Annotated in this window: 55 protein-coding genes and 5 pseudogenes (1 of these 60 running past the window's edge); 42 read left to right on the top strand and 18 right to left on the bottom strand. The window is 42.9% G+C overall.

What is annotated here, in order from left to right:
* A protein-coding gene (locus BUB11_RS09155; protein WP_143187590.1) for a YARHG domain-containing protein crosses the window boundary here: on the top strand, nucleotides 1-249 show its final stretch. The gene continues 966 nt to the left of window position 1, outside the view; the window shows 249 of its 1,215 coding nt (coding positions 967-1,215); the start codon falls outside the window, past its left edge; its stop codon occupies nucleotides 247-249.
* Between the two features lie 584 nt (nucleotides 250-833).
* On the opposite strand, the gene BUB11_RS27515 is transcribed toward BUB11_RS09155, so the two are convergent.
* Entirely contained in the window at nucleotides 834-1,007 is a 174-nt protein-coding gene (locus BUB11_RS27515; RefSeq protein ID WP_159436918.1) for a hypothetical protein, read from the bottom strand.
* A 254-nt stretch (nucleotides 1,008-1,261) separates the two neighbouring features.
* Here BUB11_RS27515 and BUB11_RS09145 point away from each other — a divergent pair, with 254 nt between their 5' ends.
* Entirely contained in the window at nucleotides 1,262-1,492 is a 231-nt protein-coding gene (locus tag BUB11_RS09145) for a hypothetical protein (RefSeq protein WP_073029464.1), read from the top strand.
* 27 nt (nucleotides 1,493-1,519) lie between these two features.
* Here BUB11_RS09145 and BUB11_RS09140 read toward each other — a convergent pair whose 3' ends face one another.
* The 3 genes and pseudogenes from BUB11_RS09140 to BUB11_RS09130 all read right to left on the bottom strand — a co-directional run bounded on the left by BUB11_RS09140 (nucleotide 1,520) and on the right by BUB11_RS09130 (nucleotide 4,017).
* Complete coding sequence (locus BUB11_RS09140) at nucleotides 1,520-2,884, bottom strand: MATE family efflux transporter (protein WP_073029463.1); 1,365 nt, start codon at nucleotides 2,882-2,884, stop codon at nucleotides 1,520-1,522.
* 454 nt (nucleotides 2,885-3,338) lie between these two features.
* A pseudogene (locus BUB11_RS28220) lies at nucleotides 3,339-3,425 on the bottom strand (XRE family transcriptional regulator); the annotation flags it as partial.
* A gap of 256 nt (nucleotides 3,426-3,681) precedes the next feature.
* The gene (locus tag BUB11_RS09130; RefSeq protein ID WP_073029461.1) at nucleotides 3,682-4,017 is read right to left on the bottom strand and encodes a cupin domain-containing protein; all 336 of its coding nucleotides are present in this window, start codon (nucleotides 4,015-4,017) and stop codon (nucleotides 3,682-3,684) included.
* A gap of 65 nt (nucleotides 4,018-4,082) precedes the next feature.
* Between BUB11_RS09130 and BUB11_RS09125 the strand changes: the two genes are divergently transcribed.
* From BUB11_RS09125 to BUB11_RS09090, 8 genes and pseudogenes are all read left to right on the top strand, one after another.
* A complete protein-coding gene (locus tag BUB11_RS09125; RefSeq protein ID WP_073029460.1) occupies nucleotides 4,083-4,313 on the top strand; it encodes a class I SAM-dependent methyltransferase in 231 nt (76 codons plus the stop codon).
* A 555-nt stretch (nucleotides 4,314-4,868) separates the two neighbouring features.
* Nucleotides 4,869-7,481 (top strand): phosphoenolpyruvate synthase, encoded by a 2,613-nt coding sequence (gene ppsA / locus BUB11_RS09120; RefSeq protein WP_073029459.1) that lies wholly within the window; start codon nucleotides 4,869-4,871, stop codon nucleotides 7,479-7,481.
* Between the two features lie 490 nt (nucleotides 7,482-7,971).
* Nucleotides 7,972-8,295: a PadR family transcriptional regulator gene (locus BUB11_RS09115; RefSeq protein WP_073029458.1), complete on the top strand. Its 324-nt coding sequence runs from the start codon at nucleotides 7,972-7,974 to the stop codon at nucleotides 8,293-8,295.
* Nucleotides 8,295-8,642 (top strand): DUF1048 domain-containing protein, encoded by a 348-nt coding sequence (locus BUB11_RS09110; protein ID WP_073029457.1) that lies wholly within the window; start codon nucleotides 8,295-8,297, stop codon nucleotides 8,640-8,642. Before BUB11_RS09115 ends, BUB11_RS09110 begins: the two co-directional genes overlap by 1 nt.
* A 9-nt stretch (nucleotides 8,643-8,651) precedes the next feature.
* The gene (locus BUB11_RS09105) at nucleotides 8,652-9,002 is read left to right on the top strand and encodes a DUF1048 domain-containing protein (RefSeq protein ID WP_073029456.1); all 351 of its coding nucleotides are present in this window, start codon (nucleotides 8,652-8,654) and stop codon (nucleotides 9,000-9,002) included.
* A gap of 67 nt (nucleotides 9,003-9,069) precedes the next feature.
* Nucleotides 9,070-9,285, top strand: coding sequence for a hypothetical protein (locus tag BUB11_RS09100; protein WP_073029455.1), 216 nt, complete (start codon nucleotides 9,070-9,072; stop codon nucleotides 9,283-9,285).
* 207 nt (nucleotides 9,286-9,492) lie between these two features.
* Nucleotides 9,493-10,525 (top strand): annotated as a pseudogene (locus tag BUB11_RS09095) (acyl-CoA mutase large subunit family protein).
* A 19-nt stretch (nucleotides 10,526-10,544) separates the two neighbouring features.
* On the top strand, nucleotides 10,545-10,949 hold the full coding sequence (locus BUB11_RS09090) for a cobalamin B12-binding domain-containing protein (RefSeq protein ID WP_242947501.1): 405 nt from the start codon (nucleotides 10,545-10,547) through the stop codon (nucleotides 10,947-10,949).
* Nucleotides 10,950-11,105: 156 nt separating this feature from the next.
* Here the strand turns inward: BUB11_RS09090 and BUB11_RS09085 are convergent, their stop codons facing one another.
* Together BUB11_RS09085 and BUB11_RS26575 are read right to left on the bottom strand one after the other, a co-directional pair.
* A complete protein-coding gene (locus tag BUB11_RS09085; protein WP_073029453.1) occupies nucleotides 11,106-11,663 on the bottom strand; it encodes a GNAT family N-acetyltransferase in 558 nt (185 codons plus the stop codon).
* 524 nt (nucleotides 11,664-12,187) lie between these two features.
* A complete protein-coding gene (locus BUB11_RS26575; protein WP_084110224.1) occupies nucleotides 12,188-13,363 on the bottom strand; it encodes an SEC-C metal-binding domain-containing protein in 1,176 nt (391 codons plus the stop codon).
* A gap of 169 nt (nucleotides 13,364-13,532) precedes the next feature.
* On the opposite strand from BUB11_RS26575, the gene BUB11_RS09070 reads away from it, so the two are divergent.
* The 7 genes from BUB11_RS09070 to BUB11_RS09040 all read left to right on the top strand — a co-directional run bounded on the left by BUB11_RS09070 (nucleotide 13,533) and on the right by BUB11_RS09040 (nucleotide 21,283).
* On the top strand, nucleotides 13,533-14,141 hold the full coding sequence (locus tag BUB11_RS09070) for a hypothetical protein (protein ID WP_073029452.1): 609 nt from the start codon (nucleotides 13,533-13,535) through the stop codon (nucleotides 14,139-14,141).
* A 177-nt stretch (nucleotides 14,142-14,318) separates the two neighbouring features.
* A complete protein-coding gene (locus BUB11_RS09065) occupies nucleotides 14,319-14,678 on the top strand; it encodes a hypothetical protein (RefSeq protein WP_073029451.1) in 360 nt (119 codons plus the stop codon).
* Nucleotides 14,679-14,681: 3 nt separating this feature from the next.
* Nucleotides 14,682-14,873 carry a helix-turn-helix transcriptional regulator gene (locus BUB11_RS09060; RefSeq protein WP_073029450.1) on the top strand — a complete coding sequence of 64 codons (192 nt, stop codon included), beginning with the start codon at nucleotides 14,682-14,684 and terminating at the stop codon, nucleotides 14,871-14,873.
* An 84-nt stretch (nucleotides 14,874-14,957) separates the two neighbouring features.
* Complete coding sequence (locus BUB11_RS09055) at nucleotides 14,958-16,154, top strand: TIGR04053 family radical SAM/SPASM domain-containing protein (protein ID WP_200797893.1); 1,197 nt, start codon at nucleotides 14,958-14,960, stop codon at nucleotides 16,152-16,154.
* Nucleotides 16,155-16,335: 181 nt separating this feature from the next.
* Nucleotides 16,336-16,695: a BlaI/MecI/CopY family transcriptional regulator gene (locus BUB11_RS09050; RefSeq protein ID WP_073029448.1), complete on the top strand. Its 360-nt coding sequence runs from the start codon at nucleotides 16,336-16,338 to the stop codon at nucleotides 16,693-16,695.
* Complete coding sequence (locus tag BUB11_RS09045) at nucleotides 16,692-18,497, top strand: M56 family metallopeptidase (RefSeq protein ID WP_073029447.1); 1,806 nt, start codon at nucleotides 16,692-16,694, stop codon at nucleotides 18,495-18,497. The genes BUB11_RS09050 and BUB11_RS09045 overlap by 4 nt, the downstream gene beginning before the upstream one ends.
* A gap of 200 nt (nucleotides 18,498-18,697) precedes the next feature.
* Entirely contained in the window at nucleotides 18,698-21,283 is a 2,586-nt protein-coding gene (locus BUB11_RS09040; protein WP_073029446.1) for a winged helix-turn-helix domain-containing protein, read from the top strand.
* 125 nt (nucleotides 21,284-21,408) lie between these two features.
* On the opposite strand, the pseudogene BUB11_RS09035 reads toward BUB11_RS09040, so the two are convergent.
* A pseudogene (locus tag BUB11_RS09035) lies at nucleotides 21,409-21,741 on the bottom strand (hypothetical protein); the annotation flags it as partial.
* Nucleotides 21,742-22,021: 280 nt separating this feature from the next.
* On the opposite strand from BUB11_RS09035, the gene BUB11_RS09030 reads away from it, so the two are divergent.
* Nucleotides 22,022-26,236 carry a leucine-rich repeat protein gene (locus tag BUB11_RS09030; protein ID WP_073029445.1) on the top strand — a complete coding sequence of 1,405 codons (4,215 nt, stop codon included), beginning with the start codon at nucleotides 22,022-22,024 and terminating at the stop codon, nucleotides 26,234-26,236.
* 179 nt (nucleotides 26,237-26,415) lie between these two features.
* Here BUB11_RS09030 and BUB11_RS26570 read toward each other — a convergent pair.
* The 3 genes and pseudogenes from BUB11_RS26570 to BUB11_RS09020 all read right to left on the bottom strand — a co-directional run.
* Nucleotides 26,416-26,691, bottom strand: a pseudogene (locus BUB11_RS26570) (HEPN domain-containing protein); the annotation flags it as partial.
* A gap of 12 nt (nucleotides 26,692-26,703) precedes the next feature.
* Entirely contained in the window at nucleotides 26,704-26,826 is a 123-nt protein-coding gene (locus BUB11_RS28750; protein WP_282433993.1) for a hypothetical protein, read from the bottom strand.
* Nucleotides 26,814-27,155, bottom strand: coding sequence for a nucleotidyltransferase domain-containing protein (locus BUB11_RS09020; protein WP_073029444.1), 342 nt, complete (start codon nucleotides 27,153-27,155; stop codon nucleotides 26,814-26,816). The genes BUB11_RS28750 and BUB11_RS09020 overlap by 13 nt, the downstream gene beginning before the upstream one ends.
* Before the next feature lie 272 nt (nucleotides 27,156-27,427).
* Between BUB11_RS09020 and BUB11_RS09015 the strand changes: the two genes are divergently transcribed.
* The 14 genes from BUB11_RS09015 to BUB11_RS08950 all read left to right on the top strand — a co-directional run bounded on the left by BUB11_RS09015 (nucleotide 27,428) and on the right by BUB11_RS08950 (nucleotide 44,384).
* On the top strand, nucleotides 27,428-28,900 hold the full coding sequence (locus BUB11_RS09015; RefSeq protein WP_084110222.1) for a DUF3375 domain-containing protein: 1,473 nt from the start codon (nucleotides 27,428-27,430) through the stop codon (nucleotides 28,898-28,900).
* A gap of 52 nt (nucleotides 28,901-28,952) precedes the next feature.
* Complete coding sequence (locus tag BUB11_RS09010; RefSeq protein WP_073029443.1) at nucleotides 28,953-29,561, top strand: DUF4194 domain-containing protein; 609 nt, start codon at nucleotides 28,953-28,955, stop codon at nucleotides 29,559-29,561.
* A complete protein-coding gene (locus tag BUB11_RS09005; RefSeq protein WP_073029442.1) occupies nucleotides 29,558-32,959 on the top strand; it encodes an ATP-binding protein in 3,402 nt (1,133 codons plus the stop codon). The genes BUB11_RS09010 and BUB11_RS09005 overlap by 4 nt, the downstream gene beginning before the upstream one ends.
* Nucleotides 32,940-34,121: a Wadjet anti-phage system protein JetD domain-containing protein gene (locus BUB11_RS09000; RefSeq protein ID WP_073029441.1), complete on the top strand. Its 1,182-nt coding sequence runs from the start codon at nucleotides 32,940-32,942 to the stop codon at nucleotides 34,119-34,121. The genes BUB11_RS09005 and BUB11_RS09000 overlap by 20 nt, the downstream gene beginning before the upstream one ends.
* 34 nt (nucleotides 34,122-34,155) lie before the next feature.
* On the top strand, nucleotides 34,156-34,386 hold the full coding sequence (locus tag BUB11_RS26565) for a hypothetical protein (RefSeq protein WP_207650034.1): 231 nt from the start codon (nucleotides 34,156-34,158) through the stop codon (nucleotides 34,384-34,386).
* A gap of 597 nt (nucleotides 34,387-34,983) precedes the next feature.
* Nucleotides 34,984-36,420: a dGTP triphosphohydrolase gene (dgt, locus tag BUB11_RS08990; protein ID WP_073029440.1), complete on the top strand. Its 1,437-nt coding sequence runs from the start codon at nucleotides 34,984-34,986 to the stop codon at nucleotides 36,418-36,420.
* A 13-nt stretch (nucleotides 36,421-36,433) separates the two neighbouring features.
* Nucleotides 36,434-37,828, top strand: a complete 1,395-nt coding sequence (locus BUB11_RS08985) for a hypothetical protein (protein WP_073029439.1) — start codon at nucleotides 36,434-36,436, stop codon at nucleotides 37,826-37,828.
* A gap of 563 nt (nucleotides 37,829-38,391) precedes the next feature.
* On the top strand, nucleotides 38,392-38,562 hold the full coding sequence (locus BUB11_RS27775) for a hypothetical protein (RefSeq protein ID WP_200797902.1): 171 nt from the start codon (nucleotides 38,392-38,394) through the stop codon (nucleotides 38,560-38,562).
* A 111-nt stretch (nucleotides 38,563-38,673) separates the two neighbouring features.
* Nucleotides 38,674-38,841: a hypothetical protein gene (locus BUB11_RS27770; RefSeq protein WP_200797891.1), complete on the top strand. Its 168-nt coding sequence runs from the start codon at nucleotides 38,674-38,676 to the stop codon at nucleotides 38,839-38,841.
* Nucleotides 38,842-39,219: 378 nt separating this feature from the next.
* Nucleotides 39,220-40,185, top strand: a complete 966-nt coding sequence (locus tag BUB11_RS08970) for an AAA family ATPase (protein WP_073029437.1) — start codon at nucleotides 39,220-39,222, stop codon at nucleotides 40,183-40,185.
* 3 nt (nucleotides 40,186-40,188) lie between these two features.
* Nucleotides 40,189-42,654: a S8 family peptidase gene (locus BUB11_RS08965; protein ID WP_073029436.1), complete on the top strand. Its 2,466-nt coding sequence runs from the start codon at nucleotides 40,189-40,191 to the stop codon at nucleotides 42,652-42,654.
* Between the two features lie 406 nt (nucleotides 42,655-43,060).
* Complete coding sequence (locus tag BUB11_RS08960; RefSeq protein WP_073029435.1) at nucleotides 43,061-43,549, top strand: RNA polymerase sigma factor; 489 nt, start codon at nucleotides 43,061-43,063, stop codon at nucleotides 43,547-43,549.
* Nucleotides 43,546-43,998 carry a zf-HC2 domain-containing protein gene (locus BUB11_RS08955; protein ID WP_073029434.1) on the top strand — a complete coding sequence of 151 codons (453 nt, stop codon included), beginning with the start codon at nucleotides 43,546-43,548 and terminating at the stop codon, nucleotides 43,996-43,998. The genes BUB11_RS08960 and BUB11_RS08955 overlap by 4 nt, the downstream gene beginning before the upstream one ends.
* A 182-nt stretch (nucleotides 43,999-44,180) precedes the next feature.
* A complete protein-coding gene (locus tag BUB11_RS08950; protein WP_073029433.1) occupies nucleotides 44,181-44,384 on the top strand; it encodes a hypothetical protein in 204 nt (67 codons plus the stop codon).
* A gap of 180 nt (nucleotides 44,385-44,564) precedes the next feature.
* On the opposite strand, the gene BUB11_RS08945 is transcribed toward BUB11_RS08950, so the two are convergent.
* Nucleotides 44,565-45,320 (bottom strand): SDR family NAD(P)-dependent oxidoreductase, encoded by a 756-nt coding sequence (locus BUB11_RS08945; RefSeq protein WP_073029432.1) that lies wholly within the window; start codon nucleotides 45,318-45,320, stop codon nucleotides 44,565-44,567.
* 210 nt (nucleotides 45,321-45,530) lie between these two features.
* On the opposite strand from BUB11_RS08945, the gene BUB11_RS08940 reads away from it, so the two are divergent.
* The 3 genes from BUB11_RS08940 (at nucleotide 45,531) to BUB11_RS08930 (ending at nucleotide 47,721) form a co-directional block, all read left to right on the top strand.
* Nucleotides 45,531-46,424, top strand: a complete 894-nt coding sequence (locus BUB11_RS08940) for an AraC family transcriptional regulator (RefSeq protein WP_242947500.1) — start codon at nucleotides 45,531-45,533, stop codon at nucleotides 46,422-46,424.
* A gap of 73 nt (nucleotides 46,425-46,497) precedes the next feature.
* Entirely contained in the window at nucleotides 46,498-46,905 is a 408-nt protein-coding gene (locus BUB11_RS08935; protein WP_073029431.1) for an OsmC family protein, read from the top strand.
* Between the two features lie 381 nt (nucleotides 46,906-47,286).
* On the top strand, nucleotides 47,287-47,721 hold the full coding sequence (locus BUB11_RS08930; RefSeq protein WP_073029430.1) for a GNAT family N-acetyltransferase: 435 nt from the start codon (nucleotides 47,287-47,289) through the stop codon (nucleotides 47,719-47,721).
* Nucleotides 47,722-47,794: 73 nt separating this feature from the next.
* Here BUB11_RS08930 and BUB11_RS08925 read toward each other — a convergent pair whose 3' ends face one another.
* Together BUB11_RS08925 and BUB11_RS08920 are read right to left on the bottom strand one after the other, a co-directional pair.
* Nucleotides 47,795-48,034, bottom strand: coding sequence for a DUF2922 domain-containing protein (locus BUB11_RS08925; protein ID WP_073029429.1), 240 nt, complete (start codon nucleotides 48,032-48,034; stop codon nucleotides 47,795-47,797).
* 33 nt (nucleotides 48,035-48,067) lie between these two features.
* The gene (locus BUB11_RS08920; protein ID WP_073029428.1) at nucleotides 48,068-48,292 is read right to left on the bottom strand and encodes a DUF1659 domain-containing protein; all 225 of its coding nucleotides are present in this window, start codon (nucleotides 48,290-48,292) and stop codon (nucleotides 48,068-48,070) included.
* A gap of 85 nt (nucleotides 48,293-48,377) precedes the next feature.
* Here BUB11_RS08920 and BUB11_RS27505 point away from each other — a divergent pair, with 85 nt between their 5' ends.
* The 3 genes from BUB11_RS27505 to BUB11_RS08910 all read left to right on the top strand — a co-directional run bounded on the left by BUB11_RS27505 (nucleotide 48,378) and on the right by BUB11_RS08910 (nucleotide 49,878).
* Nucleotides 48,378-48,545, top strand: a complete 168-nt coding sequence (locus tag BUB11_RS27505) for a hypothetical protein (RefSeq protein ID WP_159436916.1) — start codon at nucleotides 48,378-48,380, stop codon at nucleotides 48,543-48,545.
* On the top strand, nucleotides 48,535-49,446 hold the full coding sequence (locus tag BUB11_RS08915) for a DUF3102 domain-containing protein (protein ID WP_073029427.1): 912 nt from the start codon (nucleotides 48,535-48,537) through the stop codon (nucleotides 49,444-49,446). Before BUB11_RS27505 ends, BUB11_RS08915 begins: the two co-directional genes overlap by 11 nt.
* A gap of 63 nt (nucleotides 49,447-49,509) precedes the next feature.
* Complete coding sequence (locus BUB11_RS08910) at nucleotides 49,510-49,878, top strand: hypothetical protein (protein WP_073029734.1); 369 nt, start codon at nucleotides 49,510-49,512, stop codon at nucleotides 49,876-49,878.
* 455 nt (nucleotides 49,879-50,333) lie between these two features.
* On the opposite strand, the gene BUB11_RS08905 is transcribed toward BUB11_RS08910, so the two are convergent.
* A complete protein-coding gene (locus BUB11_RS08905; RefSeq protein ID WP_073029426.1) occupies nucleotides 50,334-50,789 on the bottom strand; it encodes an AraC family transcriptional regulator in 456 nt (151 codons plus the stop codon).
* A 447-nt stretch (nucleotides 50,790-51,236) separates the two neighbouring features.
* On the opposite strand from BUB11_RS08905, the pseudogene BUB11_RS28210 reads away from it, so the two are divergent.
* The 3 genes and pseudogenes from BUB11_RS28210 to BUB11_RS08890 all read left to right on the top strand — a co-directional run.
* Nucleotides 51,237-51,323: pseudogene (locus BUB11_RS28210) on the top strand (Fic family protein); the annotation flags it as partial.
* 113 nt (nucleotides 51,324-51,436) lie between these two features.
* Nucleotides 51,437-51,916, top strand: coding sequence for a MarR family transcriptional regulator (locus BUB11_RS08895; protein ID WP_073029425.1), 480 nt, complete (start codon nucleotides 51,437-51,439; stop codon nucleotides 51,914-51,916).
* Nucleotides 51,917-52,062: 146 nt separating this feature from the next.
* Nucleotides 52,063-53,289: an MFS transporter gene (locus tag BUB11_RS08890; RefSeq protein WP_073029424.1), complete on the top strand. Its 1,227-nt coding sequence runs from the start codon at nucleotides 52,063-52,065 to the stop codon at nucleotides 53,287-53,289.
* Nucleotides 53,290-53,377: 88 nt separating this feature from the next.
* On the opposite strand, the gene BUB11_RS08885 is transcribed toward BUB11_RS08890, so the two are convergent.
* From BUB11_RS08885 to BUB11_RS08870, 4 genes are all read right to left on the bottom strand, one after another.
* The gene (locus BUB11_RS08885) at nucleotides 53,378-54,766 is read right to left on the bottom strand and encodes an MATE family efflux transporter (protein WP_073029423.1); all 1,389 of its coding nucleotides are present in this window, start codon (nucleotides 54,764-54,766) and stop codon (nucleotides 53,378-53,380) included.
* A gap of 3 nt (nucleotides 54,767-54,769) precedes the next feature.
* On the bottom strand, nucleotides 54,770-55,372 hold the full coding sequence (locus BUB11_RS08880; protein ID WP_073029422.1) for a class I SAM-dependent methyltransferase: 603 nt from the start codon (nucleotides 55,370-55,372) through the stop codon (nucleotides 54,770-54,772).
* 96 nt (nucleotides 55,373-55,468) lie between these two features.
* Complete coding sequence (locus BUB11_RS08875; RefSeq protein WP_034600637.1) at nucleotides 55,469-55,849, bottom strand: RrF2 family transcriptional regulator; 381 nt, start codon at nucleotides 55,847-55,849, stop codon at nucleotides 55,469-55,471.
* A 443-nt stretch (nucleotides 55,850-56,292) separates the two neighbouring features.
* The gene (locus tag BUB11_RS08870; RefSeq protein ID WP_073029421.1) at nucleotides 56,293-57,174 is read right to left on the bottom strand and encodes a peptidylprolyl isomerase; all 882 of its coding nucleotides are present in this window, start codon (nucleotides 57,172-57,174) and stop codon (nucleotides 56,293-56,295) included.
* A gap of 264 nt (nucleotides 57,175-57,438) precedes the next feature.
* Between BUB11_RS08870 and tnpA the strand changes: the two genes are divergently transcribed.
* Nucleotides 57,439-57,671 (top strand): IS200/IS605 family transposase (gene tnpA, locus BUB11_RS08865; RefSeq protein ID WP_143187586.1); only part of this gene is annotated, 233 nt, incomplete at its 3' end.

The following is a 57,671-nucleotide window of genomic DNA, read 5'->3' as shown; positions in this document are numbered from 1 at the left end:
TTCAAGGAACAATACGTAACAGTCCAAAAAGCGCTGACCCTCTACGCGGCTCCGGGCAGTCAAGAGGTGGCGGTTCGTGTGGTACCCGGAGATAAATTGCTGCTGGTGGGCAGTGATGACAAGGAATGGTGTTATGCAACGACCGCGAACGGCGTAAAAGGATGGTTTTCTGTCGAAGGATTCCAACAGGTACGGGAACTGGGTATTCCGGCCGATGAGGTTTTCGACGGGCTAAACTTTGCAGACTAAGGTCATAATCAAACTAAAATATCAAAAATGGTGGATCGCCAATCCACCATTTTTTGTGTTCAAATATTATATAGAAAGTATTATTCTCAAGGCACATAGAGACGGTAGTTCTCCTGCAAAGAAAACATAAAGAGGATAAACAATAAATTCTGGTTATTCTTACAACGCGTATAAATGGGGTAGCCACAATTTGGCGTTTTATGACTTGCCGAGTCATGGCTATTTCCGCTTTTAAATCTACGGATTCCTTTGCAAATACAGTTTTTATTGTAATTTGAAGTCTGAGAATTTTTTCTCGTACTTATCGATAAGCGGGTAAAAAATGGCGGTTGTCATCATGCTTAGATAGGCAGTGATAAATCCAAAACTGAGTATTGAGAGGAGTCCCCCTAAGTTTAATGCGATCGGATGCGTTGCCAGGAAGACAGCTAAACCACACCAAAATCCTTGACAAAAGGGACAACTCAGGAGCTTCTTGAAGACATATCCTTTGGTTTTAAGGGTGTTTCTTATCCTTTTAAAAAGGACGAAATCAAAAAGGAAAAAGCGAAGACTTAAAACCAGCAAAAGGTCATAAAGCATGGTTACTCACCATTAACGTTTGCGCAGCGTTCTAAAAGGATTTTGAACTGGTCCGTCGTTAGGGATACTTTTCCTCCTAAGTCATCCGTAATAATGACCTGATTCGTATCGGTGTTGATTTCTACGGTGGGGCAGCAGCCCTGTTGGCAGAGGGTTAACTTGAACGAATCTTTCATGTGTCCCGCTCCTTTGCTAAAATGTTCCTTATAGTTTATTAACACCGGAAAGATTTCGTGACAAGGATCAGTACAACCACCGCTAAGCCAAGAGGAGCCATGTCAGCTTTGTTAGTTTTAGCGTGAAATACCAATGACTTTTCTATCCGAGCTTCGCATTCTTCATAGCCAATTATCCGAAGTTAGGCACAAAAAAATCAAGCTTGAGGTAGAGCTGGAAAAAAATTGACGTTCTGGAAGAAGGTGAGCAGGCTTTGAGGGATGTGGCCCAATTCTATCATACGGACCTGGATGATATCTACCGGAAGCAGCGGGAGAGTCAGGAGGGTGTTCAGGCTGTTGCCGGTATGGCAAGTATTGAAGATTTTGCCGACATCGACACTAAGACGATGCAGAAGCAGGAAAGCCATGGAAAGGTTGTGGAGAAGGCCCGCAAAGATGAGACAACTGCAGATGCCCTGGAGGTGAAAAGTTTAAACTATTGACACCATTTATGATTTGAAAACGTCTTTTCAGGACTGTTCCACCGGCTTAGGGGTACTTTTGGGGAGAGTTCTCATCTCAAATAGGATAACTGTAACTGTAATCAGAACAGACAAAGTATCTGCAATTGGAGCTGTTCTCCATACTCCCTCGATTCCCCATAAGCGAGGAAGGATGATCAGGAGCGGGATGAACAACAAGACCTGGCGGGAAAGACTCAGCAGAGTGGATTGTACAGGTTTGCCCACGGCTTGAAAGTAACTGGAACAGAGAATTTGGATACCTATGAGGGGGAGAAGGGCAAAGAAGGTAAGCATCGCATGGACAGTAAGCTCGGTAAGAGGCAGATCCCCCTTGCTGAAAAGCCCCACAATTTGATTAGGCCAGATCCAAATAACGATAAAGCCGACAGCGGCCATAATGGTACTGACAAACACCGATTTCTTTAAAGTTTCTTTAACCCGGTCATATTGTTTTGCTCCGTAGTTGAAGCCGATTAAAGGCTGAGCGCCCTGGCTGATACCAACAATAGGCATGAATATTAATGTAGCAATACTCATGATAATCCCAACAGCAGAAAGGGCCAGGTCTCCGCCATAGGACATCAGAGTTTTGTTCAAAATCATTTGTTGAACGCTGTTGGCGATCTGCATGGCAAAGGGAGCAAATCCGATTGAAAGAATTCCCAGAACAATAGGCATTTGCGGCTTGAGATTCCTTAAATAGATTTTAATCGTACTGCGGCCTGAAAGAAAATAACCAAGAACGAAAAGCGCGGATACAGTTTGACCGCATATCGAAGCTAAAGCAGAGCCTTTAATACCTAAACCGAGTTTAAAGATAAATATGTAGTTTAAGATCGTATTGATTACTGCACCAATGATCTGAGTCAGCATAGCATAGCGGGGGTTTCCTTCGGCCCGAATGAAGTTGTTCATACCAAAGGCAATCGATCCGGAGACTGAACCCAACATAATGATATGAGTAAAATCACGGGCATAGGGCAAAACTGCTTCACTGGCTCCGAACAGCTTCAATACGGGGTCGGTAAAAGCCAGATAAATTGCTGCCAGCAAGAGCGGAAGTAAAATAAGCAAGACAGTGGCATTGCCGACGATCTTTTCTGCTTCTTCTTTCCTCTGTTCGCCAAGGCGGATAGAAATCAGGGCTGTAGCTCCGATGGCAATCAACATGGACGTTGCCATCATGATGATCATAATGGGAAAGGCCACCGTTGTGGCGGCAATCCCGACAGATCCCACACCTCGACCGACAAATATCCGGTCGACAACATTATATAGGGCATTGACCAGCATTGCGATAATCGCCGGCAGGGAAAATTTCCAAAGAAGTTTACTGATCTTTTCGTCACGCATTTCTAAATTCTTATCCATATGTAGCTCCTCTAAAATTATTTTATAAAGATTTGCCGATTTCTCTATGCCTAAAATCACATTGAGCTTTTAGGCATAAGTATCTATGATTTGATCCATTTCCGCTTCCCTGGGAACATTGATCGAGTCCAACGGTAATAATTGCATTGTTGCAATTAAGGCAAGAGATTGATAGTTAGAATGCTCACCTTTTGAATAAATTATTGTATCTGAAAAGTGACCTAGAATCAACTGCAATTGTGATTTTTGGCATTAAGTCTCTCGATTATTGCCGTGTTTATTTTGGTGGTACTGCTTGCCTTCATTCCGATGAATAAACAAAAAAACGGCTCAATTGCCTTGGGGGTAAGGTGGTTTGAGCAAAACTTTGTCACTGCAACAACGGATGAATTAAACAACCGTTCCAGCTCCAATTACGATTCCAATGGTAATCTGCTGGATTCTACCGATGCCAGCAGCAGGAAATGGAAGCTTTCCCTGTACTCGTCAGAATGTTTCCGCAGGCAGGGCATACATAGAATTGAGTTTTATCAATCTTATCCATCTTGTTCACCTCGGTTTTATTGTATAGGCTGTATATCGTGGATACAATCCACGTTCCGTAGAGTCTACGCCGAGGAAGAAGAAGCAAAGGGCAGGGTCATGAACTTTCATGGTTTCGGAGGCCTGGTAAATAAAGAGCAACCACTGTCTATGCTGCATCATTTGCAAAGGCAGTGGTTGCTCATATATAGTCCGTTTACAGTTGATAGCGATAATCCGGTAACTTCATGCATGGCAAGCCGGTAGGGTTCTAATTATCCTTTTATTACTGTCAAAAGCATTTTAAAACGCTTTCGGGCCTCTAATCCGTGCGGTATACCTGAAGGCATAATAACTGTCTCACCGGCTTTGACAATTATCAGATCATTTCCAATCATAATTTCGGCTTCTCCATCTAGAACTTGAACAATTGCGTCTCCTGAAGTGGTATGAGTGCTGATGCCTTCTCCTTCATCTAGTGAAAACAATGTTACATTTGCTGTGGGGATCTGAGCAAGAGTCTTACTAACCACCTGCCCTGGTTGGTAGGTTATTAACTCTTCTAACTTGAGTGCTTTTGAAAACTCAATATTTTTTACTATATTAACCAATTTAAATTCCTCCTTAAATTCTTGTACTGTTATTTCTAGTTTAGTATTACCTAAAAAAATTATCCGTGATTGAAATCACTTTTTGTTGCACACCGGCAACTATTGTCTTTGGTCTGGCCATTAGCTTTCTTTCGACCCTTGCAAAAAACACAGGCGCACAAATTACAGCTGTCGATATGCTGCCGCAGTTTTTAGAAAAGCTTATGAAAAAAGCCATGGAGAATAACCTTATAGACCGTATTACAGCCAAAGAAATGCTAATGGATAATTTAACCTTTGCTGAAAATTCTTTGTAAGAACCGATATTGGACAAACCCCGACAATCAGCACCGCGGCGTTTTTGGCGCTGTGGTTTTGGGTGGTGCACCGGGAGTTGAGATTTAGAAAAGATACAGTAAAAAGCGCCGCAAGCCAGCTGGCCGCCTGCCGTAAGAAACACATGCAGACAGTCGGATTTGCAAAATGGATCGCTCAACAAATGGCCTTGTATTGCAAATTTTTACAGGTAAAGAACAAAAATCAGACTGATTGGCATTAGTTGACTAATTAGAAGTTTAATCAATTTGAAATTGCTATAGAATAACAAAGGGAGGGTTTTACTACCCTCCCTATACATGTATGAGCTGTTTTAAATCGTAAATAACTGTTTTCGTTTGCTTATAAAAGGATGAGGATGTATCTATCCTTCCTCACTTTAATTATAACATATAAAAAATTGTAAAGGCAGACTATTTGTTCTGATTTGCTGCTGCTATAATGCATAGTACGTTAATGAGATTTGTCGCCAGGGGTATTATAGAAAGGATGTCAGCAAAATTATTAAAGAAGGAATTGCCAAAGGAGGCAAACATATGAACTCTTATGTGCTCAGGTTTAAGGATATTGACAAAACAAAACTCAATGTTGTTGGGGGTAAAGGCGCAAACCTGGGTGAACTTTTCGGGACTCCCGGAATATGCGTACCGGATGGCTTTTGTATTTCTACTGAAGCCTTCCAAAGAACACTCTCGGAAACACCGTCGATTAATGAATTACTGGATCAGTTATCCCTTCTGAAGGTAGAAGACCGGGAAAAAATCGCTGAGCTTAGCGGTGAGATTCGCTTACATCTCGAAGAGACAGCCATCCCCGAAGATATTGCGGAAGAGATCACCCGCTCCCTCACAAGGCTGGGTGAAAAAAACGCTTATGCAGTACGATCCAGTGCCACGGCAGAGGATTTGCCGACGGCCTCCTTTGCAGGTCAGCAGGATACGTATCTGAACGTTATTGGAAAGGAAGCAATCCTAAAACATATCAGCAAGTGCTGGGCATCGCTGTATACCGAACGAGCAGTAACTTACCGTATTCAAAACGGCTTTGACCACCGTAAAGTCCTACTTTCTGTGGTTGTCCAAAAGATGGTTTTCCCTAAAGTATCAGGAATTCTATTTACTGCCGATCCTGTCACGGGCAATCGAAAGGTGTTATCTATTGACGCCGGCTTCGGGCTTGGCGAGGCCTTGGTCTCCGGATTGGTGAATGCCGATATCTACAAAGTGCAAAGCGGCAAGGTGACCGATAAGAAGATATCCGCCAAGAGATTAGCTGTGTATGCCTTGAAAGACGGTGGTACGAAAGAACAGGAAATCCCGCCTGAGCAGCAGAAAAGGCAAGCGCTGACAGATGAACAGATTTTGCAACTCGAGCGCATAGGTAGAAAGGTTGAAGAACATTTCGGTTGTCCCCAGGACATCGAATGGTGTTTGGCTGAGGATACCTTCTTTATTGTCCAAAGTCGGCCGATTACAACTTTATACCCCATCCCCGAAGCGAATGATCAAGAAAACCACGTTTATTTATCTGTTGGCCATCAACAAATGATGACCAACCCCTTGAAACCATTGGGAATGTCTTTAATGCAGTTAATATCTAATGGTCGCTGGTTTAAAGCTGGTGGAAGGTTGTTTGTTGATGTGGCACCAATGCTGGCTTCACCGGACGGCAGAAAAACCTTATTAAATAACATGAAACAACTCGAACCGCTCACAAAAGACGCAATTATGACCATCATAGAGCGAGATTTTATAAAATATTTACCAAATGATGGGGAAAATAAGAGTTCTGGTAATAGCGATAAAGTTAAGCCGCCTGCAGATCCTCAAGCACAAATCGAAAACAATCCGTTAATCGTTTCTGATTTGATTAGAAAAAGTCAAACCTCCATAGAAGAGTTGAAACAAAACATTCAAGGGAAATCAGGAACAAATTTAATTGATTTTATACTAGAAGATATCCAGGAGTTAAAGAGGATCTTGTTTGACCCACAAAGTTCAGCTGTATTTACGGCCGCCATAAATGCTTCACTTTGGATCAATGAAAAAATGAATGAGTGGTTGGGTGAGAAGAACCCAGCAGACATACTTTCTCAATCTGTACCAAACAATATTACTTCGGAAATGGGTCTGGCGTTAATGGATGTGGCAGATGTGATTCGTCCTTACCGGTCAGTAATTGATTATTTGCAAAATGTACAAGACGATAATTCTTTGGAAAAATTAGTAAAGTTAGATGGCGGACAAGTTGCCCGAGATGCAATCCTGTCTTATCTTGACAAATACGGAATGCGATGCAGCGGAGAAATTGATATTACTAAACCGCGTTTTAGCGAAAATCCAACAGCACTTGTACCTATGATTCTCAGTAACATCAAAAATTTTGAGCCTAAGGCCAGCAGTCGGAAATTTGAGCAAGGGCGACGTGTTGCTTCGAAAAAAGAAAAAGAGTTATTAGAGAGATTGAACAAGCTGCCGGATGGTGAAGAAAAAGTCAAAGAAACAAAGAAAATGATTGACCTAATCCGAAATTTCATTGGCTATCGTGAATATCCAAAATACGGCATGGTTAGCCGCTACTTTGTTTATAAACAGGCTTTATTAAAAGAAGCCGAGCGACTCGTACAGACAAATGTTATCCATGAAAAAGAAGATATATATTACCTCACTTTTGCAGAACTTCGCGAAGTCATAGCCACAAATAAATTGGATTTTAATATCATCTGCAAGCGAAAAGAAGAGTACAAATTATTTGAAAAACTAACTCCTCCCCGTGTTATCACCTCTGAGGGTGAAATAATTACAGGTGAGTACAAACGAGAAAATCTTCCGGTGGGCGCTATGGCAGGTCTGCCTGTTTCATCAGGAGTTATAGAGGGAAGAGCCCGGGTCATCTTAAACATGGCAGATGCAAATTTAGAAGATGGAGATATTTTAATCACCGCCTTTACTGACCCCAGCTGGACACCATTGTTTGTCTCCATAAAAGGCTTAGTTACCGAAGTTGGCGGACTGATGACCCATGGAGCAGTTATCGCACGTGAATATGGCTTACCGGCAGTTGTCGGAGTAGAAAATGCCACCAGACTGATCAAAGATGGGCAGCGAATTCGCGTGCATGGAACGGATGGGTATGTAGAAATCCTATAATGAGGAAGATGTTCAATCTCTGAAACTGGTCAAAGGAAACATGAGAAAGAGGCACCTTTGTACAAACGCTTTGAAGATTATTGACACGATGAACATTTCTAAAACGTTTATTACAGATGAAATTAATAAAAAGAGGTTAATCTTGGATTTCCGGTGAGCAGATAAAAAACGGGTGTATTTTCTAACGAAGATACCCTGTTTTTTTATACCCGTGGCATATGAGGATGCTATCCTCATATGCCATCGCCAAAGAGAACCGATTCTTTGAAAACGATTTTTCATATTCTCATAGACAATGCGGTTCCTGTGCAAAACAGTATATACCAAGTAATGTTCATGTAATTAAAATGAAATGATTACACATATTACCTAGGAGATATTTTAGTTCCTCAAAAATAACGGCTTGACGACCTAACTATTCTTCGATACTATATACCAGTAGTAAGCGATACTGAATACAAGTAACACAAAATAGCAAGGAGAGATTACGCTGGAAAACCTTACGGAAATGCTGAAAGGTGTGCTGGAGGGCTGTATCCTTGAAATCATCAGCCACGAGGAAATCTATGGTTACGAGATCACGCGGCGGCTGAACGCTCTTGGATTTTCGGATGTTGTGGATGGGACAGTATATACCATCCTGGTGCGGCTTGAGAAAAACAAGTTGGTGGAAATTACGAAAAAGCCATCCGATATGGGGCCGCCGCGAAAGTTTTTCGCGCTAAATGATGCAGGGCGCAAGGAACTACGAAAGTTCTGGGAAAAATGGGAGTTCGTATCATCAAAAATTAACGAGTTAAAGGAGGAAATATAATGAATTTTTGGGAAAAAGTTACAGGCAGCGACATGACTAAAGAATTGAAGGTCTTTGAATCGCGTGCTAAAAAATTGCCGGCTGATTATCAAGAGGCATGGGAAAAAATTAATGCCAATCTTTGGCCGCACTCAGATTTCGCCGGTCGCAACCTCATGCCAATTCTTGACGGTGTGCTTGGCATGCTCGAAGCAACGGCGGCGGACGGTCAGAGTGTTGAGGAGGTTTTAGGTGACGATATCAAAGGCTTCTGTTCAGTGCTGGCCGGCGAAGAAGGGGCAAAGTCTTATCGCGACAAGTGGCGCGAGCAACTTAGGCATAATATCACTAAAAAATTAGGTAAATAGGAGGATAAAATGAGAATACAAGATATCATCGAAGGCAAAAAAGAGTGGCGAGCCCACGTGGCGCGTGTCAAAGCGCTCCCGCAAGATTATCAAATTGTTTATAAAGAAATTCAAAAATATCTCTTTAAGGTGGGTCCTGTTGAGCTAACCGACGGGATGGGTTTGCTCTCGGGGATTATCGACCTTTTTGAAGAGGGCGCGGCGCTGGGGAAAGGCATTCTCGAAGTGACGGGCAGAGACGTAGCGGCTTTCTGCGACGATCTAATCAAAGATTCAAAAACTTACGCTGACATCTATGAAAAATCTGTTGACCAAGAAGTTAACGAGGCCATGAAAAAGGTTACTAATAAAATAAAGTAAAAGGTCTGAAAAAGTTACAAGAAGCTTCATGTTCTAAAGGGTGTAGATTTTGAGGTGGAGAAAGGCAGTGATAAAATTTTCACATTGGCGCTATAGCCCCCTCAGGGCCAAATGGTGCATCGATGCAACATTTGAACTACAATTTATAGAGCACAAAGAGATGCCGACAGCGGCATCTCTTTTGGTATCCGTAAGCCAAGGTTATGGCAGGGCATTTTCCAGTTTTGCTATACCGAACCTACTCAGCACAGTTCAGGCTTTGCAGAAACCTGAAGAAATCTGAAAACATATGAATGCCAAGGATGTTGTAAAAAGTTCTGATAAATTGCAGGGTTTAAGAACTTATCCGAAGAAGGATAATTATGAATAATTAAACATTGATTCAAACTGGGGCTATTTTAGAATTTAACAGGGATTCTAGACTTACGATTGGGGGAACCTTTAATGGGCTATGAAAGTACAGAGAGCGAGAATCTAAGAATTCTTATGAATGAACTTCGAGCTGTGCTTGACTGAGTGTGACAATATTGAATTCATCCGCAAGAATGTGCCAAAATGGAATTTCATAACTATTAACGGTTATAATTTCCGGGAATTTGGGACCTCCGGCGTCACTGAGATGGCTGTAGCATCAACTCACGGGATGGCCATCTTGGATGAAATGATTCGTCGCGGTTACGAAGTGGATTGGGCAGCTGAGAGATTAGCCTTCTTCTGGTCCGGAGGGATGGATATCTTCGAGGAGGTCTCCAGACTACGGGCCATGAGGAGACTTTGGTACAGAATCCTTAAGTATAAGTATAATGCTAAGAAGGATCGGTCAACCTGGATGAGATGTCATCTCCAAACTTCCGGTATAAGCTTAGTCAGGGAAGAACCCTATAACAATGCTATTCGCTCGGCTTTTGAGGCGCTGGCTGCTGTTCTTGGCGGGGTCCAGTCTTTGCATGTCGATTCCTATGACGAGGCAATTTCGGTTCCTTCTGAGGAAGCATCCCTGCTTTCTTTACGGACACAACAAATTATTGAACATGAAACAGGAGTTACCGCTGTTGTTGATCCATTGGGAGGTTCTTACTACGTAGAGGCTTTGACCAATCAGATGGAAGAGAAAATCTTAGCAGAGATCACAGAGATTGAGAACCAAGGGGGCTATGTGGAAGCTATTGCCAACGGCTATCTCAGCCGGAAAATCTACAATTATATGTATAAAGAACAAATGCGAATTGAAAAAGGTGAAATTAAAATTGTCGGTCATAATTACCAAAAAAGTGGTGAAGGAGAAGGTTTTGAAGCCTTCCATTATCCTGAGGAATGTGAGGCCAGACAATTACAACGCCTTGAGGATCACAGAAAGTACCGAGGTTGAAAAAGCCCTTAATGAATTAAGGATAGCTTGCAGAGAGGGTAAGAACGTCATGGAATATACTGTGAATTGTGCTCGAGCAGGTTGTACGGTGGGTGAACAATGGAAGATTTTTAAAGAAGTTTTTGGCCTTTGGAAACGGCCGGGTGTATTTTAAAGGAAAGGGGTTGACAACATTGGAAGCTAAAAGAATTAAAGTTTTAATGTGTTGTCTCGGACCCGAGACACATAATCGGGGAATCATCGTCGTGAGTACCATTTTAAAAGAAGAAGGGATGGAAGTTGTCTATATGGGCAACACCACTGCAGAAAATGCCCTGAAAGCAGCCATGGAAGAAGATGTCCAAATTATTGGCGTCAGCTCACTATCGGGAGCTCATTTGCGTACAGGCAAACACCTTTTGGAATTAGCCAGACAAAAAGGGATTGATAAAAGTATGGCTTTTGTCATTGGCGGAGTCATTCCGCCGAATGATGTTAAAATTCTTAAGGACATGGGTTTTTATGATGTTTGCGTTAGCGGCACGAAAAGGGATGAATTAGTGACTGTGATAAAAAATGCCGCTAATATTTTCTGCTGATCCAGCCATTACAGATGTAAAGCAGTGTTTATATGAGCTTGGCAGGAAAAGGGAGGGGCTTTCATGGGTAGATACGGATCATTGTTATTTCCCTATATCTCTTGTTTGCTGAATCTTCTTTATTGTTTTCCTTCCTACTACTCAAGGAATTGAGTATTAAGGCAGACACTCTTTTGTTTTGGAGTAGAGGAAATGCTCCATGTTTTTTCCGTTATAATGCTTTATAAAGGTTGTCTTTTTTTCAAAGCCTGCTGATTCAGCAACAGCTATGGAAGGGGCGTTATTTGTTTTGATCTGGGCATAGACCTCAGGTAAACTCATTTTCCTAAAAGCATAATTTGTCAGTGCCCGGACACCCTCTAAAGCATAGCCATAGTGCCAGTACCGGTGCTTGAGCATGTAACAAACTTCAAAAATACTTTGCTGATTGAATTCACAGCGATGGAGACCCATCTGGCCCACAAATGACCCGGTTGTTTTATCAATAGCAGCAAAATAGCCTGCGTTGTCTTGCCGGTAGTAGGATAATTGGGTTTGTATCCAATCAAAAATTTGATCATCAGTAAAGGTATGTTCCCAGGCGTACATGACCTTGGGGTCAGAGAGCATTTCTTTAAGGGAAGCAAAATCTTCGTGGGTTATTTGGCGAAACTTTAAGCGAGCGCTCTCTAGAATATATCCGGATGCGTCATGATTATTGGCAGTTTTCTTCATATTAAGCCCTTTCGAAAATTTGTATGCGATATTTCCTACTATAATATTATAAACACAAGACCCGCTTTTCACCTACAGAAGGCTAAGTTTAAACAGAGTATTAGAGATTACAGTCACATCAGCTAAGCAAATGCTATAACTGACAACAGTATTACTAAGTTTGATTCGAAGATTAACAGACCAGTTTTTTCAAACGTGAATCAACTCAGTAAGATAGAGGGGTTAACCTAATGGTATTAACAAGAAAAGATAAATATGGAGACTTATAATCTGACTCAGTAAAGTCTATCCCCAATTAAAAAGAGACAGGAAAAAGAGATCCGTAAGAACCAAAAATATAATGGCGAGTATGAAGCAGTTATAGTTTATGAAAACAGAACTCAAGGCATTAAGCTTGAAAGTGAACCTGTTCGAATTACTCTTACTGAATGAAAGGTTTAACCTAAATATAAAAAGAGCAAGCAATCCTTAAGGAGTACTTGCCTTGAAATGAAGTTTTGGCACTTATAACTAATGAGCACATATTATCTTCCGCAGCATTTCTTATACTTTCTTCCACTGCCACAAGGACATGGGTCGTTCCTACCGACCTTCTGGTTATACTTAGTTTGAACAGAGGGAAGTAAGCGTAGGTTTGATTTTTTGCGTGAAGAAAGTTCGTTAGGCGTATGGCCATAATTGGTCCATAAGCGAGTATTGTTGCGTACATCAACGATAAGTTGCATCATCGCACCCGCCTGCTCCATATTGTCAAAGACAACGCCAGCAGAATCCAACAAATCAAAAAAATTCTGTGTCCTTGCTTCCGCAGCACTCAGATCATGAATTTCATCGAGGATTTCCTCAACTACATCTAGATCGTCAATTAACTTTGAAAGATGCTGTTTTATAGTGATAAGCTGTGGAGTGACCTCGTAATACTCCCAGTCGGAATATTTAAGAAAGTCTTCTCTTTTTGGATTATATCTAGGTTTACCGCTTCTCTCTGATAACAATCTCTTTACCCCAGCAAACTCATCTTGTTCAAAACTATCATCAACTATGTACTCATCCCAAAAGCAATATCCTATATCATTGTAAACATTGTTAAGCAAGAGTGGAAACATTTCGTCAATGTTGGTTTGTCGCTCATTATGACTATTGAAAAGTTCGACGAAGTCATCCTGGCTGATGACGCCGTATAGCGAAACAGCGGCAATGGCGAATCTGTTTAGGAGGTCACGAAATCGCTTGTCCTCAAGGAAGTCCGTTTCAGAAATTATTCTAAAAGCAGCTCTAAGTTCTTTCGGTACGACGAACCACAGCTTGTCCTTGTGATAGAAGCATTGGAGCAACCCCATTTTTTGTGGTATATGATAGGAATCAATATAGACTTTGTCAGTTTGCAGGTGTTTTTTTGCAGCGGCCTTCTGGAAAAATTCCCACTCTATTTCATTGAGGGTATAAAGGCAGTTACGGAGGGTATCGGATTTCTTCAGCGTTTCAGCGATAGCAGGAATTAGTTCCGCCTTGGGGAGCTTGCCGTAATATTTAACTTGGAGCACTTTTCCGAGCTGGCGCAACTCAGTCATATTTTTAAGCGCGAGTATTTCTGTAAGAGAATAGAATGGTTCTGTCTGGGCGGCATTTTCTATGTTGATTTCTTTTAAAGCATCAAGAAAGGCTTTTTCCAGGTCATCGCGATTTGCTTGTTTTGACACAACTTTTACTCCTTTTGGCTACAGACTATCATTACCAATTTGGCCTAGACATGTTTATTCTATAATCGTTAATGAAATCCTTTTTAAGAAATAAATACTCATATCTTGATTGGTATTTTATAGAGAATTTAAGCATAATATAGATATTGTTCTTACAAGGAGGTAAGTTATGATTTGGGGATATGGCATTTTCGATAACGAAATCGCTTCAAATATTAAAGACCAGTTCAGAGAGTTCCTCAGTAAAGGACTATCCAGAGAGGAAGCTCTATGCGAAACCGTGTCTATTTTTAAAAACTACATGGAAGATGAATTAGCTTGTTTAGCACTAGCTTCTTTGCAAGTTCGTCATAATATATTGGTTTCCCTGGATAATCTGGAAAAAGCTCTTAAACTAGCCAGTGGAAAAGGCAGATTAAAGTGGGAGAATGAAGAAGGACGAAAACTAGTCTTGGAGAAATTCGCTAAAGAATTAAAAGAGTTTATATCGATGACTGGAGCTGAAAATAAAAAAGAGGTAGACTGTAAAACCGATGAAATAACAGAAGATATAGATAATCTTTGGGAGCATACGCCTCAATGCCGTAAAAGATTACTTGCCGGTTATATCATACGAGAAATTGCGAGATTTACGATTACAGGTGGTACACTAAAAACTCTGAGTGAACAATTAAAACTAGATGATGAAGGTTATACTTTTTTACTTCGTTGTGGTGGCCTAGCTGTAACCAACGCAATTGAAGACTTACTGGAAACAAAGCAGATAAAATTAGTTTAGTTACCTGTCATTGTAGGTCAACCATAAGCGTCAAAGCAAAAACTTGTGTAAACTGAGTTTTTGCTCTATCTTTGCCTCGTTTGTGAAACTAAAGATTCCTAATGTAAAAGGTTCTTGACATTTTGCGCTTTCATGATACACTGAATGTAAAGAACTCTTTACATTAGGAGGTGCACTATGAAATCATTTTTCTCAAAATTAGGCTTTCACAAAATGGATGAAATGGAAAAAAATATTGCGCTTAGCGCACAACGAAATGCTTTGATTTATGTTTTATTGGCTTTAGCAACGTGGTCATTCTATGAATCTTTTAAAGCGTATACACAATACACATCTATCAATTCAGCACCAAGTTTTTTATTAGTTACCACAAGTTTGGTTCAAATTTTCTCGCAACTCGTGCTGCAAAAAAGAGTTGTAAAAGAGGATGATGAGTATAAAGATGATAATCCACTTTTGAAAATTATCATAGTAGGTGCAATTATTAGTGCGGTTATTGTTTCGATTGGCGCTTGGTTAATCGTTTCTGGAATTTAAAAAATGAACAATAAAATCAAACAATTAAGGAAAAACAAAGGTTTGCGACAAGAAGACATAGCTGTGCTATTAAATGTTTCAAGGCAAACAATAGTTGCCATAGAAAACGATAAATACAATCCTACGCTGGAATTGGCTATGAAAATGGCCAGGTTATTGGATACGACAGTAGAAGAATTGTTTATATTAGAGTAACTGCGGCAAGTCCGTCAATGGACTTTCGTCAGATTTCTGTGTAAAATCTATATTTAGAAAATAAAATGGATCGAGTGATTTGAGATGGAAAATAAAATGAAAATGGGTGGACATCCTCAAGGAATGGGAGGACATCCGCAGGGTAAAGGTGGTCATCCAGGTGGGCACCCAGGAATGAACGTTGACTACAATAAGAACCCGTTCATCGTAATCTGGGAAACTACTCGTGCATGTGGGCTTAAGTGCCAACACTGTCGTGCAGATGCTCAACCTGATCCGCATCCAGAGGAGTTAACTCACGAGCAAGGTATCGCGCTCATCGATGAAATCTACGAAATGGACAACCCGATGCTAGTTTTCACAGGTGGGGACTGCATGCTTCGAAAAGACCTTTTTGAATTAGCAGACTACGGTATTAAAAAAGGAATGCGTGTTTCCATGAGCCCAAGTGCTACTGTTGAAGTAACAAAAGAGCGCATGGACATGGCCAAAGACGTTGGGATTTCTCGTTGGAGTTTCTCAATTGACGGTGCAGATGCTAAGACCCACGATGCTTTTCGTGGAATCGAGGGAACCTTTGATTTAACAATCGAGAAACTTAAGTATTTAAATGAAATTGGTGTTTCTCACCAAATCAATACTTGCATTAACAAAGCAAACTTACACCAACTTGAGCAAATGGCGGAATTGATGAAAGAGTTGAAGACGTCGGTTTGGTACATTTTAATGATGATTCCTACCGGACGTGCATCACTGGATGATTGCATAACAGCTGCTCAGCATGAAGAAGTATTCAAGTGGCTTTACGAGTTAAGTAAAAATGCGCCTTATGATATAAAAACAACTGCTGGTCAGCACTATCGTCGGGTTGTATTCCAACAACGTGCTAAGGAAAAGGGTACTACAGGTGAGGAAATCACGTTCGAAGGGACTAAGACACGTGACATGGCTCAGTTCATTGACGGTCTGGCAAGAGCACCAAAAGCGGTTAACGATGGAAATGGTTTCATCTTCGTATCACACACTGGTGACGTTACACCCAGTGGATTTTTACCATTAGTAGTTGGTAACGTTAAGGAAAATAGACTGCGGGACATCTACCGCGAAAGCCCTATTTTAAAAGACTTGCGGTCACCAGATAAGTACGAAGGTAAATGTGGTGTCTGTGAGTACAACAAAGTTTGTGGTGGATCAAGAGCACGTGCCTACGGCGCAACTGGAAACTATATGGCCTCAGAGCCATTCTGCGTGTATACTCCAGAGAAGATGAGAAAGAAATAGAGTTATATTGTGAACGCCTGCGATTTTTGTGGGCGTTTTTTGTTCCATCTATCAATTGGGGTTCCGTCATGAATTTATATTGAATTAGAATAAGTCACAAAACTTCCTATTGACACAAAAGGTTTATTGCAATAAACTTAAGTCAAGGTCTATCACAATAAACTTTAGTGGAGGTGCCGTTATGGAAAAATACAAGTTATTTGATGCAGAACATAAATTTGTATCTCTCATTTGGGAAAACGAGCCTGTGAATTCTACAGAGCTGGTACGGCTTTGCCTCGAAAAATTAGGGTGGAAAAAGTCCACTACCTACACAGTCCTCAGAAAATTAAGTGAGAGAGGAATCTTAAGAAACGAAGATGCGGTTGTCACTTCACTCGTAAAACGTGAAGAGGTCCAAAAATATGAGAGTGAAACATTGATTGAAAAAGCTTTCAACGGGTCGCTACCACAATTTTTGACCGCTTTCTTAGATGGGAAACGATTAACGTCCAAAGATGCAGCGGCACTGAAAACCATTATTGAGAAGTCGATCAAATGAATACATTACAAGTGGTTTTCACAACCATCCTCAACATGAGCATAACGGCATCCTTTGTTGCCATAGGGGTTATCATCGCTCGTTTAATGCTCAAAAAAATGCCCCGGATTTTTTCATATGCACTATGGTCGGCGGTACTCATACGACTTATTTTACCTGTTTCTTTCTCATCCACCTTTAGTTTTTTAACAGTGATTAAACCGGGAACGCAGCATACTACGGGAGCTTTAGCTTATGTGCCTTATAATATGGGTCTTATGCAAACTCCAGGTATTGATGTTGGTGTCGATAGCATAAACAAAGTGGTCAATAGTCCGTTGCCTCAGGCGGTACAAACTGCCAGCGTGAACCCCATGCAGATTGTTATGGCTGTTTTGAGTATAGTATGGGTGGTCGGTGTCGCTCTGCTTATAATATATAGTGTAATTTCTTATCTGAAGGTCATTAACAATGTTAAAACATCGACTCTCGTAAGAGATGAGATTTTCGAAACAGATAGAATCGTTACACCGTTTGTCTGCGGGTTCATAAAACCAAAGATTTATATACCAACGGATATTTCGCAAAGTGAGCTACCCTATATCCTGGCACACGAAAGGGTGCATATAAAACGGCTAGATTACCTCATCAAGCCATTTGCGTTTCTAGTCCTCTCAGTTCACTGGTTTAATCCGTTGATGTGGCTTAGCTTTTTTCTGATGAGCAAAGACCTGGAAATGTCCTGCGATGAAAGCGTTCTGAAACTATTCGGCGACGATGAGACTAGAGCCAATTACAGCAAATCTTTGTTAGCTCTGGCCACCGGTAAACGTCAGTTGATTTCCGGAAGTCCACTTGCCTTTGGAGAAAGCAACACGAAAGCAAGGATCAAAAATGTTCTAAGCTACAAGAAACCTCCTTCTTGGGTTGTAGTAGTAACGCTTATTGTTACATTTGTTCTAGTTGTGCTGCTTACAGCAAATCCTAAGAATGACCTGTTGGCAACAGGTGTTTACTCAGGCTTTAAAACGGAGACCTTATTGGCCAACAAAACTCAATACGTAGGTGACAACAACAAGGTTGTTGCACTCATTGATGCCATGCCCTTGCCCGCTGGTGTCGTACGTAATAGCGTAGAGCTTCAGACATCCGCTACGCCCTATAGTATGACCATTCATTATACAGTGAGTGAGTTGGAAGGCCAAAATAACACATATGCTTTTCATAATGCCATCATGCTCTTTAGCTTAGTGGACAATGTTGATGTAATTTACAGCTCAATCTTGGATATCACCAACAGTCCTAATACTTCTACGTCTATTTTCCCTCATACTAGGGAATATACAGACCAGTTGTTGGATGGTGATGTTCGCGACTACGCCAATAACACTAAGACACTCATAGAACTAATAGATCGCCTAAACGCACCACCAGATATAAGTAAGATCACTGCACAAGGTCCAAATAAAGATCAAATTGAGGCATATCTGGCAACAATCATGTCGTCTCCACTAATCTCGTCTAATCCACAGGATTATATCAAGGCACATGAAACTGAATACAATGCCATTCTCGCTATGGATCATAAAGCCCTGACCTATCTATTCTCCGAGTTTAAAAAAGGCGGACAAAATGGATTAAAGGGACAGATTATGATGAACTTATGTAGAACTATTCTTGGCGGCGAGGATATTAAGACTGCGGTAACACCCCCCCAAGATTGGTATGACAGCTATAAAGGTCATATACAAAGGTTGGTGAATGAAAATGGTATAGATTGGGTGCATCAAAAAGCTCCCAAAGGATCGCTAATCCGGTTATAGCTTAGAAAAGATTAAGGTAATCTTTAAGGAAAATATTGATTTCATTGGTATAGCAAAAAGCAATCGCTGAACCACATCATTATGGTCCTGTGATTGCCTTTTTGAATAGGAACTTATAGTGTTATTGTTCTTATTCGCGACACGATTAGAAGTATGATAAATCGATCAGCTCAAAGGCAGGAACGGAAAGGGGCAAAGCATTGCTGAAAGCCAAACTTCAGGCACCGATTGTGAATCATAGGATCATCAGCCGAGAACAACTGCAAAGGAAATTCCGGCGCGTCCTGGAATGCCATCTGACCCTGGTCACAGCCCCGGCAGGTTCCGGAAAAACCACCGCCGTCCTGGAATGGCTGGGTAAATGCGACCTGACTTGGGCCTGGCTGTCCTTGGACGGGGGAGACAATCAGCCCGTGACTTTTTGGCGTTATGTCTGTGCTGCCCTGGACAAAATAGTCGGCGGCATCGCCAAAGACACGGAATATGTGTGGGCCTCCTCGGAAATGGTCAAAGCCCATATCCACCTCAACATCCTCATCGACCGCCTGGCGGAGGCTCCAACAGATTTTTTGCTGGTCTTGGATGATCTCCATGAAATCAGCGAGCCCTCGATTCTGAAAGGACTATCCTATCTGATGGACTATCTGCCTGCCAAAATGCACCTGATTTTGATCAGCCGGAGAGAGCCGGAACTGGATCTGGCCAGGCAGCGGATCAAGTGGCAGGCTCAACGGCTGGGGGAACAAGATCTGCGTTTTCAGGAAGAAGAAATTTCCCGTTTTTACCAGGCCAGGGGCTATACCCTCCCTGAGGAGGAACTGAAAAAGGTGGAGAGCTACACGGAAGGGTGGGCCGCGGCCATGGTAGCTGTGGCCATGTCCATGGAAAATGCCGGCGGGGGTAACGCTCTTGCCGCCCTGCCCCAATCCAGCCGGGATATTGAAGAGTATCTCCATGACGAGGTTCTTAATACCTGGATGCCCGAGCGACGGGCCTTTGCCCTAAAAACATGCCTTTTGGATACCCTCTCCCCAGCTTTGTGTGAGGCAGTCACGGGAGAGGTGAGCAGTGCAGGCCTGTTGAAGGAAATCAGTGAGGGAAGCGGCTTCCTGAACGCTTTAGCCGGGCAGGATCAAACCTATCAATACCACCACCTGTTTAAAAGCTTTCTGCACAAGCTGCTTAGAGAGACAGCTCCCTATGAGATACCCCGCCTGCACAGAAGAGCAGGCTGCTGGTTCCAGGCCCAAGGCCGGATGCCGGAAGCCATTGAACATTTCCTCAACGGCGGCTTTTACGGAGAAGCCTTTGAACTGATGGAACACCAGAGTGACGACATTATCGATAAGAATGATTTCGGCAGGCTGCTGTCCTGGATCGAACGTCTGCCGGAAGGATACCGCAGGAACAGCTTTAAGATTGCCGTCATTTATGTCCTGTATTATGCGGAAAACGGCAGATTCGACTTGTCTCGGCAATGGCTGAACAGAATGAAGGCTATCCAAGCCGACCGTCAAGCTGTCTCCAGTCCTGAATGGAGCGGCTACAGCCGTACTTTATGCACCATGGTTGAGGCCAATCTGCTGGTCCGGGAAGGCAGCAGCGAATTTCTGACGCTGATCCTGGCGGCGGCGGAGACAGATGGGGGCAGACATTATAAAATGCCGGAATACCACGATTTCAATGCAGGGGACATTTACTTTTACCGCAGTCCCATCAACCGTATCGTTGGACTATTCCGGGAAGCCCCCGGCCAATACGCCAGGATGATCGAAAGCTACCGGGCAATGATCAGCAAAAATCCGGGCTACGCGCCCTTGGCCTGCGGAGAATATTTATATGAAAGCAACCGGCTGGAGGAGGCCCTGCCTTTTCTGCTCAAGGCTATGGAAGAAGGGCAGGAAGCGGATTGTCCGGGAGCACTTGTTCCGGCGATGGTGGACATCGCCCGGGTGAAGCGGGCTGAAGGAGATATTTCCGGAGCACTCAGCGTCCTGGAGAAATGTGCAAAGCTGCTTCCGGACAACCGAAAGTCTCACTGGATCTATTTGCTCCAGGCTTACCGGTGCAGGCTTTTAATGGACATTGGAGATACGGAAAAGGTCCGGGAATGGGTTCTGGCCAGCAAGCTGGATCTGTTCACAGAGCTCAGCAGGTTCAAGGAATATGAGCTGATCGTTTATGTCAGAGCACTGATCTTTCTGAACCGAACCCAGGATGCCCGGCTCCTGCTGCACAGGCTCCTCACCTTCACCGGGGACAACGGGAGGAGCCACAGCAGGGTGGAGGTGCTGAACCTGCTGGCCTTACTTGATTTCAGAAATCATCATACTCTCTCGTCGTTTAGGTATATGGATGAGTCCTTCGCCATTGGCCTGAAGGAGGGGTATGTCCGGAGTTATCTGGATGAACTCTCTCCCATGGCCCAAATCCTCAGGGCTTATCTAAAGTCCAGGCGGAAGCCGGCGGAAGAGCAGTTCCTGACCGAAGGCAGGGCTTGGGCCTCCAGCCTGCTGAAACAGATGCCCGGCAGCCTGCTGCCGACTTTGGAAGCCTGCGACCAGGTGGCCGGGAGAAAGGCCGGGAAGATATGGGAGCAGCTCACGGTTCAGGAGAGGAAGGTCCTGGAGCTGATGGCCAACGCCGCAACCAATCAGCAGATCAGTGACACTTTGGGTATCGGTCTCCGGACGGTCAAAACCCATACCGGCAATATTTATGGCAAGCTGGGGCTGAAAAACCGCAGCCAATGTCTTAAGTTGGTTCGGGAGTTGGGGCTATTGTAGTCGGCGGATCGAGCGGCGGGTTTAATGAACCGCTGCAAAAGTCAATAACGTCAAAAAAGGGGATGCGCAATACTGGTGCGCATCCCCTTAAGCTTTTCACAACCTATTATCCTAAATCACTCCAACTAGGCATGAAGCATACCGGATACTGATTCTAAGTTATCTTCCAGTAACACTCGGAGGATATAGTAGGCGTGGGAATGGCGATTGGGACTGTTGAAATAACGGTTAAAATCAGCGTCGTAATCTTTGGCATATTCAAAGAGATGATAAGCTAACTCCATTCGCAACTCTTCTAAAGTTTCTCCATCCGCAACTATATCGGGAATTTGTTCAATGCTGCCGGCAAATCGACCGTCTTTATCTTGTTCAAACTCTATTGTTAATTCATATATGGATAAGGCATCATTTAAAGTATCTTTTGAAAGAGCCACAATGACATCACGATTTCTTTTGACTACTTGTGGCTTTTAGCGAACTACGTCGTCGATAAAACCTCCAAAATTGGCTCTGACTTCGGACCCACTATTTGTGCTGTACATCTATCTATGCCTATTTTTGCAGTACTTTGGTACGATGTGCGCCGAGCCGCTCTATGCTACCATTTTCTTTAAATTAGGCTGTCCATCCATAGAGTAAACTCTGTGAAAACTCTGTCGAGCTGATTTTTGAGGCAACGGCAGGAACAGGTTAACCTCTTGGAACAGATTATTTTTGAAAAAGGTAGGAGAGTGAACGATGAAGCAGCGATGGAAATCGAAATTTCTGGCCCTGATTTTAGTTGTGATCATGACCCTGGGGATGCTGCCGGCTGCGGTTCAGGCAGCGGGAGGTACCGGTACCACCGGCATATGGAAGTGGAAGATTCTCGACGACGGCACCCTGGGCATCACAGGCTGTACAACACCCTCCGGCGGGGATCTGATCCTTCCGGCTTCCCTGGAGACCGGTTCCGGTCCGTTGGCTGTAACGTCGATTGAAGCCAATGCCTTTAAGAGCAGTAGCCCCCTTTTCTTTCCCTCGGATATCAAAACCTTTGTCATGCCCGACAGTGTGACGAGGGTGGGGGACAGCGCCTTCTACTGGTGCAACAAGCTGACATCCGTGACTCTTTCCGCCAATCTCCGCACAATGGGGGCTTCGGCCTTTTACAATTGCACGGCGCTGACGAGTATTACCCTGCCGGATACGCTGGAAAGCATCGGGGCTTCAGCTTTGGCTAACTGTTCAGTGCTGGGTGAAGTCAGACTGCCGGACAACGCTAGTTTTACCGCTCTGCCGGAAAAACTGTTCAACGGAGACACCCTCCTGAAGACAACGAATATCGCGTCGTTAACCAATCTGACCTCCATCGGTAGCATGGCTTTCCTGGGCACCGGAGTCGAAAATATAACCCTGCCAAATTCAGTCACGGTCATCGGCAACGGCGCTTTTAATGCCTGCTGGCATCTTGCCAGTATTAACCTGCCGGACAACCCCGGCTTCACAGCCATACCGGACAGTATTTTGGCCGAATGCAAGGCCCTGCAAAGTCTCACCATTCCCGCCAGCGTGACCTCCATCGGCGCAGACGCCCTTAATGGCTGCAACATGCTGAGCAGCATCACAGTTGCCGGAACTAACCCGGCCTTTACCAGTGAGGGGGGCGTGCTGTACAATGCCGCTAAAACCATCCTCATCTGCCACCCCGCCGGGCGCTCAGGAACGCTGACTATTCCGGACAGCGTCACAGAAATCGGGAACTACGCCTTGCTCAATTCCAGTCATCTGACTGCCGTCAGTATTCCGGACAGCGTAGAGCGGATCGGTGAGGGTGCTTTTTTCAACTGCAGCAACCCGTCCCTGACCCGAATTACTCTGCCGGACAGTGTTCAAAGCATCGGCTCGTATGCCTTCAACGCCTGCGTCGGCGTGACACAGATGACGATCCCCGAGGGTATTGAGATCATCGGTCCCTATACTTTTAATGGTTGCGGCAGACTGACCGGCCTTGCTTTGCCCGACAGCCTTCGAAGCATCGGCGACTTCGCCTTTTTAGGTTGCGACAGTCTTCCGGCGGTGACCATTTCCCCTAACGTAACCAGTATCGGCAACGGTGCCTTTCAGTTCTGCACCGACCTGCGCAAGGCGGTTATTCTCGCTAGCGGCCCGTCTTTCGGCAACGATGTTTTTAAATATACGGCTGTTGCCAATGACGGCATCTACGGGTTTGAGTCCTCGACGGCGCAAACTTATGCCCTGGCCAAGGGCTTTCCGTTCCACTCCTTATATACGGTTTCCTTCAGTGTGGGTGAAGGCTCTCCCGTTTCGGATCTTGTAGCCGCAGCAGGTGAAAAAATCCTTAAACCCGCCGACCCGGTCCAAGCAGGCTGTCTCTTCGGCGGCTGGTATAAAGATGAGGATTGTAGTGACGGTTGGGATTTTGACAACGACAGGGTGAACGAGGATACCATATTGTACGCCAAATGGACAGCGGGCACGGCTCCCACCATCACGACAACATCTCTCCCGGGGGGAGCGGTAGGTGACACTTACAGTCAAACCCTGGCAGCAACAGGGGATACGCCCATGACCTGGTCCATGGTCAGCGGCAATCTGCCGGTTGGTCTGACCCTCACAGGCGGTGACACTATTTCCGGCGTCCCCACAGCCAGCGGGACTTTCGATTTTGCCATTAAGGCGGAGAACATCACCGGCAGCGATACACAGGACTTGAGCATCACCATCAGCAAGACGCTCCTGAGTATCACTACACCCGTAGCCATCACAGGTGTGGCCAACGGTACGGAGAAAACGGCTGCGGCCCTGGGTCTGCCTGCTGCTGTAACGCTGATTACCGCTGAGGGTAATGTGAGCGGAAGCGTGACCTGGGATGTAGCTTCCAGTTCCTACGATCCGGCGGATACCGCTGAACAGACTTTCATCGTAGATGGAACAGTCAGTCTGCCCAGCGGCGTGGTGAACCCGGATGGTGTTTCCTTGGATGTGAGCATTAATGTGACGGTTCTGGCAGCAGTATCCACGGACAAAGTCTTAATCAGCGTAACGACACCGGCAGCCATCACGGGTGTAGCCAACGGTACTGAGAAAACAGCATCAGCGCTGGGCTTGCCCTCTACTGTGATACTGGTCACCGATGGGGGAGAAGTGAGCGGAGACGTGACCTGGAATGTGGCGTCAAGCACCTATAATCCGTCTTCAGGCTCTGAGCAGACCTTCACAGTGAACGGAACCGTAAGCCTACCCAGCGGCGTGAACAATCAGGATGGCGTTTCCCTGGACATGACCGTTAGCGTGACGGTAAAAGCCAGGTCGGGTGGCGGCGGCTCCTCCGGTGGTGGCGGCAGTACTCCCGATGATCAAAACTATACCGCGGATCTGGAAGTGACGGATGTGGCAGGAAACGGCACGAAAAAAACTACTCTGCCGGTCACGGTTGATAAAACTGCCGGCAGTGCGGTCGTAGATATAGGCAATCTTTTCTCAGAGGATGGGACCTCAGTGATCAAGTTGCCGCCAATGTCCGGTATTGATACCTATTCCTTCGGCATCCCTGTTCAGTCTTTGTCATCAATCGACGGGCAGGGGGCGCTGACTCTCCATACCGGTCTTGGCAGCATCACCGTACCGGCCGATATGCTGACGGGTGTTGAGAATGTGGACGGGAGCAAGGCGCAAATCACCATCGGGCAGGGGGACTCATCCGCTCTGCCGGAAACGGTCAGAACAGCCATCGGCAACCACCCGCTCATATCGTTTACCCTGTCGGTGGACGGAGAGCAGACTGCGTGGAACAATCCCGACGCGCCGGTCACTGTAGCCATTCCATATACGCCCACTCCTGAAGAACTGGCCAATCCAGAGCATATCGTGGTCTGGTACATCGATGGGTCGGGTAGTGTGGTCACCGTACCGAATGGACATTACGATCCGGACAGCGGAACCGTTGTCTTCAGCACCTCCCATTTCAGCGATTACGCCGTGGTCTATGATCCCGTTATCCGGCTTGCCGGAGTGGATGGGGTGGAGACTGCTCTGGCTATTGCCCGGGCGGCTTATCCTGGCAAGGTATCCACTGTCGTTCTGGCCACAGCCGGCAATTACCCGGATGCTTTGGCAGGTAGTGTCCTGGCCTATCGGCTCAATGCTCCCATTCTTTTAGTCGGCGATTCGGAAGCCGCGCAAAAGAAAGTTCTGGATTATCTCACTGCTGAGCTGGAAACAGGGGGTACGGTGTATATCCTCGGCGGCACGGCAGTTATCGGTCAAAGTTTCGCAGACAGACTCAGGGATGCTGGCATTAGACAGACTATCCGGCTCGCCGGAAACGAATGCTATGCTACCTCAGCCAAAATAGCGGAACAGCTGCAAGTTGAGACCGGCACCCCGGTGGTCTTAGTCAGCGGGGAGAACTATCCTGACGCTTTGTCGGTGAGCAGTATAGCAGCTCAAAGAGGATATCCTATTCTCCTGGTGCAGAAGAATGGGATACCTGATGTGGTTAAGGAGAAAATTGCTGCCATCAAGCCGGATAAGATCTATATTATCGGGCTGCAGGGAGCAGTCGGTGAGGACGTGAAAAAAGAGGCTGGGCTGCTCAGTGGATTGGCAGCGGAAGATCTCATCAGGATCGGCGGAGAAGACCGCTATGACACATCGCTGGCTGTGGCGAAATATTTCTTCCCCAGCTTGAGTGATAACCCCGGATCAGGTTCTCCTTCAGGAGTTCAGACCGTCTGTATCGCTACCGGCAATAATTACCCGGACGCTTTAGCCGGTAGTGTCTATGCCGCACAACATAAGGCACCGATCATTCTCGTGGATGTTAATTTGCCTGAACAGGTCATCCGTTACCTTGAAGCCGGAGGGTTAAGTAAAACGGCTATTTTCGGTGGGGAGTATGTAGTGGGGAAGGGCATTGAAGATCAGCTTAGGGAGCTGGCTGGTCAATAATATACAAAATGATAGCTGCGCCAAGGTCTACAGGTCTCGGCGGCAGCTTTTTTATTACAAAAAAATTTAGATTTCTCATACATATTTGTAGAGTTATTAACCAACTTCCTTTTTATGAGGAAGAATAAGCATATCACAACAAAGGCTTCCCCGAGATTTCTCTCAGGGAAGCCTTTGTCTCATTGGAGGTCGGCATAGTAAGAATTTAAATAGTCTTCGATACCTTTTATAACCATTTGAACATCTTTAAGAGTTTTTTCAGCGTCTTGTTTACTAGCAAGATAGAAATCATCATAATCACTGGCTAATCTCAGGTCCTGAGAGCTTGCGATTATCTTTCGGTACTCTTTTGGAAATATTCCGGGCTTCACAAAATTAATATTAAACCCACTTATAACTCCAGAATGTTTCCGCGAATCAAGTCCTAATGTAGCCAAAGCCGCCCTAGCTGCCTGAAAGAGGGAGTATTATGCCTTGGATAAACAATCCCGGTAATGTTCCAGCTTAAATAGATCCTCGGCAACTGCTAACCGTTCTTTAGCAGATTGCAATCGATAAAAGGCCAAATCTTTGGTTTCTATACGGTCCACAATGTTTCTCCTTCTTTTAGGACATTTTTAACAAAAGGTACCTGCATTGCTGACAACTGATTAAAGTATTCTCCTTCATAAATATTGAGCGAAATATTAATGTCATAACCCACATCGTCAAGTAAAAGAAAATCATAAAGTTTATCTCTGTCTACTTTATCGCGATTGCGAACTAGAATCATAATATCAATATCGGATTCAGGCTGAGAATCCCCTCGGGCTTTGGAACCGTAGAGAATCACAGAAATTAAGTTATCCCTACAAACATCGCGTATATGTTGAATTGTTCTGTCTAAAGCCGTTTGTTCTGTTTTAGTTAGGGATGCCATAGAATCACTCCCGACTCAGAGTTAAATCTATCTGAATTATAGCATGCAATATCGCTTTGCTCAATTCGTTGCTAAGTCCCATACTCACCATCTTCTTTCTCCAAACAGGAAGTGATATAAATCAGCAGAACACTATCGAATATGGCGAATATCTTTTGCTTAATCCATGCTCTTCACTAGTACAAAATTGTTGACCTTTGAAAGGAAATAGATGTAAGCTGTCGAAATCTATATTTTAACAGAGAAGGAAATCAAACGGAGGAAGTCGTTCGATGGCACAACAAAAAACTGAGTTTTCGGAACACATGTCATTCGAGTTTCTGGAGTTACTGCGCAAGAAAAATCCGGCGTGGCGTTTGTTAACATCATCTCAGGCTCCTTTTGTGGCATCTTTTCTCTATAGAGAATTTATTGCGGAAAATAAGCGGCAGATTGCCGAGCAAGAATTGATCAGCCGCTTGGAGGGCTTTATTGAGTTGCTCAATCAGGGGCGCGCTGACTCCCTTTTTCCCCGTTCGGGAAGGGAATATCTGGATGACTGGGCGAATGATGAACATGGCTGGCTGCGGAAATTCTATCCCCCGGGACAGGACGAGCCTTATTTTGATGTAACCTCCCTGGCCCAGAAAGCCATTGAGTGGCTTCTGAGTTTAAGACAACAGGTATTTATCGGTACAGAATCACGCCTGATCACAGTATTTGAACTCCTGCACCAGATTGTGGAGCGTTCTGAAACCGATCCAAAGTTACGCTTGGCCGAGCTCGAACGACGTAAAGCAGAAATTGAACAGGAGATCATCCGGGTGCAGAAGGGACAGGTGGAGCTGCTGGATGAAACGCAAATCAAGGAGCGTTTTTGGCAGGCGATGACGACTGCCCGAGAGATTTTGGCCGACTTCCGGGCAGTAGAACAAAATTTTCGGGAACTGGACCGGGGGATGCGGGAACGGATTGCCACCTGGGGACGGGGAAAAGGAGAATTACTGGAATCAATCTTTGCAAAACAGGATGGGATTGCCCAATCGGAGCAAGGAAAGAGCTTTGCTGCATTCTGGAAATTTTTGATGTCCTCAGCTTATCAAGATGATTTCAAGAGCACTCTGGATAAAGTCTTGCAGATGAAAGCGGTGCAGGAAATGGGACCGATCCGGAACATTCGCTATATTCACCATGATTGGGTAAATGCCGGGGCCCATGTCCAGGAAACGGTAGCTGCTCTGTCTCAGCAGTTAAGGCGGTATGTGGATGAGAACTTCCTGGAGGAAGAACGCCGGATCAATCAGCTTGTGCGGGAAATTGAGGGAAAGGCTGTGGCAATCCGCAATACTCCGCCCTCGGACTGGTCCATGGAAATTGACGGGGTAAAACCGGAAATCAGCCTTCCTTTAGACAGGCCTTTATTTTCACCTCCCCGGCGGCCGGAACTGAAGGACGACATCATGGATGCAGGAAGCGACGATGTTCCGGCGGAAGCGCTGTTCTCCCAGGTCTATGTGGATAAAGAAAAACTTAAAGACCGGATTGGCTACCTGCTGCAATCTCAGGACAGAATCACGCTTTCGCAAATTATTGGGCATTTTCCTCTCGAGCTGGGGTTGAGTGAACTTATTACCTATCTGGTCATTGCCAGCGAAAGCTCGCAAGCGGCCTTTCATCCCGACGAATTGGAGGAAGTATTCTGGCAGGATGAAACAGGAACCAGACGAGTAGCCAAGCTGGCTAAAATAAAATTTCAGCGGGTTTAAGAATTTGCCGGCTTGGAATTCAGGAGACTATGGATCGCAGGGGGACTAAATCATGAATGCAATGGATGATTTGGCATTGTCACGAACTGTCGTCGCACTTTTTAAAAATGTGGTATTTAAAGAAACGGATCAGGAGTATTGGGAAGTCATCCAGACCCAGAAAAACAAAATTGAAGATTATGTGGGTAAGATTGGCCTTACCCTGATCGTAGATGAGCTGGACGGTTATGGCTATTTGAAGCAGCGTTCTTACGGAGAAGGCGAAGAGGCCATTCCCCGTTTGGTACCTCGCCATAGGCTGAGCTATCCGGTTAGTCTTTTGCTTGTGCTTCTGCGGAAACAACTGGTAGAGTTTGATTCAACCACCGGGGATCAGCGGCTTATTATTACCAGGCAGCAGATTGCCGAGCGCCTGAGCTTGTTTTTGAAGGACACCACCAATGAGGCAAAATTAATGGCTGACATCGATAAGCATATCGACCGAGTGGAAAAAATGGGCTTTTTGCATCGGTTACGAGGCAACGAAGAACGTTTTGAAGTCCAGCGCATCCTCCGCAATTTTGTCACCGGGGAGTGGCTCAGCCATTTTAACGAGCGGCTTGAAGAATACCGGCGTTACGCCAATGCCGGTGAACAAAAGGACGGGGAGGTGGAGCCATGAGTTCGTTTAACTTGGAAGACCCAGGCAGGCTTTTTGGCCCTACACCGGGATTTCGCTTACATAAGCTTGAAGTCTATAATTGGGGTACTTTCGATGGCAAAGTCTGGACCTTTTCTCCCCAAGGAGAAACCAGCCTTTTAACCGGGGATGTGGGTTCGGGGAAATCCACCTTGGTTGATGCTTTAACGACCCTTTTGGTCCATCCGCGGAAGGTAGCTTATAACAAAGCGGCCGATTCCAGTGCCAAGGAGCGTTCAGTTACCTCTTATGTGCGGGGTTATTTTGGTCAGAAACGGAGCAGTGAAGGAAATGGTCAGCCTGATTCCTTACGGGACCCCAATCACTATTCCGTTATTCTGGCAACATTTTTGGATCAGGGTTTATCTCAGCATGTTACCCTGGCTCAATTTTTCTGGTTCCCGGATCCCCAGAAGTCTCCGGTCCGTTTTTATGTTGTAGCTGATAAAGAGATGTGGATCACCCAGGACTTTGCCAGATTTAACAATGAGGTCAGGGTTCTGAAAAAACGCTTAAAAGCCGGCAGCAGGGTTCAGGTCTTTGAAGACTACAGCCGCTATGCCGAGGTCTTTCGCCGTAAGTTTGGTATTGCTCAGGAGCAGGCTCTGGATTTGTTTCAGCAGACCATCTCTATGAAAAAGGTTGAGGCTTTAACGGATTTTGTCCGAACCAATATGTTGGAGGTTCCTAATACGGCTAAAAACGTGGATGACCTGATCAAACATTTTCAGGATCTGAATGGGGCCCATGAAGCTGTCCTTAAAGCCAAGCTGCAGATTCAGCTGCTGACTCCCCTTGTTGATCAGGGAAATAGCTGCCTCCGGCTTGAAGACAAACAAAAGTTGCTGAATCAAGCACGCCAGGCTTTAGCTCCCTGGTTCGCCGAGCGGAGGCTGGTTTTACTGAGCGCTGAAATAGCCAAACAGGAGCAGAAACTGATTTTGGCTGCTGCAGCACGGGAACAGGCAGAAGCAATTCAACGTGATTTGGCTGAAAATATCAAAGAAATTGAAAGAGCTATTTTTGCTAATGGCGGAGATGCTCTGGAAAGATTAACCCGGGATATTGAGATCGCCAGGCAAACTCTTAAGCGCCTCAAGAAGAATCTGGAGGCCTATACCTGTCATGCCCAAATCCTTAAGCTGCCTGTGCCGGATTCGTTAGCTGTTTTTCTGGCTAACCAAAGAAAATTAGCGGAATTTAAGCGGAATGAGGAAGAAGCGCAGAGAAGTCTGCGGGAGGATCTTAAGACTGCCTTTACGGAGGAGGACAAGGCAAATAAGGCGGCCGATCAAGTGGCTCAGGAATTGGCATCCCTCCGTTCCCGCACATCCAGTATTCCCCGGGAATTCGTTGAGAAACGCCAACAACTCTGTCAAGTTCTGCAGATCAGAGAAGACGAATTGCCTTTTGTCGGTGAACTGCTGGAAGTCAGAACGGGGGAAGAGAGCTGGGAAGGAGCTATTGAGAGGCTGCTGCATAGCTTCAGTCTGTCGTTGCTGGTGCCGGAGCGTCATTATCAGGTCGTCATGCAGTGGGTAGACCGGACCCATCTGGGGATGCGGCTGGTCTATTACCGGGTTCAGGATGAAGTACAGACGTCTGCTTCCGGGCGGCTGAATCCTTTCTCCGCAGCCGAAAAGCTAAAACTCAAGCCCGGCACGCCCTTCGGTGTCTGGCTCAGCAAGGAGCTGCGCCAGCGCTTTACTCATGTTTGCTGCGAGACCATGGAGCAATTTCGCCGGGAAACCCAGGCCATCACCCAATCCGGGCAGATGAAAACCGGGGGTAAACGTCATGAAAAAGATGATCGGCATGGGCTCAATGACCGCCGCCGCTATGTGTTGGGTTTTTCCAATCAGAAAAAAATTGCCGCTCTGGAGGAAAGCGAATGGGACTTAAGGAATGAGGCCCAATTTTATCATACGGAACTGGATGATATCTATGGGAAGCAGCGGGAGAGTCAGGAGCGCGTTCAGGCAGTTGCAGGCATGGCTAGTATTGATGATTTTGCCGACATTGACACTAATACAGCGGAAAAGGATATTAAAGAAAAAGAAAAATTAAAAAGGAAACTGGAGCAGGAAAACGATATCCTGCAAGGGCTCCAGAATCAGTTGACTGAATTGATGCAGAAGCAGGAAACCCATGAAAAAATTGTGGAGAAAGCTCGCAAAGATGAGACAACAATGGAAAATAACCGGGACGCTCTGCTGAAGGATAAAGTGAGCACTGCAAATACTGCGGCTGAAGCTACACTGGTAATGCAGGAAGAGGCTTACCCTTTCCTGGAGCAGCATGAGTCGGAGGCTTTGGGGAATACCGGTTTGACCCTGGACAATGGGAAAACACTGGAACGGGATTATCTGGATTGGATCGAAAGGGAACGTAATACACTGATCGACGAGATGGGACGGCTCAAAAATAGACTCGTTAAGGCGATGCAGGCTTATAATAATAGATATACTGAAGAAACAAGAGAGCTTGATTCCGATCTGGAGAGCTTGCCCGAATATGCCCGGATGCTGGAGCAGCTGCAAAGTGACGGATTACCGGCATTTGAACAGCGTTTTAAGCAATTGCTGCATGAAAATGCTATTAATCAAATCGCTTTATTCCAGGCCAAATTAAAACAGGCACAGGATACCATCCAGACCCGGATTGAACAAATTAACGGCTCCCTGAACGCCATCGACTATAACGAAGGAAGGTATATCCGTCTGGAGTATGCTGAAACCTATGATACGGATATCAAAGAATTCCGAGTTCAGTTAAAAGCCTGTACTGAAGGGGCTCTGAGCGGTTCTGAGGATGAACAATATGCTGAAACAAAGTTCCTGCAGGTGAAAGCTATCATTGAGCGCTTCCGGGGTCGGCCTGGGGAGACCGAAAGAGATGAGCGCTGGACCAAAAAAGTCATTGATGTCCGCAACTGGTTTTTATTTGCCGCTTCGGAACGATGGCGGGAGAGCGATGAAGAATATGAGCATTATACCGATTCCGGCGGAAAATCCGGAGGGCAAAAGGAAAAGCTGGCTTACACTATTCTGGCGGCCAGCCTGGTCTATCATTTTGGTTTGGAAGGGCAGGAATCCCGGCCCCAGTCTTTCCGTTTCGTGGTCATTGATGAAGCGTTTCTGAAAAGCTCGGATGAATCGGCCCGCTTTGGCCTGGAATTATTTAAAAAGCTGGAGTTGCAGCTGCTGATTGTCACTCCCCTGCTCAAAATCCCCACCATCGCCAAATTTATTGCTCATGTGGGCTTTGTCCATCATGATGATGTAAAACATCAATCCATGCTGCGGGATATTTCTATCCAGGAGTATGAGCAAGAGCGGAAGGCCAGGGAGGTGACTCAATATGTCCATCAAGTGGTCTGATTCGTTATGGATCCGAGAACAGTTGCGGCGGAAGTGGGATTCGGGCCGGATTTTGCAATCACTGCTGATGCCTGATGAGCTATTTCCCTTGCGCATTCCCCTGAAAAGACCGCAAAGAAGTGAGGTGAATGAGAATTTTGCTGAAATCTCCCGCTGGATCAAGTCCCTTAAGAAGCAGAGCAAGCAGGAGACCGGCTTTGGCTATGAACTGGTGAAAAAGGAAATAGTACACCGTCAATCGGGCCGGAATCTCCTGCCAACTCATGCCCTTATTCCCACCATGAAGGATGCCCTGCGCTTGTTAAGGAAAGAGCAGGAAGGAGACAAATTTCTGGAACTTGCCCGGCTGATTCGGGAGGAATGGCCTGTTTTGCAGGAATGGATTCTTAAACATCCCCACAGAGTACTGGCTGTTGGAGCTGACTGGAGGGGTATCCTGGCCGTGCTGAGCTGGTTCTTCAGTCACCTGCGCTGCGGTTTATATCTGCGGCAACTGGATATTCCCGGGATTAACACCAAGTTTATTGAGCAAAGAAAAGGGCTTCTGACGGAGTTATTGAATATTATTTTGCCTGAGGAAGCGATTGATCACAGCGCTCCTTCATTTGAGCTGCGTTATGGATTGCAGGCTAAGCCGGTGCAAGTCAGGCTGCGCTTCCTTGACCGGCAGCATTATCTTCAGGGGATTTCCGATCTGACGATTCCGGTGGAACAGCTGGCGGAATTCAAGCCTCCGGCTTCCAAGGTGTTTATAACCGAGAATGAAATCAATGGCTTATGCTTTCCAGATATCAAAGAAGCGTTGGTGATCTTCGGGCTGGGATACGGTGTTGAGGTGTTGAAGTCCGTGCCCTGGTTAAAAGAGAAAGAAATTTACTATTGGGGAGATATCGATACCCACGGCTTTGCCATTTTGGACCAAGTCCGCAGCTTTTTGCCTCAAGCCCGGTCGTTGCTTATGAATGAAAGGATATTGATGAGCCATCAGCATCTATGGGTCATAGAGGAGAAGCCTTCCTTCACACAGTTGAATCGGTTGACGGCAGATGAAAACCGGCTGTTGTCTTCCCTGCAAAACAATACTTGGGGCCAGGGAGTTCGTTTGGAACAGGAGAGGATTTCTTTTCAGGAAGTGAAAGAGGCGGTTGAGCGTTTGGATTAAAATGACGAATACGCTTAATGACTGGGGCAATGCCATGGGAACGAAACAAACTTTGGAGCCTAAAGTACCTGATTTAGCTCTAAGGATTTATTTAAAAAATCTTAATGTCCCTGATGGCTTTGATAAAAATGATCAAGGTTTCTTTGGTTTCTATACCTCAGAAAATATTATTATTGAAGGGGCTTGTTTGCAGCAATTGATCGATTTAGAATACGATATGAAGAGCTGGTTAGAGGGAACCCCTCTTGTACTGAATTGTAAATAGTTGACGATAAGATATGTTCAGCAAAATGCTTTTGCAATAATCAACTATAGTTGTCAACTCAACTCATTATAATTCATAAACAGACATCTTTGCATTATACATATAATTTGATGATTCCATTTATTGGTTTAATGATTTTCTTCTGTAGAGTTCATGAAGCTACACGAGTCCGAAAGAATTTAATCATAAGTTCTCTCCTATTTTATGGTTGATATACCACATTATGATTTCAAAATCTTAGTATTGAGCGTGTTAAACAATAAGAATTGATTATTATAAAATTATTATTTAAATAATTTGCAATAATACGTATAAAATACTCTGCAATTTAACAAAAAATAAAGAAACAAGTCTAGATCAAGAAAATTTTGTTGTTTAATTGTATTGATAAAACTAAACTAATAGCGTTGAGTGTGAACAAAGAAGCATTTTTTTGTATAAGCACGAAGAGATTTTTACAATGCTTGAAATTTAAATGTATTAAATGTTTTATAGATAACTTGTGCTATCAATTTCCTTTCATTTAATGCTATAATATTATAAAATTATGTATATTACAGTTATAAGATAAGATTGATATAAGGAACGGTGAAAGTAATGAATGACAATATTATTGAAAAGAATTTTCCTAACGAGAGTCTAATATTAGAAAAGATTGCTAATAGTTTAATTGCCAATTATGGGTTTAGGCATAAAGAAGAAGAAAGCCATCAAGAAGAAACTTATAGAACAGAAATTCGTAGACAGCGAGATAAAATACTCTATACAGGCGGTTTTCGCAGATTACAGGATAAAACGCAAGTAATGTCAGCAACTCTAACTGGAGATCACAGAACAAGATTAACTCATACGTTAGAAGTAGAGCAAATCGCTGTAAGTGTCGCAGACGCTTTGGGACTGAACAAAGATTTAGTATCAGCTATAGCTTTAGGCCATGATGTTGGACATACGCCTTTTGGTCATGCAGCCGAAAGAACTTTAAATAGACTATTAAAAGATAATGGAGGTTTTCACCATCCAATACAAAGTGCTAAATATTTATGGGAGAAATATGGTAATAATCTTATTGATGAAATTTATGAGGGCATATTAGTACATGATTCGGATATGTTTACAATAAATAAAGAAAACGCTAAAAATCAACTGCAATGGAGTGAGTATTGCAAAAAAGAACCTCCGTACACATCAGAAAAGTGTCTTTACTTTGAAAAGTTTTTAAATAAAGTACCAAGCACCTTGGAAGCACAAGCTGTTATTTGGGCTGATAAAATCGCTTATATTACTCATGACTTAGATGATTTTTTGCATTCGCCAATTTATACATCTGTTGTAAAATCAGAAGGTAGATCAAATACAATTGAATCCGAGTTATGTAAGATATTGGGGAATTTAACTGGAGAATCGCTTCCAGGAATTACGGCCTTTGAGTCACGAGATTTAATCAGAGCAATTACTACCGATTTAATTCTAGCAAGCTCTAACAATATAAAAGGTATTGATTGTTTGGAACAAGAGATGGTTCAGAAAAAAACCGAGGAAAGATTAAATCCAGAAGAAACAAACGACAAGAAGAGATATTTGAATAGTTTGATTATTAATTTCAATAATAGTTTTAGAAATAATTATTATGAACTGAGAGAGTTATTAAATGAAAAATATATTTTTAGTCCCGAGGTTCAACGTAGTGATGCTAAAGCTCAAAAAATTGTATCTTCTTTATATACAGAGTTTGTAGAAAATTACAAACTTTTACCATTAGAATTTCGTATTAAAATTGATGATGAAATCCGGAAGATAGCAAAAGAACTTTTAACTTTAAACGTTATGTCTGAAGAAGATATAAATGATATAATGTCAAAAAAGCTAAAAGAGATAGAGCTGATATTGAAAAACAAATGTTATGACGATTATGAAAAAACAAAAGCAAAAATTATTACAAGAATTGTAGCATCCTATATTTCCACTATGTCGGATACATATGCGGAAAATATATTTTGCAATTTAAATGCTAGCAAGGATAACTATAGTTTGTAGAAAAGAGGAAATTATGCCTATTTTTTTAAAAGATGATAAATTAGCATATATTAACGATATGGGATTAGGAAACATAGCACAATATATAAGCATAGATCCCAATGGTAAAATTAAGCATATTCAAATTAGTGATTATGCTAAAAATGAAGCTAACGTAAAACAATTAATTACGGCATTAATTAAATCATCTCGTTCTGGTGCAGTTAACATTCGTAGTTTTAGCCCTTATGCTATGAAAGGCAACAAGCTGGTTTACAATAAAATGATATGCGATCTTGAGGAAATTATTCAACAAGTCCAACAAAACTGTGCTGAAGGAAAATATTCAATTATAAATGAAAATATTGATATAAATGATGGTGGTGTTTCAGGAGTTGTGCTTGGAAATATAATCGAGTTTGCACCGAAAGATACACCCAAATGTGTAGACAAAGAAGGAGTATGTTTATTAGAAAAAAGCTTAGGTTATCACATCTTGAAAACTGTATATGGTTTTCAACCTGAATTCTGTTTTGGTGATGAATATCGTGTTGAATTTAGTATACATCCAAATAGAGAGGGTGTAAAACAGACACATACAATAGTATGGGAATATGAGCTGTTTCAAAATGCAGAACATGAGTTTAAGATAACATGGCCGAATAAATTCTCTAAATTTATAGGTGATAAAACTTTTGGATTGATAATTGCTGATTACTTAGGTATGAATGTTCCGTTTACTACTGTGATACCTCGTGAGGTGGCACCATTTACTTTTGGAAGAAAAACAGGACTTTTTGAAAAGTGGATCAGAACTTGTCCTATTGTAAAAGAACCCGGAAAATATTATTCAGGAAATCAGTGGATTGATCCATTTACATTAATGCAATCGGAAGAGTCAAAGGGAGATAATGACATAAATATTTCGGCTATTTTAAGCCAAGATGCAGTAGACGCAAAATATTCAGGTGGTGCAATAATAACAAAAGAAACAGAAAACGATGTAATTGAAGGGGTACAAGGCAACGGGGAGCAGTTTATGTTGGGACAAGATTTTAAAAATGATTTGCCGGAAATGGTAAAGAACGAATTAAAAGCAACAATGAATACACTTAGAAGCTACAACAATTTACTTGGGGATGTTTCTATTGAATGGGTTTATGATAATAAAGAAATCTGGATTGTTCAATTAAATCAACTCAAAAATAATGGATCTGGAAATATTATTGTCCCTGGCATTCCATCCTCTTATGAAAAATTTTACGTTAAAAACGGTTTGGAAGCTTTGCGTGACAGAATTCAAATTATAAAAAATAAAGATATTGGGATTGAAATAGTTGGAGATGTTGGGGTAACTAGTCATTTCGGTGATTTGTTAAGACAGTCTAATATACCATCAAGAATAGTAAATGCAAGTGAAAATAATTAAACTTACAAAAGCTAAATGTTTTACACCTTTTAGTTACACGTGGCGTTCCATCAGTTGAGAATAGCTACATTGACCTCTCGGGTACAATTGCCTTCACAAGGATTATGAAGGATGCTAGAAGGAAATAGATGCTCACTCAACTACTAGAGTTAATTGTGACTTACAAATGGTAAGAGTACGTCTTTGATGCGTATAAATCTATGATATCAAAAATCATTGGGAAGAAGATGTCAAGTATCCCAGAAATTCAGGCCTAACATCCCGTTCTTATATACTTTAACTTCTGAAGCGACAAGTCAGTTTTTTCCCCCTGACCCCTCTCCCACACCTTGCAATCCCCGTTAAAAAAGCTATAATTAGGAATAGGTGGAAATTAAAAAGTCGCCGTGACCTGAAAGTGTTGGCGCACTTCCAGGCACGCGCAGGTGAACCCAGCACCTACACGTAACAGACTGTCCACGACGACATTTTTATTATACAATGCTGCCCGTCTATGCACAAGCAAGGTTCCTGTGCTGCGGGTGAAGCGAGTGTAATGGGACGACGTCGGCAGAGGGCAGACTGTGCGGCTTCACGCAGCAGGAGATCAGCCTATTCCTGACCCAGACAGCGGAAAGGGAACTGTTCGCGTACCGGTTATGCGGACCGCTTTTCTGTTCACAGCCGGTTTACTTCCGGTTGATGGGCTCAGGTATTTAGGATTCAGCAAATTACGAAGCATAGCGCATGTGTAGGGTATAACAAACCTCGCATGCGCTTTTTAATTTCCCCTATAAAAGCAGACGGTAGGCCCGGGGCACAACCCGGAGCCTTGCCGCTGCTTGAAATAGGGGGTATAGAATAAGATGTTGGATTACAGAAAAATGTATTTTCAGCTGGCGGCTAAAGTAGCTGATGCCATGGATATCCTTTTAAAAGCACTGCAGGAGGGCGAGGCGGATTTCATGGATGCAGAGCCGTTTCCTGGGTTCAAAGTCGTTGCCATTAAAGATGAAGACCTTGATTCTGAATAGGGAAAGAGGATCACTGCTTGTACCAAGAATCTTACGCGCGTAAGATTCTTGGTACAAGCCCGGGCCAAAGGAAACCAATTATCAATGAAGTTACTATCCGGAAATTCCGGATAGTTCAAATCGAAGGCTCATGTCAAGTAGACCTCCCTCGAAGGTCGATATTTGAGTCAGATCCAACTTCAGTACTGCGGCCCCCGAACTCCTTTATTCTTCTCAATCTCCTTCACGACAGCGGGTCCGGGTTCTGGGGTCAGCCCCTGTGTGCCGATGGGCCTCAGTTCACTGTGAGTTGGTAAAAAATGTATCAATGATTGAATTTGACTAGGATAAAGGATATAATATAATATCTATATTTATGGGCAAGGAGGTGTTGGTGGGATGGCTACTGCAGATCAAATTAAAAGCTTAATTAAAGCTCATAATGATAATGACAATGATAAATTCAAAACTGTAGTATTGCAGATTGCTGCTTATGAGGCCAAACTTAACCACGAAACCCTTGCTCGGGAATTGAAGAAACTGGCTGAAAAAACTGGAAATGCCAGAGCGAATATACTTCATTTTAATCAGATGCAAAATAATCCTATGCTTTCAATGTCAATTCCAGCTGAAAGAATAAAGGATTTAATTGTATCTGACGAGATTCGTGATAGAATCAAAAGAATTTTAAATGAATTTAAAAATCGAAACAAATTGAGAAGTTACGGGATGAGTAATCGTCGTAAAATCCTTATTGAAGGGAAGCCGGGAACTGGAAAAACGTTTACGGCTTCAGTAATAGCTTCCGAAACAGGGTTACCCCTTTATACAGTCCAGATGGATAAGTTGGTTACAAAATTTATGGGTGAAACCAGCTCGAAATTGAGACAGATTTTTGATTCAGTTGAGAATTCAATCGGCGTATATTTTTTTGATGAATTTGATGCTATTGGGGCAGATAGAAACTTGGATAATGAAGTTGGAGAAATGCGAAGAATACTGAACTCCTTTCTTCAGTTTATTGAACAGGATAAATCAGAGAGCATTATTGTTGCGGCTACTAACAACCAAAAATTGCTGGATCAAGCATTGTTTAGGCGTTTTGACGATGTTTTGCATTATTCGATGCCAACTGAAAGCGAAGTAAAACGGCTGTATCAATATAAGCTTGCAGCTTATCAAAGTGATTTTGTGCCCTCTAATCAATTAATTGAAGAATCGCTTGTATTAAGTCATGCCGAAATAATCAGAGTATGTGAAGATGCTATTAAGGAGTCCATCTTGGCTGATAATAAAATAACCCAGGCCAAGATGCTGAACCTGGTTAAAGAAAGGTTAACGCTATATTCTGGAAAGGAGGCGTAACGGTTGTCGGTTGAAAAGAAGAATATCTTTTTGCATGACACAAACACATCCATTCCGTACGTTTCTCGTTCAACTCCAGTTGATAAAAATTATCCCCAACGAGAAAATAGTAAGGCACATGCTACGTTTATTGAGAAAAAATTGAACGAATGCTACGAGCGTTCAGCAACTCAAAAGCAAGTTGCTGCAATAAGATATAAAGAAGGCGTGTACCTTGAGTTTTCTAGCGCAGCCAAACATGATTTGGCAATTAAAAGCTTGGAAAATAGAACTCAGGGCATACGCCTTTTGAATGTAAAATCCGATGAAGAAACGGGAACAATTAGGGCAACGGTGTATATTCCTGCGGGAAAGGAATCCTACTTCATTAAAAAAATTGAAGCGTATTCTTCGGAGGTTACTGAAAAAGGAATCCCAAAACATAATGATTTAGTGCGCAGCATTGATGACATAAGAGTTGCGATGTTAGATTCGTTTTGGATAGGAAAACCAGAGGATATTCCCAACGAAGTCGCTCAATGGTGTGAAGTATGGATTAGATACGATAATTTATTTCTTGAAAATGCTTTAACTAACATCTCAGAGTGTTGCAGAACATTGGAAATAGATATTGATCATAACAAATTGATTTTTCCGGAACGTATTGTTCATTTGATAAAGGCCAATAAATCTCAATTATCTAACTTGATCAGTTGCTGCGAATATATCACTGAATTTCGCAGAGCACCCGAACCTACGAGTTTCTTTGATACACTATATGGTGTAGAACAACAGGAATGGGCTGAAGAATTGTTGAATCGAACAGAATTTATGGACAGTAATTCTTCGATCTGCTTGTTAGACACAGGTCTCAACAATTCACATCCTTTAATTTCCCCAGCAATTAAAAATATAAATACTGTACAAGCTGTTAACGATTCTTGGGGAACAACTGACCATATGGGGCATGGGACTGAAATGGCGGGGATAGCTTTATATCACAATTTAAAGGATAAATTGTTAGACCACAATAGGTTAGTCATTAACCATAAAATTGAGTCCGTTAAAATTCTACCACCAAAAGGAGAAAATCCTATAGAGTTATATGGGGCAATTACTGAACAAGCTGTTGCATTAGCGGAGATATCTAATCCGTCAGCGGATAGAACGTTATGTATGGCAGTAACTTCACCATATTATAATACAGAAGATGGCAGCCCTACTTCCTGGTCTGCTGCAGTGGATAGTATCACTTCAGGAGCAAACGAAAACGGCGAAAAACGCTTGTTTTTTATTAGTGCCGGAAATGTATTTCCCGCAGAACTTGCTAATAATGACTATCCGGATTCGAGTATTCTTCATGGGGTTGAAAATCCAGGGCAATCTTGGAATGCAGTCACTGTTGGAGCCATAGCAAATGATATCCAGATTTCAGACTCTAGTTATAAGCATTTCCACCCGGTTGCTGATGTAGGGCAATTGTCACCTTATAGTTCTACTTCCGTAACATGGAGTAATAAATGGCCAATCAAACCTGAAATACTTCTAGATGGCGGTAATATGGCTACAAATAATTCAGACTATACTGAGTGCGAAGATTTATCGCTTTTGACTACATATCACAAGCACTTAGTACGCCCGTTTTCAACTACTTGGGGAACGAGTTCAGCGACTGCGCAAGCATCATGGATGGCGGCACAGATTTATGCAGAATATCCTGGTATATGGCCCGAAACAGTACGAGCATTATTAGTGCATTCTGCAAGATGGACCCAAAGTATGCATAGACAGTTTTGCAAAGAAGATACCAAAACAAAGGGCAGAAAACTGTTGCTGCGTACTTGTGGTTATGGTGTTCCTGACTTGTCAAAAGCAATTCAGTGCGTTGATAATTCGGTGAATTTGATTATCCAAGGCGAGTTACAGCCATTTACTAAAAAGCATATGGATGAAATGCACTTGCACAATATACCCTGGCCAAAAGGAGTATTACAGTCTTTAGGAGAGACAAAAGCAATAATAAGGGCTACTCTTTCCTATTTTATAGAGCCAGGTCCGGGAGAAGTGGGATGGAAAGACAAGTATAGATATCCTTCCTGCAGTCTTCGGTTTGATGTTATCAACTCTAACGAAACATTAGACGATTTCAAAAAACGCGTTAATATTAAGATGCGTGGTGATGACAGAAAAGACAGTGGAGATGGAAGTAGTCGAGATTGGTATTTAGGTGTTGGAAATCGCGACGTGGGCTCCATACATTCTGATTTTTGTGAAGACTTAGCTGTTAATTTGTGTGATGCAAATTATGTTGCAGTTTATCCGGTTATAGGTTGGTGGCGAGAAAGAAGCCATCTCGGTAAATACAACGAGAAAGTAAGATATGCTCTTGTCCTTTCGATTGAAACACCTGAGGTTGAAGTTGATTTGTACACGCCTATTATTACTAAAATTGAAACCACTCAAATTATTGAGATTACAATCCCTAAATAAATATTGTAAAAGATTACGTCAGCCAACGCACTATCTATCCTACTGGTGGGAGAGTGCGTTTTTTGTCTCCCCATCGGTTATGTAGTATTACTTTAAGGAGATGCAAAGTTTGAAATCCTTGGCAAAAGCACGTAATAACGAAAATGAGCATGCCAATTGCGTCGTGCTTATTTAATTCTTCGAAAAAGATGTTGTTCTCGACGGGAATAAAGGGTGTTGCATTTATATAAACAATATATTGTCTAAGATAGCATAGAAAATCGCCAATGGTCTGTCTAAAAAATCTTGGTAAATGGTTATCTCCCCACAATGTTTATGTTGTGGGGAAAATTGGCATGCTTAAATTTGTTAAACCATGTAATATTTTTTATCTAAATGTGACTCATTATATGAAAGGGGGGTATTAATGAAACAAATTGAAACGCTGTATTTTGAATATAAACAAGATATCTATAGCTATCTGTTAAGCTTGACTCATGATCCTACCCTTTCGGAAGATTTGCTCTCAGAGACTTTTGTTAAGGCGATCTTCTCTATCGGTAATTTTAAAGGCAATTCCTCCATTAAGACTTGGTTATTTGGGATTGCCCGCCACCTCTGGCTGCAAAACCTGCGTAAAGCTAGACCTGCGGTGGAATATAGTGATCTTTTAGATGTCTATGTAGCAGACAGAAGCCTAGATCGCGTCATTACCAGGCAAATAGCCGATAGAGTCTATGAGCTGCTAAAAACCAAAGATGAGCGAACACAAAAAATAATCAATATGCGTGTAAATGGGATAAGTTACTTTGAAATCTCCGAGAGAATAGGTATTACGGAAAACTCAGCAAGAGTCATAGATTTTAGAACAAAAAAATGGCTTAAATCAGTTTTGGAAAAGGAGGGATTGATTTGAAGGCATCCTGTGAGATAATAAGGGATTTGATACCCCTTGTGAAAGATAATGTTGCCAGCCAAGAGAGTACTAATTTAGTTTCGGAACATCTAAAAAACTGCGAAAGCTGTAAACTTGAGTTTGGACATGAGGCATTGCCAATCCAAAAAGAGGTTGATGATAAAAGAGTATTGGTTTCAATTAAGAAAAAACTTTTTCTTATCTCGTCGGCCCTATTATTCTTTGGAGCATTTATTGGCATGGCACTAAATAAAAACACGTCTTCAAACTTTATGCCCATAGTAGTGGTTCTCCTAGGTACTGTAATTGTGGGGATACTGATATTCAAGTTTAAATGGAAGGGGGATAAAAGTATGAGTAGATTTTTTGTGGGAAAAGCTATTGGGACAATTATTGTCTTTGCAATACTGGGTATTTATCTATTGCTGAAATATTTGTTTCAGTTTTAAGAAGTTTAAACTTACTCTATGAGTCGGTTGTATAAAGGCGGTTAAGTCACAAAAGCTGGGACTTAACCGCCTTTATATTTTTGGACTTTCGCATGGAACAACAGCTATTCAAACTATGAAGGGAGGATTAACTATGATCCGGTTACAAGCGCTTGGCTCCATAAAATTAAACAACCATCAAATTGGAAACAAAAAACCAAGTATGGGTCACTGCATACATTGGCTTAATCCTCTATTGCAAGGATGAGGGGTTGGATTATCTGTATCTGCTTTATGAGCTTCGGAATGCGGAAAGGATGAACGGATTTTATGCTAAAGTTTTAAGAAAGCTGATAACGGGTTTAGGCAAGCGCTTTTGTTCCGACGGCTTAAAGCCCAAGACGTAGGTATGCGCAGCGAACTGCTGCCCACGGAGCGTTTCAACTCGTCCGGGGTAGCTTCGGCAACCACTCGTCCTTTGGCGATGTTTGTCTAAAACTTTCGGGAAGTTAAATGTAAAATTCGGCGTTTCGAAGTGACTAATCCAGATTAGTCACCTCAAAACTGCCGAATTTTTCCTTACATTCTTAAAGCAAATGTCCGCCGGACACTTCAATGTCCTGGGCTGTAACCCAGCCGAAATCATCGGACAATAGGTTCATAATCACCTTGGCAAGATCTTCGGGTTGGCCGATTCTGCCAAACACAGATTGCTCAGCCAGCGGCTGGATAAATTCAGGATGTTTATCGAATGCTCCATCACCAAAATTGCTGTGGGTAGGACCGGGGGAAACTGCGTTGACCCGGATTTTGCGGGGGGCAAGTTCTTTGGCAATGTAGCGAGTCCAGGATGAGAAGGCTGCTTTTATGGAGCCGTAGGCGGAGTAGCCGGGAAATGATTGGTTTTTGGCTGTACTCGTGGTATTGACGATGGCTCCGGCATCCTCCATGAAGGGGACGAGGAGTTGGGTTAAAAAAACCGGTCCCTTGAAGTTCGTATTTAGAATCTTGTCGAAGTACGCTTCGCTCATTTCAGTGAACATCATGGGCCCGCCAACGCCGCCATTATTAACTAGATAGTCAAAAGTCGTTCTGTTCCCAATTTCTTTGAGGCTCTTTTTCACTTCCAGAACGAAACCTTCGAAGGTTGATAGTTGAGTCAGATCTAACTTCAGTGCTGCAGCCCGAACTCCTGTATTCTTCTCAATCTCCTTAACGACAGCTTCTGCTCTATCCTGATAGGAATTGTAGGTGAGAATGACGCTGATTCCGCGCTTGCCAAGCTCAAGGGCGGTCGCTTTGCCGATGCCGTTACTTCCGCCTGTTACGATTGCTATTTTCATAAGGTCCTCCTTTTTGTTGTCCGATCTGAATTCTATTTTAGTCGTTTCTGCTCAAATAACCTAGATCCAATGGTGCCCTTTGATTGCCTAAAACCACCAAATGACGATTTTTAAACGCCGGTATTATCTGCTGTGTCAATATAAAAATAGCCTGAAAATGCCGCAAGGTTTCAGTCTTGTATTGGAAAACAGCAAGGCGTGTGATAGACTATGGATATGAATAACGTTTTAGATGAAATTATCGATCTGATGAAAGAAGCAGGCACTCGACCCATGGAAACCGGAGTACCGGGGCTAAGTATGATTAAGGGAGACATTCCCGCCCATCAACTTGCAGCCCTCTACAAGCCATTGATTGGTTTTACGATTCAAGGAACAAAGATTCTTTCCATTGGGGAGCGCAGCACTATTATGGCAGGGCCTTCATATTACGTGTTGCCGCTGCATGTTCCCGCAACGGCGAGTGTACATCCGGACAGTGAGGGTCGTCCTTACATGTCTCTTGGTCTTGAGCTGAATCAGACTGTCCTTCAGAGTTTATTAAGAGACCTTCCTGAAGATCTCATTCCAACTGCTTCTGAACATTTCGGAGCTTGTAAAATAGACCTTGAATTGATGGAGGCATGGCTGCGCTTATTGCGATTAACGAGAACATTAAGAGATATTCCCGCTCTTGCCCCGGCTTATGAACGGGAGATTCTTTATCGGGTTCTGATGGGACCCCAGGGATGGTATCTGAGGCAGCTTGGCTTGCAAGAAAGTAATTTCGCCAGGATTTCTCAGACTGTAAAATGGCTTCGCGTTAACTATACGAGGCAGGTAGACATCAGTGAGATGGCAGCAAAATCCGGGATGGCAATAAATACGTTTCACCGTCAGTTTAAAAGGGCAACGGGTTTAAGCCCGATTCAATTTCAAAAGCAATTAAGGCTTTTGGAGGCTAGAAACCTCATTGCCTTTGAGGGCTATGCTGTAGCCGGTGCCGCATATCAAGTCGGCTATCAGAGTCCCTCACAGTTTAATCGGGAGTACTCCCGATTCTTCGGTTCATCTCCAGCCCGGGACACTGAAAAACTTAGACTCATCGAAAACGCAAGGGATTAGCCGGCAGTTCGCGATAAACAGATCACCTCGAAACCTTAGCTGCAGGCTGTCATGGAAATAGGAGGAGTATTCAATGCAGAAAGTGTCCAGCGTCTGGCAAGGCGGCCAAAAAAACAGTGTTTTTTTTAACCAAGATGTTAATTTGCACATTGATGAGAAAGGACCGAGACCGACAGATCTGCTATTAGCAGGGTTAATCGGCTGCAGTCAGGGGGTTTTCCTGGAAATTATTGAAAAGATGAGGATTAAGGTCAAGAGCATTAGCATGGAAGCAGAGGCAGAGCGGGAACCCGAACCTCCGAAGTTGTTTTCAAAGATTGCTTTAAATTATCATATAGAAGTGAATGAAGGCTTGGAATCTAAAGTGGTCAGAGCGATAAAGCTTGTGGAGCAGTATTGTACTGTGTTTAATATCATGAAATTAAGCGCTGACATTGAGGTGTCATGTTCTATAAATGGGGTCAAACAACTAATTGATTAGATAATTAATTTAACTGAATACTGTAGAAGAGGCGCAAGACATAGACCAGGGGTTGTCGCAGTAAGCCAGCCCGAAAATAATCAAAGACGGCGACCGGCAATTGCCGGTCGCCGTCTTTGATCGTATTAAGTTATTGAAACGCTCTTTCCTAAACAATAAAATAGGGCATAAAGGAGCGTGAAAACAGTCCTGAATACAGAGGCTCGGCAATAATAGCCATCTAATTTAACTCCTTGTTTTATTGGCGACCGGATATTCGGCCTTTCTCTGTAGCTTATGGTTTTATTTTCACGGAGGTTACAGCTTGGTTGAAAAATGGGTAAAGAGGTAACAAATAAAGGGTTTAGGCGTATTTATTGTAACAGTGCGGGAGGGAACAAAATGAATATTTCGATAAGAAATGCGTTGCTTGATGATTTCGAAAGCGTTTATCCTCTGTTTAAGCAATTATGGCCAACCAAGGTGATAAATCGGTCGGCACTCAAGGCAGTATACGATAGAGGAGTGATTTCCCAGACGGATGAATTACTATGTGTGGTTTTAGATGAAAAAGTAATCGGTTTTTGCGCCTACGCAATTGTTAATAACCTATGGCAGGAAGGATATATTTCATACATCTATGCTATGGTTATTAACGAAAACCAGCGTGGGAAAGGATATGGTTCGGCACTAATTAACGAGTGCATACAGAGATCAAAAGAGCAAGGAATGAAACGAATAGAACTGGATTCCGGATTTCCGCGTAAAAAAGCGCATGAGTTTTACATTAAACTTGGCTTTGAAAAAAGAGCTTATTTGTTCTCGTATGATTTATGAAATTTGCCGGCCAAGAGACCTTGGCCGGCAGTCCAATGGAATCCTTTTGAGCCCCAGAGGGCACTCGGTGCTTTTAAGTCTGAGGCGGGTCGAGTAAATCATTGATGACGGTATCAATGACCTTCGCATCCTTGACCCCGGTGATGGCACCGCTGGTCGTGATCAAAATGTCTTTCGTTATGAGGTTATTCATGATAGTGAGAATTTCAGCTTGGCTCAAATCCTCCCGGGGATTGGGAATCGACAAAGTGAACGTTTTTCCGCCTGCCGTAGCGAAGCTGAGCTTAAGGATCTTATTCGTTGAAATACCCATGGGGCTGCCTCCTTTCTCTGATTGTCATACCCCTTATTCTTCCAGCAGACGGAAATTCTTTTTCAGCAGTACATCTATGACCGGATGAAGGGAAAGGCTGAACAAATCCTGGGCGATTTCATAAAGCGCTTCCTCTGAAGCATCGGACCGCACATAACTGATGCTTTTTTGGCGGTTCACCGGAGCGCCTGCGGGAGTGGTTCCGTCCTGATAGACTATCACCAGTCCTGAATTCAGAGGTTCAGCAATAATAGCCATCCAATTCAACTCCTTGTTTTATTGGCAGACCGGATATTCGGCCTGTCTCTGTATCTTATGGTATTATTTCCCTGGAGGTTACAGCTTGGTTAAAAAAATGGGGAAATCGAGCATGTCCCAGAACGCGACAACGTGTCGCGTTCTGGGACATGCTCGTGCCGGCTGTCACCTTCAGCGGGCGAATCATATGCTATGGGTAGAACCGAAAGAAGATTTGCCGGGTGCAGGAGAGGATGGATGGAATGATGGATGAATTGGCGGCCAACCGGACCCCCGTGGTGATTGCCTCTGAGATTAACACACTAAAGCGGCAGATGGAGAAAATTTTCCTTGCCCATGCCATCGAAATCGGGCGCAGGCTGAGAGAGGTGCGATCCGTACTTCCCACTGGAGAGTGGGGGCAGTGGCTGGAAGCATCGGTCAATTACTCCCCAAGAACAGCCCAGCGTTTCATGCAGCTCTTTGATGCTTATGGAGAATATTTTCTCCTGCCCGCAGCCGGGGAGTCCCCCCAGGATCAGGCGGTGGCTCAAGGCGGGGATGGGATTCAGATTGAAGAAACGGGCCGGATTCTGCCGCAGATGACGACGGCGCAAGCCCTGATTCTTTTAGGGCTTCCCAAGGAAGAGCGGGTTCAGTTCCTTATGGAGGCGGATGTGGAAAGCATGAGCACCCGGGAGCTGAAAGAGGCCGTTGAGCAGCGGCAAGAGGCGCAGAAGGTAAGGGAGCAGGCCGTGGCCGAACGGGATCAGGTCAGACAGGAGAGCGTAGTTCTCCGTGAGGATCTGGACAGGGAAAAGGATCAGAACGCCCGGTTGGCCGAAGAACGGGATAGCCTGAAAGCCGAAACCCATGAGCTAAAGCTGGAGAAAAATAGATTGGAGCAGGAGATTGAAAATAAACAAGCCTCCTACGACAAGCTGAAAGAGCGAACGGGCTACAAAGCCATTAAACAAATGGAGGCGACTCTGAATGAAGCCTATGGCAGGGCTGAGGCCAATAAAATCGCCTTTTTATATGACAGTCTCTTCAAGATCTTTAAGGAATTAGCCTATGAAATGACCCGGTTTGCCGGAACAAACCCGGAGCTGCATAACTTATACAAGGAAAAGATCGATGACTTTCTCCACAAGGCGTTGCGGGAAAAGCTCTGATCGGAAAGTTACTCAAGGCTCTACCCACTCTTGCCATTGCAGGTATTTAAGTTGCGCTATCAAATGGAGACAATCAAAAATAGAAGGAACCATACAGAACAAGAACTTAGGGAGTTAATCAAAAAAGCCCAACAGATTGTGGAAAGCATATCCAATGAAGCAGTTAGACTATTTCAAGCTGAGGAAATAGACGGAGAAGATCTGCACAAAATGCTCTTAGCAAATGAAGAACTCTTCAGATATTTAAACAGCAGATATGTAAACGATGAAAGGCTAAACGAGGAGGTGCTGAGCATGACGAGAACCTTGTATGATCCTATTGTGGCAGAAAAGGCCAAGCTAGAAGGTAAGTTGGAAGGTAAGTTGGAAGGTAAGCTGGAAGCTGCTCGAAACGCATTAATTGAAGGAATAGAACCAACCATCATGAATTGACTATTACTCACAGCATGCTGCATGAATAACCCGTCGGGCTTGTACCAAGAATCTTACGCGCGTAAGATTCTTGGTACAAGCCCGGGAGGAGGCCTCTCACTAATTTTAGTGAACAAGGTTTAATGAAATAAAGGATTTATAAGGAAACGTGGTAATAATATATAATTAATAAAACAACTGGGATTAATGAATTTTGATTAAGGGCTATATTAATGTTTTTGATTTAGGCGGTATCAATAATTGGCCATACGAAACAGAATCGGTTAAGCAATAACCGGTTCCTCTAAACTATTGCTCATTACAGGCGGTGGTTTATTTTGAAGTTCGTCATAATTTGGAAGCTGGTTTCAAGGGGTATGAAGGCCTTTGCAAAAATAGAGGGGGAATAATATTCATGCAGGTATCACATGGCGCAATTTATCTATGACAACGAGCAAGAAGATGACGGCAAACGATCAACCAATAGGGACACAGATTTCGCAAAAGTGCTGCTCAACCTTTTTAGCCGCATAACGCTCTAAAATAGGTCGTGTAGTGTCAGGAAGATAGCCGCTTTCGGATAATACAGGGAAAATTTCTGCCCAAGCCTGCTCTACAGCTTCGGCTGTGTGTTTCACTGTAAAAATCGCATATTTTCCTCCGGTGATTTCACCATACTGTACGTTGCCGCCTGGCGGAAAGTGTTTATCAGCAAGGAGAAGGCAAGCATCATAGCGACAATTCTCAGGCGGTGTTGTTTGTGGATTATCATGTGCAATGCCAAAAATCACCGCTTTACTGTTCATTAGGTTGTTAGCTTTTGCCCAGTGTTTCAATTGTCCCATAGTCCGGTTGTTTTCTGCACCATAAGCTCCTACTTGTCGTATATACGCAATAGAGAATGATGGGATGGTTTCAATATTCACGTGCATTATATGGTACTCTCTTTCATAAGATTATGGCCGGTCTTTTCTACCATATAATGCTTTAAAATGAAAGGCAAATGAATTTTTAAAATTATGGAGAACTCTCCAACGCATTAAAGTCTTTCTTTATCAAGAGTTATCAGTTTATTTCTGAAAAACGAAAGATGCGGGAAACAGGTGACAGAACGATGACAATTTCACCTTCTCAGTCCCCACGAAGTATTAAGGGAAACCCGTCTTTTGATAGCTAACTTAGAAGGTCCTTTCGAGCTACTCAGTGATCATATCTCGAATTTTGCTTCAGTTAATGGGAACATACCAAAGGATAAGCCAGAGATGATTGAAAGCATAGATAGGCTCTTGGTGGTACCAGAAGATAACTTTAGACAAGTGGAGTCCCGTTACCTTTAGATGGGTTGAACAAGAAATTAGGTGTTGACCAAACATGGTCGGCGACATGAAAACATACATTCTTTTCAGGATGGTAATGGACGGGTAGGCCGTATCATCATGTTTATAGAGTGCCTAAAGAATGATATACATCACGCAGGAAGTTTCAGACTATTTGATGCAAATAATTATTTTAATATTGTTGAATAGCAACAAAAATCTAATATAATATGGTTAATGCACCAACGGGTGGGAGGACAGGCATGAACAAAGAAGAACTGGTCATAGCGGGTTTCAGGGACTTATTTAACAAGCTGGTTTGGCTTAATAAGTCTAAGATGGAAGACAGTCTCAAGGGTTATAAGTCTTCTGAAGTACATTGCATCGAATACATTGGAAGAAATGAAGATTCCAACGGGACTAAACTTGTGGAGTCCTTTTATATGACTAGCGGTGCCATAAGTAAAATGACTAAGAAGCTCATAAAAAAAGGCATTATCGAAAGCTATCAGAAGCCGGATAACAAGAAAGAAATCTATTTTCGCTTGACTCCGCAAGGGAAAGCAATTTATGAAATCCACGAGGAACTGCACAAAGAGTTTCAAGAGCGGGATAAGGCCGTATTTGAGCAGGTAACCGAGGAACAATTTGACAGTATGCTTAGCTTCGTGGAAAAGTATAGCAGGCATTTGGATGCAGAAATAAAGAAACTGGGTGCAGATATTAAGTCGGAATCAATTTGAATAATAAAAACCACAGGCAGCCTAACTCTATTGAGAACAGGCTGCCTTTTTATTGCTATTATTTTTGTTGACAAGGAAGGAAAACTATAATAGGCTTAATTATGCTTCCAAGGAAGCGAAAACACAACTCTTGAGGGGAGAATTTAATGTTCCAATTTAGATCACCCAATGAACAGACCACAGAACTAACCGTGGATAAAAAGGCTTTAATATTCGGTCTTATGTCTGTGTTTCTTTGCGGAATCGGCTTCACGATCATAGCACCTGTCGTTCCATTCTTAGTGCAGCCTTATATAAGTAATCCGGGAGATCAAGCTATAGTTGTCACGCTGCTGACCTCTGTTTATGCAGTCTGCGTGTTTTTTGCGGCTCCCGGACTTGGAGCTTTAAGCGACAGATATGGCCGTCGTCCGGTACTCTTAGTTTGCCTTTTGGGTTCCGCAATCGGGTACGTAGTTTTTGGCATAGGAGGAGCTCTATGGATACTATTTGTCGGGCGCATCATCGATGGTATAACAGGCGGAACCATAAGCACTATCTTCGCCTATTTTGCAGACATCATTCCTCCGGAACAGAGAACCAAGTACTTTGGGTGGGTGAGTGCGGTTGTAGGTGTAGGCACTGTCATTGGCCCAACTCTAGGCGGATTCCTTGCTAAGTTTGGCTATTCTGTACCTTTGTATTTTGGAGCAATAATAACTTTATTGAATGTTGTTTATGGATTCTTTTATATGCCTGAGAGCCTTGACAAGAATAATAGACTGAAAAAGATTACCTTTACAAGACTGAATCCATTTACCCAGCTGGCAAACATACTTGCCATGAAAAACTTAAACAGACTGCTTGTCTCAGCCTTCTTACTTTGGATACCCAACGGATCTTTACAGGCAGTTTTTTCGCAATTTACAATTGATACTTTCAGTTGGAAGCCTGCCCTAATCGGACTCATGTTTTCAATTATGGGCCTCCAAGACATCATCTCCCAAGGTTTGATAATGCCAAAGCTGTTGCTGAAACTTAGTGATGCTCGCATTGCAATTCTTGGCATGGTTGCGGAGATCATAGGCTACAGTTTTATTGCAGCATCGGCTTTGTTTTCATTCTATCCTCTTTTAATCGCTGGAATGTTTATATTTGGTTTTGGTGATTCGATCTTTGGACCTTCATTCAATGGGATGCTCTCCAAGTCTGTCGATTCCAGTGAACAAGGAAGGATTCAAGGAGGCAGCCAATCTATTCAGGCTTTGGCAAGAATGATTGGGCCGATCATTGGAGGTCAAATCTATGTATCACTAGGTCATGCCGCACCCGCTTTTATGGGTATGATCCTTATAGCGGCGGCAATACCGGTTTTATATAAGAGAACGATGTAACTATATAAACTGCCTGCTTTCTTTAGGCAAGACGAAAGGCCAGCATTTTTGCAAGTTGCAAAGTGCTGGCCCTTTGTACCATTGTACATTATTTCGCTGCAAATGACAAAATTCGGGATTCCTCTGATCGATGCTCATTTTCGAGTTTGTTCAAGTGATTAAATGCCGATCTTAAAGCGATAATGGCAATGAGGCTAGAGATAAGATCAGACAGAGCACCTGCTCCCCATACACCATTTAATCCTAAGAAATTAGGTAATATAAGCAGGAGAGGTATCAGAAAAAGCACTTGTCTCGAAAGCCCTAAAAAACTTGCCTTCTTTGCTTCGCCAATAGCTTGAAAGTAGTTTGCTCCAACTATCTGAGCACTTAAAAGAGGAAGCATTAATAAGAATAGACGCATGCCGGTACTTGCCTTTGAAATAAGATCCGGTTCATTCGTGAAGATACTTGAAAGCATTACAGGAAAAGCTTGAACAACTATAAACGTTATTGTAAAGATTGATGAAACAGCAACCAGTTCGAGTTTTAATATTTGTTTAACTCTGTCAAAGCGTTTAGCACCATAATTAAAGCCTATGATTGGTGCAGCACCTTGTGTAACTCCCATAGCCGACATAAGGAATAAGACCATCACAGAGTTGATTATTGTCATTGCCCCTATAGCAACATCACCGCCGTGTGTTTTGAGTGCATTGTTAGATATGATGCTGACGACAACGGAAGATAACTGCATTATGAAGGGAGCAAATCCAATGCTGAGTATCGACTTTATAGTTACTAAGTGGAGCTTTAATTTACTTATTTCAATTTTCATTTGACTCTTTTCACTGAGGAAATGTTGTATTACCATGATGGATGTTACGAGTTGGGCGATAATTGTCGCCCAAGCTGCACCAGCAATGCCCATATCAAAAGTGAAAATGAGAATTGGATCCAGGATAATATTAATGAGCGTTCCAACAAGTACAATCACCATTGATTTGACAGGATGTCCTGTAGCCCTTACTACATTTAATAATCCTGTTCCAATGCCTTGGAATACAGCACCATAGAGAATGACAGTCATATAATCCAAGGCATAAGGCATAGTTGCTTCACTGGCACCAAATGCTTCAAGTATAGGAGTCATAAAAATGAGTCCTAAAAGTGTCATTAAAAGCATTAACCCTATGAGCAATGTTATGGCATTACCGAGTAACCCTTTTGCTTCATCCTTATTATTTTCTCCCAACTTAATAGAAATAAGTGCTGAGGCTCCTATTCCTACCAACGAACTAACAGCGAATAGCATCATCATAAACGGTAAACTCAATCCTATTCCTGTCATGGCAAGACCACCGATTCTGCCGACAAATATTCTGTCCACTAAATTATATAAGGAATTTATAATCATACCGCCAATAGCGGGAAGTGAAAATTTGAGTAAAAGCCTGCTGACGGGCATGGTAATGAGCCTATCATTATTCGTCTCCATAATTTACACCTCCTTCTTAACTGCCAAAACAGTATATATAGCATCATTAATTTTAGTTTTCTTCACTATATCAAAGCCAATTAAGAACAATGCTTTTTCGAGATCCTCTGAGCCAATACGAATGGACATTGGAGGCCCTTCGATTATCAAGTCGTCCTTTTCATACTCCAGACACAACAAGTGTCCTCCTGCTTTTAGTACCTCAAATATATTTGTGAGTGCTTTTGTCAGTGAACTTACTTCGTGGAGTATTAAGGATGCCATAACAAAATCAACACTGTTACTTTGAATGCTTAAGTTTTCAATATTATCTTGAATCAGTTCAATATTTGTTAGCCCTTTTTCCTTCGCCTTATCTTCTATGACGCTGAGCATACGTCTATCAGGATCCATAGCGTACACTTTGCTAGATGTGTTTTCTGCCATAGGAATTGTAAAAAAACCTGAGCCGGCACCGACATCGAGTAACGTATGATTTTTTTGAATTGGCATTTGGCTAATAAGTGCTTCCGGTGGTATGAGACGCTCCCTTTGTCTACTATCTAAAAAGGCAATTTTGTTTAAAAATTTTTGATCGGGTTGGTTGTGATGATGCATGTGGTTCATAATAATACCTCCTATAAAATATAATAAAGACTGTAATTATCTATAATTGTGGCAAAAAATGAGCAGTTGCAACTGCCTCTATTTCTAACTCATTTTTTACACAATGTTATAAATACGTTTTTCTTTAAGGTGGTTCACCATTTTCTCTTCGGCGTCTCTCATAACCTTTTCTATGTGACAAGCGCGATTCTCGTCCATTTCACAAGTGAAGAGAGCTCCGCTGCCTTCAATGGCTTGAATGACGTCATAAAAGCTTATTTCAGTCTTCGGTTTCCTAAGACTATAACCTCCATTTACTCCAGGTGTAGACTGAATAAGGTCAGCCTTGACTAATTGAGTTAGTATCTTGGAGAGGTAGGTAGGGGATATATCCATGTGGCTAGCTAAAGGCTGAAGGCTTAAATTGTCTTTTCCTTCTTGCTTAACGAAATAGGCCATTATATGCAAGGCATAATTTGTTGCTTTCGTATACTTCATAGTAGACCCTCCTTAAAGATAATAAAGACTGTATTTGTCTTTAATTATAAAGGATGAGTTTTGCTCTGTCAATAACAATTTATATAAACTTATCTCCGATAATATTTAATACAGTTAATTTTATAACTATATTAAATATATTTTTTTCAAAACCAGTTGCTGGATTTTTCTCGGGAGATACCTACCGCCAAGGAATAACCAAGTTCTGACGACATCATTTTTGTCTACTCAAGGCATACAGAATGATAAGATAAAACTAATCTATGTCAACTATAATTGAAGATAAACTTAATGCTTTCCCCCCAACTTTAACGCCTTTGATTTCCGTCCCAGAACTTATCCAGAAAGAAAGATATGCAACCACCTTTTGGATTTTACCCTAAAAGCAAATAAAGAGGGGGCTAGCCCCCTCTCGTAGTCGATAGAATGAAGGTTGTACCATTCTAGGTCAAATAATTTTCGATAGTATACTCGGCTAATCGTTCTTGAAGCCAAGGATCAAATTCTGTCGTCAATTTTTGATCTAACAAGATCTCTTTGATTTTATCGCTGCTTTCCTCAAGAGTGGCTGCCTTTGCTTCCGTTCTGGCTTCAATCTTAATAATGTGATATCCGTAGTCTGTCTTGACCGGATCACTGATTTGACCAACTTCTAAAGAGAAGGCCACCTCTTCAAATTCTTGTACCATTTCTCCTTTAGCAAAGAAGCCAAGGTTTCCACCTAGCTCTTTGGTACTTTCGTCCGTCGAATATTGCTTAGCTAAGTCAGCAAAAGCTTCCCCGGCTGCAATCTTTGCTTTAATCTCGTTGGCAAGTTCTGCGGTTGCCACTAGAATATGGCTGGCGTTTACTTCCTCGGCAACGTCAAGACTGTCTTTATTCGTATCGAAGTATGCTTTTATTTCGTCCTCAGTTATAGGATTTTGGGCTTCAAGCAGTCTGGTAATTTGAAGATTGGTCAGGATATTTGTCCTAAGAGTATCCAGAGTGATACCATTTGTTGCAAGTGCTTGGCTAAAGGCTTCTTCACTATCAAAGGATGCTTTCACTGTTGCAAGTTCCTTATCAATATCCGCCTCAGTAACTTGGATATTCTGTTTTTCGGCTTCTTGCTCAATGATACTCTGTTGAATCAAAGTATTTAAGGCATCACTGCCCCCTTGCTGAAGCAGAAACTCCTGCAGCTCTGTCTCAGAGATGGCCACCCCGTTGACCTTGGCAACAATGTTGTTTTGAGTAGCATAAACAGATCCGATTCCAATTACAGCAACTAATAGGATGGTAAACAGCCCTACGTAAATCGTCTTAAGTTTTTTAAATGTCATTTCTTTACTCCTTTAAATGTTAATAGCCTTGCTTTCCACATGTTCGATCAAATAACGATCTGCCAGGAGGTATAACCCGAAGGCAGTGGCCAACAATATAATGAGTAGGATTGCATCTTGCATTGTTCCTTTTAATCTTAGTATCGACGATGTTTAACCTCCCTTACCACTTGTTGCCGTAAAGCCCCTAGTTTCAACTATGGGGATATAAGGCAATTCTAGGTTCTAATTGTATTATATAAGTATGCGCGGTATAATATAAATATGGATATAAACTACAAATCTAACAACAACATTGTCTATTCATGCAAGTACCATGTGGTGTGGTGTCCAAAGTATCGTAGGAAGGTTTTGGTTGGTCAAATTGAAGTTCGCTTAAAGGAGTTGATAAGGGAGATATGCGAAGAACTTCAATCTGAACTAATAGAACTGGAGATCATGCCCGACCATGTCCACCTTTTGATAGAAGTAGATCCTCAATTTGGTGTCCATAAGGT

This window comes from Desulfosporosinus lacus DSM 15449 (genome assembly GCF_900129935.1).
Taxonomy (GTDB): Bacteria; Bacillota; Desulfitobacteriia; order Desulfitobacteriales; family Desulfitobacteriaceae; genus Desulfosporosinus; species Desulfosporosinus lacus.
The sequence above is the reverse complement of the archived record's forward strand: the minus strand, read 5'-3'. Positions and strand labels throughout refer to the sequence as shown.

Excerpts from the sequence above, each read along its gene's own strand:
- BUB11_RS09140 (WP_073029463.1), bottom strand. The coding sequence starts at position 2,884 with ATGGATAAGAATTTAGAAATGCGTGACGAAAAGATCAGTAAACTTCTT.
- BUB11_RS08875 (WP_034600637.1), bottom strand. The coding sequence starts at position 55,849 with ATGAAGTATACGAAAGCAACAAATTATGCCTTGCATATAATGGCCTAT.
- BUB11_RS09060 (WP_073029450.1), top strand. The coding sequence starts at position 14,682 with ATGAACAATAAAATCAAACAATTAAGGAAAAACAAAGGTTTGCGACAA.
- BUB11_RS09030 (WP_073029445.1), top strand. The coding sequence starts at position 22,022 with ATGAAGCAGCGATGGAAATCGAAATTTCTGGCCCTGATTTTAGTTGTG.
- BUB11_RS27770 (WP_200797891.1), top strand. The coding sequence starts at position 38,674 with ATGTTGGATTACAGAAAAATGTATTTTCAGCTGGCGGCTAAAGTAGCT.
- BUB11_RS08870 (WP_073029421.1), bottom strand. The coding sequence starts at position 57,174 with ATGACATTTAAAAAACTTAAGACGATTTACGTAGGGCTGTTTACCATC.
- BUB11_RS08985 (WP_073029439.1), top strand. The coding sequence starts at position 36,434 with ATGCCTATTTTTTTAAAAGATGATAAATTAGCATATATTAACGATATG.
- BUB11_RS08910 (WP_073029734.1), top strand. The coding sequence starts at position 49,510 with ATGGAGACAATCAAAAATAGAAGGAACCATACAGAACAAGAACTTAGG.
- BUB11_RS08905 (WP_073029426.1), bottom strand. The coding sequence starts at position 50,789 with ATGCACGTGAATATTGAAACCATCCCATCATTCTCTATTGCGTATATA.
- dgt (WP_073029440.1), top strand. The coding sequence starts at position 34,984 with ATGAATGACAATATTATTGAAAAGAATTTTCCTAACGAGAGTCTAATA.
- ppsA (WP_073029459.1), top strand. The coding sequence starts at position 4,869 with ATGAACTCTTATGTGCTCAGGTTTAAGGATATTGACAAAACAAAACTC.
- BUB11_RS08885 (WP_073029423.1), bottom strand. The coding sequence starts at position 54,766 with ATGGAGACGAATAATGATAGGCTCATTACCATGCCCGTCAGCAGGCTT.
- BUB11_RS09110 (WP_073029457.1), top strand. The coding sequence starts at position 8,295 with ATGAATTTTTGGGAAAAAGTTACAGGCAGCGACATGACTAAAGAATTG.
- BUB11_RS09000 (WP_073029441.1), top strand. The coding sequence starts at position 32,940 with ATGTCCATCAAGTGGTCTGATTCGTTATGGATCCGAGAACAGTTGCGG.
- BUB11_RS08880 (WP_073029422.1), bottom strand. The coding sequence starts at position 55,372 with ATGAACCACATGCATCATCACAACCAACCCGATCAAAAATTTTTAAAC.
- BUB11_RS09070 (WP_073029452.1), top strand. The coding sequence starts at position 13,533 with ATGATTTGGGGATATGGCATTTTCGATAACGAAATCGCTTCAAATATT.
- BUB11_RS09015 (WP_084110222.1), top strand. The coding sequence starts at position 27,428 with ATGGCACAACAAAAAACTGAGTTTTCGGAACACATGTCATTCGAGTTT.
- BUB11_RS08920 (WP_073029428.1), bottom strand. The coding sequence starts at position 48,292 with ATGGCTATTATTGCTGAACCTCTGAATTCAGGACTGGTGATAGTCTAT.
- BUB11_RS09020 (WP_073029444.1), bottom strand. The coding sequence starts at position 27,155 with ATGGCATCCCTAACTAAAACAGAACAAACGGCTTTAGACAGAACAATT.
- BUB11_RS09010 (WP_073029443.1), top strand. The coding sequence starts at position 28,953 with ATGAATGCAATGGATGATTTGGCATTGTCACGAACTGTCGTCGCACTT.
- BUB11_RS08945 (WP_073029432.1), bottom strand. The coding sequence starts at position 45,320 with ATGAAAATAGCAATCGTAACAGGCGGAAGTAACGGCATCGGCAAAGCG.
- BUB11_RS27515 (WP_159436918.1), bottom strand. The coding sequence starts at position 1,007 with ATGAAAGATTCGTTCAAGTTAACCCTCTGCCAACAGGGCTGCTGCCCC.
- BUB11_RS09065 (WP_073029451.1), top strand. The coding sequence starts at position 14,319 with ATGAAATCATTTTTCTCAAAATTAGGCTTTCACAAAATGGATGAAATG.
- BUB11_RS08970 (WP_073029437.1), top strand. The coding sequence starts at position 39,220 with ATGGCTACTGCAGATCAAATTAAAAGCTTAATTAAAGCTCATAATGAT.
- BUB11_RS08930 (WP_073029430.1), top strand. The coding sequence starts at position 47,287 with ATGAATATTTCGATAAGAAATGCGTTGCTTGATGATTTCGAAAGCGTT.
- BUB11_RS08925 (WP_073029429.1), bottom strand. The coding sequence starts at position 48,034 with ATGGGTATTTCAACGAATAAGATCCTTAAGCTCAGCTTCGCTACGGCA.
- BUB11_RS09105 (WP_073029456.1), top strand. The coding sequence starts at position 8,652 with ATGAGAATACAAGATATCATCGAAGGCAAAAAAGAGTGGCGAGCCCAC.
- BUB11_RS09055 (WP_200797893.1), top strand. The coding sequence starts at position 14,958 with ATGGAAAATAAAATGAAAATGGGTGGACATCCTCAAGGAATGGGAGGA.
- BUB11_RS08940 (WP_242947500.1), top strand. The coding sequence starts at position 45,531 with ATGGATATGAATAACGTTTTAGATGAAATTATCGATCTGATGAAAGAA.
- BUB11_RS08890 (WP_073029424.1), top strand. The coding sequence starts at position 52,063 with ATGTTCCAATTTAGATCACCCAATGAACAGACCACAGAACTAACCGTG.
- BUB11_RS08935 (WP_073029431.1), top strand. The coding sequence starts at position 46,498 with ATGCAGAAAGTGTCCAGCGTCTGGCAAGGCGGCCAAAAAAACAGTGTT.
- BUB11_RS08915 (WP_073029427.1), top strand. The coding sequence starts at position 48,535 with ATGATGGATGAATTGGCGGCCAACCGGACCCCCGTGGTGATTGCCTCT.
- BUB11_RS26565 (WP_207650034.1), top strand. The coding sequence starts at position 34,156 with ATGGGAACGAAACAAACTTTGGAGCCTAAAGTACCTGATTTAGCTCTA.
- BUB11_RS09050 (WP_073029448.1), top strand. The coding sequence starts at position 16,336 with ATGGAAAAATACAAGTTATTTGATGCAGAACATAAATTTGTATCTCTC.
- BUB11_RS09005 (WP_073029442.1), top strand. The coding sequence starts at position 29,558 with ATGAGTTCGTTTAACTTGGAAGACCCAGGCAGGCTTTTTGGCCCTACA.
- BUB11_RS08895 (WP_073029425.1), top strand. The coding sequence starts at position 51,437 with ATGAACAAAGAAGAACTGGTCATAGCGGGTTTCAGGGACTTATTTAAC.
- BUB11_RS09045 (WP_073029447.1), top strand. The coding sequence starts at position 16,692 with ATGAATACATTACAAGTGGTTTTCACAACCATCCTCAACATGAGCATA.
- BUB11_RS08960 (WP_073029435.1), top strand. The coding sequence starts at position 43,061 with ATGAAACAAATTGAAACGCTGTATTTTGAATATAAACAAGATATCTAT.
- BUB11_RS09085 (WP_073029453.1), bottom strand. The coding sequence starts at position 11,663 with ATGAAGAAAACTGCCAATAATCATGACGCATCCGGATATATTCTAGAG.